57 protein-coding genes (2 of these 57 cut by a window edge) are annotated in these 55,563 nt (G+C 62.9%); 31 read left to right on the forward strand and 26 right to left on the reverse strand.

From position 1 onward, the window contains the following. The 5 genes from B8784_RS18075 to B8784_RS18095 all read left to right on the forward strand — a co-directional run. Window positions 1-852: the 3' portion of a phosphoserine transaminase gene (locus tag B8784_RS18075; protein ID WP_084399280.1), read on the forward strand. Its footprint begins 321 nt before the window's first position; only the last 852 of its 1,173 coding nucleotides appear in the window; its start codon lies off the left edge, out of view; its stop codon occupies window positions 850-852. Between the two features lie 136 nt (window positions 853-988). Beyond that, on the forward strand, window positions 989-2,584 hold the full coding sequence (gene serA / locus B8784_RS18080) for a phosphoglycerate dehydrogenase (protein ID WP_143435616.1): 1,596 nt from the start codon (window positions 989-991) through the stop codon (window positions 2,582-2,584). A gap of 80 nt (window positions 2,585-2,664) precedes the next feature. Beyond that, window positions 2,665-3,252, forward strand: coding sequence for an acyloxyacyl hydrolase (locus tag B8784_RS18085; protein ID WP_084399282.1), 588 nt, complete (start codon window positions 2,665-2,667; stop codon window positions 3,250-3,252). Window positions 3,253-3,340: 88 nt separating this feature from the next. Beyond that, window positions 3,341-4,807, forward strand: a complete 1,467-nt coding sequence (locus B8784_RS18090) for a flavin-containing monooxygenase (RefSeq protein WP_084399283.1) — start codon at window positions 3,341-3,343, stop codon at window positions 4,805-4,807. Window positions 4,808-4,891: 84 nt separating this feature from the next. Next, on the forward strand, window positions 4,892-6,187 hold the full coding sequence (locus tag B8784_RS18095; RefSeq protein WP_084399284.1) for an adenylosuccinate synthase: 1,296 nt from the start codon (window positions 4,892-4,894) through the stop codon (window positions 6,185-6,187). Here B8784_RS18095 and B8784_RS18100 read toward each other — a convergent pair. After that, window positions 6,184-6,987: a TrmH family RNA methyltransferase gene (locus B8784_RS18100; protein WP_084399525.1), complete on the reverse strand. Its 804-nt coding sequence runs from the start codon at window positions 6,985-6,987 to the stop codon at window positions 6,184-6,186. The genes B8784_RS18095 and B8784_RS18100 overlap by 4 nt on opposite strands. 162 nt (window positions 6,988-7,149) lie before the next feature. Between B8784_RS18100 and B8784_RS22100 the strand changes: the two genes are divergently transcribed. Continuing rightward, window positions 7,150-7,284, forward strand: coding sequence for a hypothetical protein (locus B8784_RS22100; RefSeq protein WP_267889998.1), 135 nt, complete (start codon window positions 7,150-7,152; stop codon window positions 7,282-7,284). Between the two features lie 3 nt (window positions 7,285-7,287). Here the strand turns inward: B8784_RS22100 and rpoH are convergent, their stop codons facing one another. Further along, a complete protein-coding gene (gene rpoH / locus B8784_RS18105) occupies window positions 7,288-8,175 on the reverse strand; it encodes an RNA polymerase sigma factor RpoH (protein WP_084399285.1) in 888 nt (295 codons plus the stop codon). A gap of 796 nt (window positions 8,176-8,971) precedes the next feature. On the opposite strand from rpoH, the gene B8784_RS18110 reads away from it, so the two are divergent. From B8784_RS18110 to B8784_RS18120, 3 genes are read left to right on the forward strand one after another with little or no spacing between them, the layout of a single operon-like run. Next, window positions 8,972-9,178, forward strand: coding sequence for a twin transmembrane helix small protein (locus B8784_RS18110; RefSeq protein WP_084399286.1), 207 nt, complete (start codon window positions 8,972-8,974; stop codon window positions 9,176-9,178). A 40-nt stretch (window positions 9,179-9,218) separates the two neighbouring features. Beyond that, window positions 9,219-9,800, forward strand: a complete 582-nt coding sequence (locus B8784_RS18115; RefSeq protein WP_084399287.1) for a cob(I)yrinic acid a,c-diamide adenosyltransferase — start codon at window positions 9,219-9,221, stop codon at window positions 9,798-9,800. Further along, window positions 9,801-10,217: a hypothetical protein gene (locus B8784_RS18120; protein ID WP_084399288.1), complete on the forward strand. Its 417-nt coding sequence runs from the start codon at window positions 9,801-9,803 to the stop codon at window positions 10,215-10,217. It abuts the gene before it with no gap. On the opposite strand, the gene B8784_RS18125 is transcribed toward B8784_RS18120, so the two are convergent. Beyond that, window positions 10,202-11,359, reverse strand: coding sequence for an Acg family FMN-binding oxidoreductase (locus B8784_RS18125; RefSeq protein ID WP_084399289.1), 1,158 nt, complete (start codon window positions 11,357-11,359; stop codon window positions 10,202-10,204). The two genes, B8784_RS18120 and B8784_RS18125, sit on opposite strands and share 16 nt — an antisense overlap. 190 nt (window positions 11,360-11,549) lie before the next feature. Here B8784_RS18125 and B8784_RS18130 point away from each other — a divergent pair, with 190 nt between their 5' ends. The 3 genes from B8784_RS18130 (at window position 11,550) to B8784_RS18140 (ending at window position 13,624) form a co-directional block, all read left to right on the forward strand. Further along, window positions 11,550-11,810, forward strand: a complete 261-nt coding sequence (locus B8784_RS18130; protein WP_084399290.1) for a DUF3297 family protein — start codon at window positions 11,550-11,552, stop codon at window positions 11,808-11,810. A gap of 138 nt (window positions 11,811-11,948) precedes the next feature. Then, complete coding sequence (locus B8784_RS18135) at window positions 11,949-12,695, forward strand: electron transfer flavoprotein subunit beta/FixA family protein (RefSeq protein ID WP_084399291.1); 747 nt, start codon at window positions 11,949-11,951, stop codon at window positions 12,693-12,695. Then, complete coding sequence (locus B8784_RS18140) at window positions 12,695-13,624, forward strand: electron transfer flavoprotein subunit alpha/FixB family protein (protein ID WP_084399292.1); 930 nt, start codon at window positions 12,695-12,697, stop codon at window positions 13,622-13,624. The genes B8784_RS18135 and B8784_RS18140 overlap by 1 nt, the downstream gene beginning before the upstream one ends. A 57-nt stretch (window positions 13,625-13,681) precedes the next feature. Here the strand turns inward: B8784_RS18140 and B8784_RS18145 are convergent, their stop codons facing one another. Further along, window positions 13,682-14,434 (reverse strand): SIR2 family NAD-dependent protein deacylase, encoded by a 753-nt coding sequence (locus B8784_RS18145; RefSeq protein WP_233356230.1) that lies wholly within the window; start codon window positions 14,432-14,434, stop codon window positions 13,682-13,684. A 220-nt stretch (window positions 14,435-14,654) separates the two neighbouring features. Between B8784_RS18145 and B8784_RS18150 the strand changes: the two genes are divergently transcribed. Further along, window positions 14,655-15,533 (forward strand): 3-hydroxybutyryl-CoA dehydrogenase, encoded by an 879-nt coding sequence (locus tag B8784_RS18150; protein ID WP_084399293.1) that lies wholly within the window; start codon window positions 14,655-14,657, stop codon window positions 15,531-15,533. Between the two features lie 21 nt (window positions 15,534-15,554). Here the strand turns inward: B8784_RS18150 and B8784_RS18155 are convergent, their stop codons facing one another. From B8784_RS18155 to B8784_RS18165, 3 genes are all read right to left on the reverse strand, one after another. Further along, window positions 15,555-16,172 (reverse strand): glutathione S-transferase family protein, encoded by a 618-nt coding sequence (locus B8784_RS18155; protein WP_084399294.1) that lies wholly within the window; start codon window positions 16,170-16,172, stop codon window positions 15,555-15,557. A gap of 13 nt (window positions 16,173-16,185) precedes the next feature. Then, the gene (locus B8784_RS18160; RefSeq protein WP_084399295.1) at window positions 16,186-16,815 is read right to left on the reverse strand and encodes a MarC family protein; all 630 of its coding nucleotides are present in this window, start codon (window positions 16,813-16,815) and stop codon (window positions 16,186-16,188) included. Between the two features lie 103 nt (window positions 16,816-16,918). Next, window positions 16,919-17,365, reverse strand: coding sequence for a MarR family winged helix-turn-helix transcriptional regulator (locus B8784_RS18165; RefSeq protein ID WP_407646494.1), 447 nt, complete (start codon window positions 17,363-17,365; stop codon window positions 16,919-16,921). A gap of 55 nt (window positions 17,366-17,420) precedes the next feature. Between B8784_RS18165 and B8784_RS18170 the strand changes: the two genes are divergently transcribed. After that, complete coding sequence (locus B8784_RS18170; protein WP_084399296.1) at window positions 17,421-18,101, forward strand: glutathione S-transferase family protein; 681 nt, start codon at window positions 17,421-17,423, stop codon at window positions 18,099-18,101. 20 nt (window positions 18,102-18,121) lie between these two features. Then, entirely contained in the window at window positions 18,122-18,871 is a 750-nt protein-coding gene (locus tag B8784_RS18175; RefSeq protein ID WP_084399297.1) for a DUF1428 domain-containing protein, read from the forward strand. On the opposite strand, the gene B8784_RS18180 is transcribed toward B8784_RS18175, so the two are convergent. Then, entirely contained in the window at window positions 18,840-19,952 is a 1,113-nt protein-coding gene (locus B8784_RS18180) for an aromatic ring-hydroxylating oxygenase subunit alpha (protein ID WP_084399298.1), read from the reverse strand. The two genes, B8784_RS18175 and B8784_RS18180, sit on opposite strands and share 32 nt — an antisense overlap. 107 nt (window positions 19,953-20,059) lie before the next feature. On the opposite strand from B8784_RS18180, the gene lepA reads away from it, so the two are divergent. From lepA to B8784_RS18195, 3 genes are all read left to right on the forward strand, one after another. Next, window positions 20,060-21,865, forward strand: coding sequence for a translation elongation factor 4 (lepA, locus tag B8784_RS18185; RefSeq protein ID WP_084399299.1), 1,806 nt, complete (start codon window positions 20,060-20,062; stop codon window positions 21,863-21,865). Between the two features lie 34 nt (window positions 21,866-21,899). After that, entirely contained in the window at window positions 21,900-23,777 is a 1,878-nt protein-coding gene (locus B8784_RS18190) for a polysaccharide deacetylase family protein (protein ID WP_084399300.1), read from the forward strand. Between the two features lie 117 nt (window positions 23,778-23,894). Then, window positions 23,895-24,701: an enoyl-CoA hydratase/isomerase family protein gene (locus B8784_RS18195; RefSeq protein ID WP_084399301.1), complete on the forward strand. Its 807-nt coding sequence runs from the start codon at window positions 23,895-23,897 to the stop codon at window positions 24,699-24,701. Here B8784_RS18195 and B8784_RS18200 read toward each other — a convergent pair. Together B8784_RS18200 and B8784_RS21420 are read right to left on the reverse strand one after the other, a co-directional pair. Beyond that, window positions 24,698-26,452 (reverse strand): hypothetical protein, encoded by a 1,755-nt coding sequence (locus B8784_RS18200; protein WP_084399302.1) that lies wholly within the window; start codon window positions 26,450-26,452, stop codon window positions 24,698-24,700. The two genes, B8784_RS18195 and B8784_RS18200, sit on opposite strands and share 4 nt — an antisense overlap. Beyond that, entirely contained in the window at window positions 26,442-26,582 is a 141-nt protein-coding gene (locus tag B8784_RS21420) for a cell envelope integrity protein TolA (protein WP_143435617.1), read from the reverse strand. Before B8784_RS21420 ends, B8784_RS18200 begins: the two co-directional genes overlap by 11 nt. Before the next feature lie 89 nt (window positions 26,583-26,671). Between B8784_RS21420 and B8784_RS18205 the strand changes: the two genes are divergently transcribed. From B8784_RS18205 to B8784_RS18220, 4 genes are all read left to right on the forward strand, one after another. Next, window positions 26,672-27,253: a shikimate kinase gene (locus B8784_RS18205; RefSeq protein ID WP_084399303.1), complete on the forward strand. Its 582-nt coding sequence runs from the start codon at window positions 26,672-26,674 to the stop codon at window positions 27,251-27,253. Beyond that, window positions 27,246-28,376 (forward strand): 3-dehydroquinate synthase, encoded by a 1,131-nt coding sequence (aroB, locus tag B8784_RS18210; protein WP_143435618.1) that lies wholly within the window; start codon window positions 27,246-27,248, stop codon window positions 28,374-28,376. The genes B8784_RS18205 and aroB overlap by 8 nt, the downstream gene beginning before the upstream one ends. 3 nt (window positions 28,377-28,379) lie before the next feature. Further along, window positions 28,380-29,651, forward strand: a complete 1,272-nt coding sequence (locus B8784_RS18215; RefSeq protein ID WP_084399305.1) for an HlyC/CorC family transporter — start codon at window positions 28,380-28,382, stop codon at window positions 29,649-29,651. Window positions 29,652-29,738: 87 nt separating this feature from the next. Further along, on the forward strand, window positions 29,739-31,124 hold the full coding sequence (locus B8784_RS18220) for a vWA domain-containing protein (RefSeq protein ID WP_143435619.1): 1,386 nt from the start codon (window positions 29,739-29,741) through the stop codon (window positions 31,122-31,124). Window positions 31,125-31,146: 22 nt separating this feature from the next. Here the strand turns inward: B8784_RS18220 and B8784_RS18225 are convergent, their stop codons facing one another. Then, entirely contained in the window at window positions 31,147-32,283 is a 1,137-nt protein-coding gene (locus B8784_RS18225; RefSeq protein WP_084399307.1) for a hypothetical protein, read from the reverse strand. A 246-nt stretch (window positions 32,284-32,529) separates the two neighbouring features. Beyond that, window positions 32,530-33,315, reverse strand: coding sequence for a 3-hydroxybutyrate dehydrogenase (locus B8784_RS18230; RefSeq protein ID WP_084399308.1), 786 nt, complete (start codon window positions 33,313-33,315; stop codon window positions 32,530-32,532). On the opposite strand from B8784_RS18230, the gene B8784_RS18235 reads away from it, so the two are divergent. The 6 genes from B8784_RS18235 to B8784_RS18260 all read left to right on the forward strand — a co-directional run bounded on the left by B8784_RS18235 (window position 33,260) and on the right by B8784_RS18260 (window position 39,390). Beyond that, the gene (locus B8784_RS18235) at window positions 33,260-33,826 is read left to right on the forward strand and encodes a DUF350 domain-containing protein (protein ID WP_233356233.1); all 567 of its coding nucleotides are present in this window, start codon (window positions 33,260-33,262) and stop codon (window positions 33,824-33,826) included. The two genes, B8784_RS18230 and B8784_RS18235, sit on opposite strands and share 56 nt — an antisense overlap. A gap of 15 nt (window positions 33,827-33,841) precedes the next feature. Next, the gene (locus B8784_RS18240) at window positions 33,842-34,675 is read left to right on the forward strand and encodes a S1 family peptidase (protein ID WP_084399309.1); all 834 of its coding nucleotides are present in this window, start codon (window positions 33,842-33,844) and stop codon (window positions 34,673-34,675) included. Then, window positions 34,672-35,553, forward strand: a complete 882-nt coding sequence (pyrF, locus tag B8784_RS18245) for an orotidine-5'-phosphate decarboxylase (protein WP_084399310.1) — start codon at window positions 34,672-34,674, stop codon at window positions 35,551-35,553. The genes B8784_RS18240 and pyrF overlap by 4 nt, the downstream gene beginning before the upstream one ends. 109 nt (window positions 35,554-35,662) lie before the next feature. Then, entirely contained in the window at window positions 35,663-37,924 is a 2,262-nt protein-coding gene (locus B8784_RS18250; RefSeq protein ID WP_084399311.1) for a PQQ-dependent dehydrogenase, methanol/ethanol family, read from the forward strand. Between the two features lie 80 nt (window positions 37,925-38,004). After that, on the forward strand, window positions 38,005-38,532 hold the full coding sequence (locus B8784_RS18255; RefSeq protein WP_084399312.1) for a TerB family tellurite resistance protein: 528 nt from the start codon (window positions 38,005-38,007) through the stop codon (window positions 38,530-38,532). Between the two features lie 42 nt (window positions 38,533-38,574). Beyond that, window positions 38,575-39,390 (forward strand): sulfotransferase family protein, encoded by an 816-nt coding sequence (locus tag B8784_RS18260; RefSeq protein WP_084399313.1) that lies wholly within the window; start codon window positions 38,575-38,577, stop codon window positions 39,388-39,390. A 6-nt stretch (window positions 39,391-39,396) separates the two neighbouring features. On the opposite strand, the gene B8784_RS18265 is transcribed toward B8784_RS18260, so the two are convergent. From B8784_RS18265 to B8784_RS18275, 3 genes are read right to left on the reverse strand one after another with little or no spacing between them, the layout of a single operon-like run. After that, window positions 39,397-40,065 (reverse strand): glutathione S-transferase, encoded by a 669-nt coding sequence (locus tag B8784_RS18265; protein WP_084399314.1) that lies wholly within the window; start codon window positions 40,063-40,065, stop codon window positions 39,397-39,399. Next, window positions 40,062-40,358, reverse strand: a complete 297-nt coding sequence (locus tag B8784_RS18270) for a YciI family protein (RefSeq protein WP_084399315.1) — start codon at window positions 40,356-40,358, stop codon at window positions 40,062-40,064. The genes B8784_RS18265 and B8784_RS18270 overlap by 4 nt, the downstream gene beginning before the upstream one ends. 4 nt (window positions 40,359-40,362) lie before the next feature. Then, complete coding sequence (locus B8784_RS18275) at window positions 40,363-41,352, reverse strand: NAD(P)H-dependent glycerol-3-phosphate dehydrogenase (protein ID WP_084399316.1); 990 nt, start codon at window positions 41,350-41,352, stop codon at window positions 40,363-40,365. Between the two features lie 77 nt (window positions 41,353-41,429). Here B8784_RS18275 and B8784_RS18280 point away from each other — a divergent pair, with 77 nt between their 5' ends. Beyond that, window positions 41,430-42,044 carry a TetR/AcrR family transcriptional regulator gene (locus B8784_RS18280; protein ID WP_084399317.1) on the forward strand — a complete coding sequence of 205 codons (615 nt, stop codon included), beginning with the start codon at window positions 41,430-41,432 and terminating at the stop codon, window positions 42,042-42,044. Window positions 42,045-42,358: 314 nt separating this feature from the next. Here the strand turns inward: B8784_RS18280 and glmS are convergent, their stop codons facing one another. Next, complete coding sequence (gene glmS / locus B8784_RS18285) at window positions 42,359-44,197, reverse strand: glutamine--fructose-6-phosphate transaminase (isomerizing) (protein ID WP_084399318.1); 1,839 nt, start codon at window positions 44,195-44,197, stop codon at window positions 42,359-42,361. Between the two features lie 151 nt (window positions 44,198-44,348). Beyond that, a complete protein-coding gene (locus B8784_RS18290; protein WP_084399319.1) occupies window positions 44,349-44,903 on the reverse strand; it encodes an alanine-zipper protein in 555 nt (184 codons plus the stop codon). Between the two features lie 136 nt (window positions 44,904-45,039). Between B8784_RS18290 and glmM the strand changes: the two genes are divergently transcribed. Next, entirely contained in the window at window positions 45,040-46,386 is a 1,347-nt protein-coding gene (gene glmM, locus B8784_RS18295) for a phosphoglucosamine mutase (protein WP_084399320.1), read from the forward strand. Between the two features lie 60 nt (window positions 46,387-46,446). Beyond that, window positions 46,447-47,217: a formyl transferase gene (locus B8784_RS18300; protein ID WP_158085744.1), complete on the forward strand. Its 771-nt coding sequence runs from the start codon at window positions 46,447-46,449 to the stop codon at window positions 47,215-47,217. On the opposite strand, the gene tilS is transcribed toward B8784_RS18300, so the two are convergent. The 9 genes from tilS to purH all read right to left on the reverse strand — a co-directional run. Beyond that, window positions 47,198-48,367: a tRNA lysidine(34) synthetase TilS gene (gene tilS / locus B8784_RS18305; RefSeq protein ID WP_143435620.1), complete on the reverse strand. Its 1,170-nt coding sequence runs from the start codon at window positions 48,365-48,367 to the stop codon at window positions 47,198-47,200. The two genes, B8784_RS18300 and tilS, sit on opposite strands and share 20 nt — an antisense overlap. 29 nt (window positions 48,368-48,396) lie before the next feature. Further along, window positions 48,397-49,359, reverse strand: a complete 963-nt coding sequence (ybgF, locus tag B8784_RS18310) for a tol-pal system protein YbgF (protein WP_084399323.1) — start codon at window positions 49,357-49,359, stop codon at window positions 48,397-48,399. A gap of 100 nt (window positions 49,360-49,459) precedes the next feature. After that, window positions 49,460-50,020, reverse strand: coding sequence for a peptidoglycan-associated lipoprotein Pal (pal, locus tag B8784_RS18315; protein ID WP_084399324.1), 561 nt, complete (start codon window positions 50,018-50,020; stop codon window positions 49,460-49,462). Window positions 50,021-50,155: 135 nt separating this feature from the next. Next, on the reverse strand, window positions 50,156-51,511 hold the full coding sequence (gene tolB / locus B8784_RS18320; RefSeq protein ID WP_084399325.1) for a Tol-Pal system beta propeller repeat protein TolB: 1,356 nt from the start codon (window positions 51,509-51,511) through the stop codon (window positions 50,156-50,158). Window positions 51,512-51,538: 27 nt separating this feature from the next. Further along, the gene (locus tag B8784_RS18325; RefSeq protein WP_084399326.1) at window positions 51,539-52,468 is read right to left on the reverse strand and encodes a hypothetical protein; all 930 of its coding nucleotides are present in this window, start codon (window positions 52,466-52,468) and stop codon (window positions 51,539-51,541) included. Window positions 52,469-52,471: 3 nt separating this feature from the next. Beyond that, entirely contained in the window at window positions 52,472-52,912 is a 441-nt protein-coding gene (locus B8784_RS18330; RefSeq protein ID WP_084399327.1) for an ExbD/TolR family protein, read from the reverse strand. A gap of 3 nt (window positions 52,913-52,915) precedes the next feature. Next, window positions 52,916-53,662 (reverse strand): protein TolQ, encoded by a 747-nt coding sequence (tolQ, locus tag B8784_RS18335; RefSeq protein WP_084399328.1) that lies wholly within the window; start codon window positions 53,660-53,662, stop codon window positions 52,916-52,918. A 185-nt stretch (window positions 53,663-53,847) separates the two neighbouring features. Then, window positions 53,848-54,291: a YbgC/FadM family acyl-CoA thioesterase gene (locus tag B8784_RS18340; RefSeq protein WP_084399329.1), complete on the reverse strand. Its 444-nt coding sequence runs from the start codon at window positions 54,289-54,291 to the stop codon at window positions 53,848-53,850. Between the two features lie 2 nt (window positions 54,292-54,293). After that, window positions 54,294-55,563, reverse strand: partial view of a bifunctional phosphoribosylaminoimidazolecarboxamide formyltransferase/IMP cyclohydrolase gene (purH, locus tag B8784_RS18345; protein WP_084399330.1) — the 3' portion only. Its footprint extends 317 nt past the window's final position; only the last 1,270 of its 1,587 coding nucleotides appear in the window; its start codon lies beyond the right edge, outside the window; its stop codon occupies window positions 54,294-54,296.

Below are 55,563 nucleotides of genomic sequence, written 5' to 3' on the forward strand. Positions count from 1 at the left end.
GATGCCCAGAAGCAGCTGAAGCTCGACGACTGCGAGATCCATGTCGGCGACTATGGCGTGCTGCCGGACTTCGGCAAGGCGCGCGACGATGCCGACATCGTCTTCACCTGGAATGGCACGACCTCGGGCGTGCGCGTCGATGACCATAGCTGGCTGAAGCCGAACCCGGACCGCATCGTGATCTGCGATGCGACGTCGGCCATCTTCGCCCAGGACATCCCGTTCGAGAAACTCGATGTCATCACCTATAGCTGGCAGAAAGTGCTCGGCGGGGAAGCGGCCCACGGCATGCTGATCCTCTCGCCCAACGCGGTAAAGCGGCTTGAGAGCTATACGCCGGACCGGCCGCTGCCGAAGATCTTCCGCATGACAAAGGGCGGAAAGCTGAACGAGGGCATCTTCGAGGGCTCGACGATCAACACGCCGTCCATGCTCTGCGTCGAGGACTATCTGAAGTCGCTTGACTGGGCCGAAGCCGAAGGCGGGCCCAAGGGCCTCAAGGCGCGCTCCGACAAGAGCCTCAAGATCCTCGAGGACTGGGTCGCGAAGACCGACTGGATCGAATTCCTCTGCGCCGATCCGAAAGTACGCTCGAATACGGGGGTCTGCTTCAAGATCACCGATCCGCGCGTCGCCGGCCTCGGCAAGGACGACCAGGAAGCCTTCGTGAAGAAGCTGGTCGGCCTGCTCGAGAAGGAAGAGGTCGCCTACGACTTCAACGCCTATCGCGATGCCCCTCCGGGCCTGCGCATCTGGGTCGGCGCCACCGTCGAACCCTCGGATGTCGAGAAGCTCCTGCCCTGGCTCGACTGGGCTTTCGCAACCGTCGCGGAAGAGCTTCAGAACGCGTAACGCCCTGTCATCCCGGACAGCGCGCGAGCACTTGTCCGGGGCCCGGCCTCACATCGTTTCAGGGCCTGGGCCCCGGTCTCTCGCCGCGCTCCCGCCGGAGTGACGCCTCATCCCTGCTTACAAATGGAATCTGACCATGCCTAAAGTATTGATTGCTGACAGTCTCAGCCCCGCCGCCGTCGAGATCTTCAAGAATCGCGGCATCGAAACCGAAACCCGTGTCGGCCTCTCCAAAGAAGAGCTGATCGAGATCATCCCCGAATATGACGGCCTCGCCGTGCGCTCGGCCTGCAAGCCGGACGCCGACGTCATCGAGGCCGCCAAGAACCTCAAGGTCATTGGCCGGGCCGGTATCGGCGTCGACAATATCGACATCAAGGCCGCGACCGCCAAAGGCGTCGTGGTCATGAACACGCCGTTCGGCAATGCCGTCACCACCGCCGAGCATGCCATCGCCATGATGTTCGCCGCCGCCCGCCAGATCCCGGCAGCGGATGCCGGCACCCAGGCTGGCAAATGGCCGAAGAAGAGCTTCGTCGGCACCGAGCTGTCCTACAAGACGCTCGGCCTGATCGGCTGCGGCAATATCGGCGCCCGCGTGGCCGAACGCGCCAAGGGCCTGACGATGCGCGTCGTCGCCTATGACCCGTTCCTGACCGAGGAGCGCGCCGTCGAACTCGGCATCGAGAAGGTCGACCTCGAACACCTGCTTTCGCGCGCCGATATCATCACGCTGCACACGCCGCTGACCGACCAGACGCGCAACATCCTCTCCAAGGAAGCGCTGCAGAAGACCAAGAAGGGCCTCATCCTCGTCAACTGTGCCCGGGGTGGCCTGGTCGACGAAGCTGCCGTGCGCGAGCTGCTCGATTCCGGCCATCTCGGGGCGGCCGCCTTCGACGTCTTCGCCGAGGAGCCGGCCAAGGAGAACGTCCTGTTCGGGGCGCCGAACTTCGTCGCCACGCCGCACCTTGGCGCTGCGACTGTCGAAGCGCAGGAAAATGTCGCCCTGCAGGTCGCCGAACAGATGAGCGACTATCTGCTGACGGGGGCCGTCACCAACGCGCTCAACATGCCGTCCGTGACGGCTGACGAAGCCCCGCGCCTCAGGCCCTTCATCGATCTTGCCGAGAAGCTCGGCCAGTTCGCCGGCCAGATCTCCGATCATGGCTTCGAGGAAGTCGTCATCGAGTATGAAGGCGAGCTTGCCGACATCAACCGCAAGCCGATCACGGCGGCGGCCCTGGCCGGTCTGCTGCGCACCTCGCGCGGTGATGTGAACATGGTCTCGGCGCCGGCGATCCTCGCCGAATCGGGCGTGAAGTATTCCGAGACAGTGACCGAGGAGAGCCCGGTCTATGACACGCTCATCCGCATCAAGGTCCGCGTGCCGAAGACGGAAAACTCCGACGAGACCGGCTGGCGTTCGCTCGCCGGTACCGTGTCTGCCGGTCGCCCGCGCGTGGTCGAGATCAAGGGCATGCCGCTTGAAGGCGATTTCACGCCGGTCGCTCTCTACGTCAACAATATCGACAAGCCGGGCTTCATCGGCTCGCTTGGCGCCATGCTTGGCGAAGCCGAGGTCAACATCGCGACCTTCCACCTTGGCCGTCAGGACGTGGGTGGCGAGGCCATCGCGCTGATCGGCATCGACAACGAGCCCCCGGCTGACATGACGGCGAAACTCGATGCCTTGCCGCACGTGCGCTATGCCAAGGTCCTGCACTTCTAGGGAACCATCCCTCGCAATGAGACTTGACCAATGACCCGCCCCGTCCTTTCTGGGGCGGGTCATTGACTCTGAGGCCCCTCATGAAACGATTCTTTGCCCTTGCCGGGCTTGCCCTGACGACCCTTCCCCTGGCCCAGCCAGCCAGTGCCCAACTGGTCGAAGAAGCCCGGATTGGCGTAATGCAGCATAATATCTGCGTTACAGACTGCAAAAACGCCAACAAGGAAGATGGGCCCACCGTGGAAGGTGAGCTTGTCTTCGCGTCGCCTGACTTCCTCAATCTCCTTCTCGGACCGCGCCCTTATGCGCTCGCCTCGGTCAATACAGCTGGCGACACCAGTTATGGCGCGCTCGGACTGATGTGGAACTGGGACTTCGCACAAGGCTGGTCGCTGGAGCCAAGCCTCGGCTATGCCATTCATGACGGCGCCAAGAGCAGCCCCTATCCGCAGGGCAGCCCGGAGAGCGCCGCCTTTGCCGAAAACAACCTCCTGCTTGGTTCGAAAGACCTGTTCCGGACCGGCCTCGCCATCAACCGCGATATCGGGGAAAATTGGGGACTGCAGGTCCAGTATGAACACCTCTCGCACGGCCAGATTCTCGGAAATGGGCGCAATCAGGGTGTCGACAGCATAGGCATGCGTGCCTATTGGCGCTTCGGACGCTGACACAGGCTCCACGCCTTCCCCGCCGTCAGTCTTGCATTACAGCCTCATCAGGCGAATCCTCCCTGGAAAATAGACTAGGGAGGTTTGCATGGCGAAGAAGCATGCCATCATCATCGGCGCCGGGCTTGGCGGCCTGACAGCGGCCATCAAGCTCCAGGAGGCCGGACACACATACGACCTGCTCGACCGCAACCCGAAAGTCGGCGGCACATGGTATGAGAACAGCTATCCGGGCGTTGCCTGCGACGTGCCCGTGGCGCTCTACCAGCTCTCCTTTGCCCAGAGCATCAACTGGACGCGCGCCTATCCGCAGGGCCAGGAAATCCAGGCCTATGCCGAAGAGATCACCGACCGCTACCAGCTGCGCCCGAACCTTCATCTCGACGATGAAGCCATTTCGGCGGTCTGGGACGAAGAGGCGAAAAAGTGGACGGTCAAAACGGCCAGCGGGAAAACCTATACCGGGGACCTTCTCGTCGGCGCGCTCGGCCAGCTGAACCGGCCATTCTGGCCAAAGATCGACGGGATGGGCACCTTCAAGGGCGCGAAGATGCATTCGGCCCGCTGGGACCACTCGGTCTCGATCGAAGGCAAGCGCGTCGGCGTCATCGGCTCGGCGGCGAGCGCCATCCAGATCATTCCGGAAGTGGCCAAGGTCGCCTCGCAGCTGACCGTCTTCCAGCGCACGCCGAACTGGGTCATCCCCCGCCGGGACGTTCCGATCTCGAAGCAGGAACAGGCCCTCATGTTCACCGAGCCGGAGACGGCCATGGAACTGGCCTCGCGCAACCGTCAGCTCATCTTCGACAATGCCGACCACTTCTTCTGGCAGGCCTTCAAATGGACCCCGGAGGGCCGCGAGGCCTACACGACCATCGCGACCAACCACCTCAACGAGCAGGTGAAGGACCCGGAGCTGCGCGAAAAGCTGACGCCGGACTATCCCGTCGGCTGCCGTCGTATCCTGATTGCTGATGACTATTTCCCCGCCCTCCAGCGCGACAATGTCGAGCTCGTGACCGAAGGCATCACCAGCATGGACGAAACCGGCGTCACGACGAAGGATGGCACGCACCGTGAGTTCGATGTCCTGATCTTCGCAACCGGGTTCGAGACCACGGGCTGGAACTGGACGGTCGACGTTCAGGGCAAGGACGGAAAGCATCTCGGCGAGGTCTGGGCCGATCATCCGGAAGCCTATGTCGGTATCACGGTAAACGGTTTCCCCAACCTGTTCGTTCTCTACGGGCCGAACACCAATCTCGGGCACAACTCGATCACCTTCATGCTCGAGCGCCAGGTCGAATACATGGTGAAGGCGCTGGACACATTGGATGAACACGACGCCAGTGCGATGAGTCCGAAAAAGGCCGCCCAGGACCGCTGGAACGACGAGATCCAGGCACAGCTGCAGAAGACCGTCTGGGCCGATCCGGCGTGCAATTCCTGGTACAAGACCGATGGCGGGCTGATCACCCAGAACTGGGGCTCGCACAACCGCGATTACGCCAAGGCCGTGGAAACGGTGAAGGTCGAGGATTACGAACTCGCCTGACAGGCGGCATCCGCACATTTCGGCTCTTGCAATTCGTGCGCAAACCCTGTCAGTGGCGCACGGGTTTTGAAGGAGCTGTGACACATGGCCGGAGTCGTCGTCGTAGGCGCCCAGTGGGGCGATGAAGGCAAGGGCAAGATTGTCGACTGGCTGTCGAGCCGGGCCGACACGGTCGTCCGTTTCCAGGGCGGCCACAATGCCGGCCACACGCTTGTTATCGGCGACAAGACCTTCAAGCTGAACCTTCTGCCCTCGGGCGTCGTGCGCGGCGGCAAGCTCTCGGTCATCGGCAATGGCGTCGTGGTCGACCCGTGGCAGCTGCTCTCGGAGATCGAGGGCATGGCCAAGGAGGGCGTCACGCTCGACCCCGACGACCTGATCCTGGCCGACAATGCCTGCCTGATCCTGCCATGGCACAAGGATATCGATGCCGCGCGCGAGGCCGCGCTGGGCGACTCCAAGATCGGCACGACCAAGCGCGGTATCGGACCGGCCTATGAAGACCGTGTCGGGCGCCGGGCGATCCGCGTGGCGGACCTCTCCGACCCGGATGCCCTCGACCTGAAGCTCGAACGCCTGCTCGCCCACCACCGCCCGCTGCGCGCCGGGCTCGACCTGCCGGAGCCGGATGCGGAACAGCTGAAGGCCGATCTTCTGGCACTGGCGCCGAAAGTGCTGCCCTTTGCCAAGCCGGTCTGGAAACTGCTGGACGAGCAAGTGAAGCTCGACCGCCGCATCCTGTTCGAAGGCGCCCAGGGCGTGATGCTAGACGTCGACCATGGCACCTACCCCTTCGTGACTTCGTCCAATGTCGTCGCGGGCAATGCCTCCGCCGGCGCCGGCGTCGGCCCGAGCGCCATTTCCTATGTGCTGGGCCTCGCCAAGGCTTATACGACCCGCGTCGGCTCCGGCCCCTTCCCGACCGAGCAGGACAATGAGATCGGCAAGCGCCTCGGCACCGCCGGTCATGAATTCGGCACGGTGACGGGCCGGGCGCGCCGCTGCGGCTGGTTCGACAGCGTCATGGTACGCCAGGCCTGTGCGACCTCCGGCGTCAACGGCCTCGCGCTGACCAAGCTCGACGTCCTCGACGGCTTCGAGGAGATCAAGGTCTGTGTCGGCTACAAGCTGAACGGCAAGGAAATCGACTACTTCCCGGCCGGCCTGACCGATCAGGCCGCCGTCGAGCCTGTCTATGAGAGCATGCCGGGCTGGAAGGATTCGACCAAGGGCGCCCGTTCCTGGGCGGACCTGCCGGCCGAGGCGGTCAAATATGTTCGCCGTCTGGAGGAGCTCGTCGGCAAGCCCTGCGCGCTGGTTTCCACCTCGCCGGAGCGCGAAGACGTCATCCTGATGCGCGACCCGTTCGAGCGGGGCTAGTCCGCCCCGCGCGCCTCGAAAATCCGGCTCATCGCGATCGCTCCGGCGGTCGCGACATTCACGCTGTCAAAGCCTGCCGCCATGGGGATGCGTACGGGCTTGGCGCCGCCGATCAGCGCATCCGGCAAGCCCGGCCCTTCGGCGCCAAGTAGCACCGCCACCTTGCCCGTGACCGGCATATCCGGCAGCGGCGTGGCATCGGCGCGCGGTGTCAGCGCCCAGACCTCATAGCCTGCCGCATGCAGCGCCGTCAGGTGCGCCTCGCCCGTTCCGCCATGATGGAAGGGCAGCCATAGCGCGCTGCCGGCCGAGACACGCACGGCCTTCCTGTAGAGCGGATCGCAGCTGCGCTGGTCAAGCAGGACACCCCCTGCCCCGAACGCGGCCGCATTGCGGAAGGCCGCCCCGACATTGTCGTGGTTGGAGATGTCATTGAGCACCAGCAGGGTTTCCCGCCCAAGCACTTCATCCAGCGCCAACGGCTCGCCCTTGCGCGCGCAGGCGAGGATACCGCGATGGATCGGGAAGCCGGCGATCTGGTCCATGACGCCCTGGGTTGCGACATAGACCGGCACGCTCTCCGGCAGGCCCGCCAGGGTCTCACGCAGGGGCTCAAGCCGGGATTCGGCGATCAGGACACTCTCGATGGGAAAGCGCGACCGCTCGGCCAGGATGGCGAGCGTTACCTTGCCTTCCACGATGAAACGACCGTCGCCGCGCCCGGTCAGGTCCCGCTCGCGGATGGAGACATAAGGTGCCAGGCGCGGATCGGCCGGGTCTTGAACAGAAATCCGGGGCATCGCTTCGTTATTCACTCCGATGGGGAAAGAGGCCAGCTTCGCTGTCGGGGGTGGAACACAGGCCTGACGCATCTGGGGTCGCGGATCGCGGTGACAATAGTGCTTGCTGCGGCTCTAGCCCGGCTTCATCGTGGAAATCGGCATGCTCTTTAGAGTGGCGGCGTGCTGGTTGCCGTGACCGCCGATACGGGCGATGTCGCCTCGCTGACGGCAGCCGCCATCATGGGCGTGCGGCCTCCGGATTTTCTCGATCCGCCGGCCCACGACCCGAATGATAAAACTGTTTCAGCGGAGTAGGCCTCACGCCCCAGCCGGCAAGCCCTGTTCCTTCGCCATGCGCTTCATGGCCTTCTGGATCTTCTCGAAGGCGCGCACCTCGATCTGGCGGATACGTTCGCGCGAGACGTTGTAGACCTCGGAAAGCTCTTCCAGCGTCTTCGGCTCATCCGTCAGGCGGCGTTCCTGCAGGATATGCTGCTCCCGCTCGGAGAGGTCCGCCATGGCTTCCTGGAGAAGCTCCATGCGCGAGTCGAACTCCTGCCGGTTGGCATAGCTCTCAGCCTGGCCGGGCTCGTCATCGGTCAGCCAGTCCTGCCACTCCATATCGCCTTCCGCGCCCATCGGGGCGTTGAGCGAGGCGTCCGAACCGCTCATCCGGCCATTCATGCTGAGCACGTCCTTCTCGGACACGTTCAGCCGTTCGGCGATTTCCCTGACCTGATCGGGATTGAGGTCGCCATTTTCCAGCGCGCTGATCTCGCCCTTGATACGGCGGAGGTTGAAGAAGAGCTTCTTCTGGGCCGCTGTCGTACCGAGCTTCACCAGACTCCACGAGCGCAGGATATATTCCTGGATCGCGGCACGGATCCACCACATGGCATAGGTCGCGAGCCGGAAACCCTTGTCCGGATCGAACTTCTTGACGGCCTGCATCAGGCCGACATTGCCTTCAGAAATCACTTCGGCCATGGGCAGGCCATAGCCGCGATACCCCATCGCGATCTTCGCGACGAGGCGAAGATGCGATGTCACCATCTGCTCGGCGGCATCGGTATCCTCATGCTCCTGCCAGCGCTTGGCGAGCATGAATTCCTGTTCTTTTTCGAGCATGGGAAATTTCCGGATCTCCGTGAGATACCGGCTCAGACCCTGCTCCGGGCTGAGAGCAATTGTTGCTGTCTTGGCCATGGACCTTTTCTCCCTGTCTACAGAGACTGACCCGTAAAGCAGGCATCAGTTCCGTATCGGTTATGGAGAAAGTATTAGCCCCGATCATCGGCGGCGTCTTTCCCCCAATCGCGCATCTGAATTATCACGCATCCGCATAAATAAGCCCCGAATGCCGCGAAAAAAGGGCAATCTGGCTTGAATACTCCGCAAAAAGACCGTCCCGCGACACGATGTCCGGACAATCCCCTAATGACACGCTGTCAAAAAGGATCCGGGCTCATCACTGGCGATGCGGCTACCTGCACAGCAGGTCTGAAACAGCCTTTACATCAAGTAAAGCTCAAATTCTTGTTTCGGGTCCGAAGCAAAAGAAACGCAGATACATGAAACGCCCCGCTTTTTGAAAAAATATGTCCTCCAGTAACGAGTGAGACCCGGATGCGGGGGCGGCATCCGGGTCTCTCAGGCGCCAGCCTGCTGAATTACTTGCCCTTCGGCTTGCCGGGGATCGATGGCTTACCTGGCTTGGCAGCAGGTTTGGCGGCCGGTTTCGGTGTCGGTTTAGCAGTTTGCGAATTCATCGCGTTGTGCCTTCAAAATGGAGCGATTGACTTACGCTCCTCAGCATCGGGACGCCATGTCCCAATACTTGCAAAATACGCCTTCCCGGAGCCGTCCGCAATGGAAGACGAAGTGAAATTATCGTTATCTAACGGGCCTCTCGCGGCCCTGCGTCGAGGCAGCACATCATCCAGCGCATGACTTCCGCGCCGCAGCCGCCTAAGTAGGGATAAACCGTCACGAAGGGATCAGCATGGCCCACATTCTCACAATTGCATTCTATGCCGCACTCGTCGTCCTTGTCGGCGTGCTGATCGCTGGCCTCGTCAACCTGACGCGGACCGATCCCAACCAGGCCAGCCGTTCCAACAAGCTGATGCGGATGCGCGTTCTGGTTCAGGCGATTGCCATTGCCCTGCTCTGTGCGCTTGGTTTTGCCGTCGGCGCCTTTGGCGGATAGGGAAACGCGCCACAAGGCCACAGAAAAGGAGCGCCCCTTCATGGTGAAGCTCAACAAGATCTATACGAAAACCGGCGATGGCGGGAAAACGCGCCTGGCGACCGGCGAGCCCGTCGACAAGTGGCACCCGCGTGTCATCGCCTATGGCAGCGTCGACGAGACGAACGCCGCGCTGGGCGTCGCCGCCCTCGAGGCCGACGGCGAGATGGCGGCCAGCCTTTTCCGCATCCAGAACGACCTGTTCGACCTCGGCGCCGATCTCGCCACGCCGGACCGCGGCAAGGATCTCGGCTGGGAACCGCTGCGCATCGTCACCGCCCAGGTCGACCGCCTCGAGGCCGAGATTGACGCCATGAACAAGGACATCCCCGCCCTCGACAGCTTCATCCTGCCGGGCGGTTCGGCGCTGGCGACCCGGCTGCATGTCGCACGCACCATCTGCCGCCGGGCCGAACGCGACGTGGCGCGCCTGTCGCACATGGACGGCGAAACGGTCAGCACCGCTGCGCTCGCCTTCATCAACCGGCTGTCGGACTGGCTCTTCGTCGCCGGCCGGGCGGCCAATGGAAATGGCGCGAACGATGTGAAATGGGTTCCCGGCGCGAACCGTCAGGACAAGTAGTTGGCAGATACCCCTTACAATCGCTTTCTCGGCCACTGGCAGCTCGATCCGGGCTCCTGCAATTACGGGCAGGGCGAGCCCCCGGCCAGCGGCAGCTATGTCATCCGCGAAGACGGCGACGAACTCGTCTTCGACATGGCCTGGACCGACCAGGCCGGCACCGCCCATGAGGCGAGCTTCCGCGGCAAGCCGGATGGCGAGGCCGTGCCCTTCAACGGCACCGACCTTGTCGACAGTTTCGCCATCACAGCGGAAAGCCCGAGCGAGCTGAACTCCACCGCCTACCTCAAGGGCGAGAAGCTGATGCAGGCGATCCGGACACTGATCGATGACGAGACCATGCGCATCGTCCAGACCGTCTACCTGCCCGATGGCACAGCGCCCTCGAACCGGTCGGTCTATTACCGCAAGACCTGAATACGCGACTCCATCGCCCAGCGCGGCGATGGCGCCGGTCGCTTGGCATAGCCGAGCCTGAACAGGCCCTGCAGCTGCTGCGGCGCCGACACGCCAAGCTCGGTATGGGCCTGCTCGAAAGGCTCTTCCATTTCCGGGAATTCCTCAAGCGCCTGGCTCAAGGGCTGGAAGGCGACACCGAGATGATTGGCCGCCATGTTGAGACGCACCCAGTGTGCGCCGGCATCCAGCTGATCGACCCGGCTATTACCGGGCGAAACCAGCCAGCCAAAGGCCATCGCGCTGTCGATCAGGTTGTTATAATAGCTGATTGTCTGCTGATGCGCCGTCGAGCCCTTTTCGGCCATGGCCTTCTTCGAGAGGAAGCCGGCGGCCTTGTAGAGTTCGATCATCGGCCCATGGACTGAAATGCCATCGGGGTTTTCACGAATGGCCGCCGCACCGATGCGGGTCAGGGCGGTGCTTTCATCCAAAGTGCGCTGGACGTTGCACTCAATCTCCCAGGCTTCCCGGCAGAGCGCCTTCAGGCGGTCCACCTGGGCGGGATCGTTGCTGTGGCCGAACAGGCCGCCCACACCGCTCAGCGCCGCGACCTCATCCATGGTCCCGCTTGTGACCGGCTTGTCCTGCGCGAACACGGCACGGTTTGTCCGACGGTCCAGCAGGTCGTCGAAAAGCGGGGCGGTTTTCACCTTCGGCGCTTCGGTGAAGATGACCTCTGCGATGGGCCGGCCATCGAGCTGCGGGGCTGGCTCACCGTCGGGGAAGGAAGTCACCTCGGCCTTGTAGCCCTGTTCGGCCGCCGCCATGCCAAGCAATTCGAGGAAGGCTCCAAGCCCGATCACGGTCTGGCGGTCATAAGGGTCGGCTTCAGGCAGGCGGCGGATGAGATCGCAATAGAGAACAAGCTTGTCTTCGCCGCGCAATTCGACCCACCAGGGCTGCCGGTTGTGCGCGCTGGGCGCGAGGATCGCATAGGCCACGGCATTGAGACGCGGGTCGCCGAAGCCACCTTTCGCAGCAGCCCGCCAGGGCTCGCGAACCGGGTCGATGCTGCGTGTGGTCAGCCAGGCCGCCGCGCCGCCGCCGGCGACCAGAATGGCCGCCCCGCCCGTCATCAGAAGTCCGCGTCGCGTTATCATCGCCCTCCATCCGGCTTTCTCACCCTGGATTCCGGCGGCTCAACGCCTCGCTGTCAAGCTGGAATCGGGCGCGGCAGGAGACTGCCCCTGCGGCAAGCGCCTCATATCGACAGGCTGAGCGGACAGCTCCATGAGACCGGGCAGCGCTTGCCTCTTGAGAATTCCCGCCTGTCAGGGCAAATCACGGCGTATGAGTGAAACAGATACACCCCCCGATCGCCTGAGCCTCGACCCGCGCAGCTCCTATTATGATGAAGCGCTGATTTCGCGCGGCGTCGGCGTACGCTTCAAGGGTCAGGAGCGCACCAATGTCGTCGAATACTGCCTGTCGGAAGGCTGGATCAAGGTCGTAGCCGGCAAGTCGCTCGACCGTAAGGGCAACCCGCTGACGCTGACCCTGAAGGGCCCGGTCGAGGTCTGGTTCGAGGACGTCGAAGACAAGAACGCCTGAGACCGTGGGCCCTGTTTTTCGCGATAGGGAACTATCGCGACGAATTGACCTTTACGTTAGCGACAAGCTTGATTGTTGTCCGCGTGTTCTTTAGGTGATCGCAAGACTTCAGGATCATTTAAGTATAGGAGCCAGCCTATGAAGGTGCTCGTGCCCGTTAAGCGGGTGATCGATTATAACGTCAAAGTCCGCGTCAAATCCGATGAAAGCGGCGTGGACCTCGCCAATGTGAAGATGTCCATGAACCCCTTCGACGAGATCTCCGTCGAGGAGGCCGTGCGCCTGAAGGAAAAAGGCGCCGTGGAAGAAATCGTGGTCGTCTCGATCGGCCCGCAGCAAGCCCAGGAAACGCTTCGCACCGCGCTCGCCATGGGCGCCGACCGCGGCATCCTGGTCAAGACCGACGACACGGTCGAGCCGCTCGCCGTCGCCAAGATCCTGAAAGGCGTCGTCGAGGAAGAGAGCCCGAATCTCGTCATCCTCGGCAAGCAGGCCATTGATGACGACTCCAACCAGACCGGCCAGATGCTGGCCGCCCTGCTCGACTGGCCGCAAGCCACCTTTGCGTCCGAAGTCGTTCTGGAAGACGGCAAGGCCACTGTCACCCGCGAAATCGATGGCGGTCTGCAGACGCTTGCCCTGGAAACCCCGGCCATCGTCACCACCGACCTGCGCCTCAACGAGCCGCGCTATGCGTCCCTGCCGAACATCATGAAGGCGAAGAAGAAGCCGATCGATGAAAAGGCCCCGGGCGATTATGGCGTCGAAACCGCCGCGCGCCTCAGCGTGGTCAAGGTCACCGAGCCGCCGCAGCGCGAAGCCGGTGAAAAGGTCGAGGACGTCGCCGAGCTCGTGTCCAAGCTGAAATCGAAAGGAGCACTCTAATGGCTGTTCTGGTTATTGCCGATCACGACAATGAGTCGCTCTTCGATGCGACCCACAAGACCGTCACTGCGGCCCAGGCCTTCGGTGGCGACATCGACGTGCTGGTCGCCGGCAAGGACGCCGGTGCGGTGGCTGAAGCCGCCGGCAAGATCGATGGCGTCCGCAAGGTGCTGCATGCCGAAGGCGAGGCTTACGAAAAGCAGCTCGCCGAAGCGATGGAAGCGCTGATCGTGCCGCTGATGGATGGTTATGACGCGGTTTTCGCGCCGGCCACCACCATGGGCAAGAACTGCATGCCCCGCGTCGCTGCCAAGCTCGACGTCATGCAGATCTCCGACATTTCCGGCATTGAGGGCACAGATACGTTCGAGCGCCCGATCTATGCCGGTAACGCCATCATGACGGTGAAGTCGTCCGACGCGAAGAAGGTCGTGACCGTTCGCGGCACCTCCTTCGATGCCGCCGGTGAAGGCGGTTCTGCCTCCGTCGAGACGATCGACGCCCCGGCCGGCCCGTTCAAGTCGGCTTTCGTCGAAGAAAAGATCGTCCAGTCCGACCGCCCGGAACTGACGTCGGCCAAGCGGGTCGTCTCCGGTGGCCGTGCGCTCGGTTCGAAGGAAGAGTTCGACCGGCTCATCGTGCCGCTGGCCGACAAGCTCGGCGCCGCTGTCGGTGCCTCACGGGCTGCTGTCGATGCCGGCTATGCGCCGAACGACTATCAGGTCGGTCAGACCGGCAAGATCGTCGCCCCGGAAGTCTACTTCGCCATCGGCATTTCCGGTGCCATCCAGCACCTTGCCGGCATGAAGGACTCCAAGGTCATCGTGGCGATCAACAAGGATGAAGAGGCCCCGATCTTCCAGGTTGCCGATTACGGCCTGGTCGCCGACCTCTTTAATGCCGTGCCGGAGCTCACAGACGCGCTCTAGGGCCGGCCCAAACGCGATTTCGAAAGAGCCCCGGGCCCGAAAAGGTCCGGGGCTTTTCTACATCACCTTCAGCTCATCCATGACATCGCCCATCAGGGCGCCGATCTCGGTGTTCAGCACCATATGGGCATAAGGGTCGAGGTCAGTGGCTTCACGGTTGACGATGACCAGTTTCGAGCCGGCCCGCCGCGCGAGCACGGGAATGCCGGCAGCCGGATAGACCACCAGCGAGGAACCCAGCACGATAAACAGGTCGGACGCCTCGGCTTCCGCACTGGCCCGCTCCATCTCCGCTTCCGGCATGGCCTGGCCGAAGGAGATGGTCGCGGTTTTCAGGAGCCCTGCGCAGTTCACGCAGACAATCTCCTCACCCGCCTCCCAGGGCGCGCGAAGTTCTTCCAGTTCGTGGCGCATGCCGCAATCGAGGCATTTGGCGTAAGACGCATTGCCATGCAGCTCGATCACCTGATGGTCCGGCACGCCGGCATCCTGGTGAAGATTATCGACATTCTGCGTAATGACCGCGCTCACCTTGCCCTGTTTCACCAGCTCGGCAATCGCGTAATGGCCAGCATTCGGATGCGCGCCGACCCAGCCGGCCGCGCCGTTGAAGACGCGGGTCCACGCTTCGCGGCGGGCATCGCGCGAAGCCACGAAGTCCTGGAAATAGATCGGCTGCATCTTGCTCCACACCCCGCCGGGGCTGCGGAAGTCGGGAATGCCGCTTTCGGTCGAAATTCCAGCGCCGGTAAAGATGACAACCCGTTCGGCCAGGTGGATCATCCGCGCCAGTTCTTGTGCATTGCTCATGCCTGATCCTTATACGAGGTCAGGAAAAGCATCCAGACACCCGTCACAATCGCTCTCAGCTTACTGACCGTAAAAAAGGCGGTGAGGCAGATGTGCCCGCAGGGCAACAAGGGCCTGTTGTCTTTATGTGCGTCTGTTGACAAGACTTGATCTTTGACGCACCGCACAATCAATTTAGCTCCTTACGGATTGTACAGAGTTCGGCCTGTCGGAGGGCAGTATGAGCAATATCAAGACCGTCGGCATTGTCGGCGCCGGCCAGATGGGAAACGGCATTGCGCATGTCTGCGCCCTCGCAGGCTATGATGTCAGGCTGAACGACATATCGGACGAGGCGCTCGACAAGGGCATGGAGATGATCGAGGCGAACATGTCGCGCCAGGTCTCCCGCTCGCTGATCTCGCCGGAAGACATGTCGACGGCCATCAAGCGCATTGCGCCGAACACCTCGCTTGAACCCTTTGGCGGCGTGGATCTCGCCATCGAAGCGGCCACCGAACAGCGCGAGATCAAGGAATCCATTTTCAAGTCGCTCTGCGAAGTGGTGCCGGAGCATGCCTATCTGGCCACCAACACCTCCTCGATCTCGATTACGCGCCTGGCCGCCACGACGGACCGACCGGAGAAGTTCATCGGTCTGCACTTCATGAACCCCGTGCCGCTGATGAAACTGGTGGAAGTGATCCGCGGGCTCGCGACCGACCAGGAAACCTATGAAATGGCCGTCGGGGTCGCCAAGTCGCTCGACAAGACGACGACCAATGCCGAGGACTATCCCGCCTTCATCGTGAACCGCGTTCTGGTGCCGATGATCAACGAGGCCGTTTATGCGCTTTACGAGGGCGTCGGCACAGTGGAAAGCATCGACACGGCGATGCGGCTCGGCGCGAACCACCCGATGGGCCCGCTGCAGCTGGCCGACTTCATCGGTCTCGATACCTGTCTCTCCATCATGCAGGTCCTGCATGACGGGCTGGCGGATACGAAATACCGGCCCTGCCCGCTTCTGGTTAAATATGTCGAGGCCGGCTGGCTCGGCCGCAAGGCCAAGCGCGGCTTCTACGACTATCGCAGCGAAACCCCCGTCCCGACGCGCTAGGCAGTCTGGCTGCCCGGCGCCTCAACCCGGCCGCGCAACAAGGTCCGACAGCACAGGCAACCGCTCGACCGCCTCGGCAATCTTCGTAAGGGCCGGACTGTTCTCGAGATGCCAGGCTCGTCGGGGCGTCCAGCGCGTGATCACGGCCACGTAGATATCCAGCGCCGAGTAGCGCTCTCCCAGGAACCATGGCCCTTCCGCGGCGGATTCAAGGTCCCCGTAGAGACGATGCGCATAACCGTGAACAGCGTGGACGAAGGATTCCTGCGCGCCTTCGACGGGCACGAAACGCGAGGGCAAATCCACATAGGTGTAGGTCGGATAGATGTTCGCGACGATGAAGATGAGCCAGCGCAGGAAGTGCGCCCGCTCCGGCGCGCCAGCCGGCGGCACAAGATCATCGCGACCCGTGAGGTCTGCAAGCAGCAGCGTGATCGCGGCGCTTTCCGTCATCACGGTGCCGTCATCGAGGATCAAGGTCGGAATCTGGCGCAGCGGGTTCACCTGCCGCAGCGCATCCTCCGCCCCGACATCGTCGAACAGGTCCCCGGTCGGGATAAAGTCATAGTCGATGCCATAGAGGGCGAGCTGGTACTCGACGATATCGGAGCCCCAGTGCGGCATGCCATAGAGTTCCATCAGGCGATTCCTCCTAGATTTCCGTCGTGCGGATCAGCTCGATCACTGCCAGGATGACCGTATTGACCGCCACGGCGGCCAGGATCATCCCCATGATCCGGCTCACCAGCGCGGCGCCGGCCGGGCGGATCACCCTGAGGATCGGCGACGCGCAAAACATCAGGGCGAGTGCGCACAGCATCACGACCAGCATGATCCCGGCGGTCACCGCCTGCTGCTCGAGACTGAAGCGATTATTATCGGTCAGAACGACAATGGCGAGGATGGCCCCCGGCGACGCCAGGGACGGCATGGCCAGTGGAAAGACCGCCACAGACCCGCCGCTGTTCTCACCTGAAAAGCCCAGCGTCTCCGACTCCGGCTTGGAATCGCCAAAGATCATGGTCAGCGCAAACAGCATCAGGACGATGCCGCCGGCAATCTGGAAGGCCGGAAGGCTGATGCCCAGCGCATTGATGAGAAACTGGCCCGCCACCAGAAAGAAGAGCAGCACGAGCGTCGCCGTAAAGGCGGCCTGAACCGCAACCTTCCAGTGTCGCGACCGGTCGATACCCGCAACGACCGCAATGAAGACCGGAATCGTCCCGATCGGATCGATCACGACCCAGAGCAAAATGAATTGTTCGAGCAAATTATGCGTCATCCGGCGCGGTCAGGCCTTGTCTGTCTGGTGGAACTCTACCGCAAATCGCCTTGGCGGTTGAAAATACAAGGCTCTGACGCGGGCAAACGCAGCGATAATCAGACTATGAAAGCTCGCTGAGACCTTCCCGTAACAAATCGGGCGAACACGCTTCCAGGCTCTCGTCGATCTTCGCGTGCTCGGCTTCCCATATCGGGGCCGCCCTGACGAGCAGCGCGCCGCCCTCATCGGTCAGCACCAGCAAGCGGCTGCGCCGGTCGGCAGGACTGGGCCTCACCTCGACCAGGCCGCGCCGCTGAAGCGGTTTGAGATTGGCCGTCAGCGTCGTACGGTCCATGGCAAGAAGGCTCGCAACGGCGCTCATCGGCGGCGGCTCCGGCCGGTTCAGGGACATGAGGAGCGAGAATTGTCCGCTGGTAAGCCCAAGCGGGCGGAACGCCTCGTCAAACCGGCGCGCCAGCGCACGCGCGGCCCGCTGCGCAGCAAGACATAGGCAATGGTCGCGAACATGGAGGGTGGTTTCGTAGGGGAGCTGATTCGTCATTGACATCTCCATTTATGTTGATATCAACATATTTAGTCAAGGCAATCATACAGGCCTCCTCATGCCGCTGGATCAGAGTGCTACGCTTGAGCTTTTCGCCTTCAACTGGGTTCCCGACATGGCCCGTGGCATGGTCCGCGATCTCCGGCCGCGCTGGGCGATGGAAGAAGCTGGCCTGTCTTACCGCACGCATCTTCTGAATGCCGGCGAAGCACGCCCGGAGAGTTATTTCCTGAAACAGCCGTTCGGGCAGGTCCCCACCCTGGCGGATAACGGAATTGTGGTCTTCGAGTCTGGGGCCATCCTGCTTCACCTCGCCGAGAAGAGTGACATCCTGATGCCGAAGACAGCAGCAGGCCGGGCCGCCACACAGAGCTGGCTGTTTGCGGCCCTCAACAGCGTGGAATCCTTCGTGTTCGAGCTGTTTTTCATCAATGTGATGTATGCAGACGAAGAGTGGGCCAGACTGCGACAGCCCGGGGCCGAAGATTTCATGCGCCGACGACTGGCACCTGTCTCGGGCGCACTCGGCGACAAGGAGTACCTCACCGGCCAGTTCACCGTCGCCGATATCGCGATGGCCACCGTTCTGCGAGAGCTGGACCGTTATCTGCCACTCGCGGAGTTCCCCAATCTCGACGCCTATCTCAAACGCTGCCTTGCCCGGCCCGCCTTCCAACGCGCGCTGGACGCGCAACTGGCAGACCTCACCGCGCCAGCGCCTGAGACCTTCCCCGCCTGAGCGCCCTGAAAGGACCTGCCATGACATATATTGAAGGCTTTATCCTCGCCGTTCCTGAAGACCGCAAGGCGGACTTCATCGCACATGCCTCGGCGGCTTTTCCGCTGTTTGAGGAGTTCGGCGTTACCCGCCATGTCGAGTGCTGGGAAGATCATGTCGAGGACGGCAAGATCACCGACATGCGCCGCGCCGTCAAAGCAAAGCCCGGTGAGAAGGTCGTGTTCTCCTGGCTCGAATATCCGTCCAAAACGGTCCGCGACGGCGCCTATGAAAAGATGATGAGCGATCCGCGCATGGCGGACATGCCGGAAATGCCGTTTGACGGCCAGCGCATGATCTATGGCGGTTTTGAAGCGATCTCCGATATCGGTATCGGGCATGCGGACCCCTATGTGAGCGGCTCCGTCTTTGCGGTTCCCACAGCGAACAAGGCCGCCTTCACCGAATTCACGAAGAAAATGGCTGAGGTCTTCAAGGACCATGGCGCTCTCCGCCTGATGGATGCCTGGGGTGTCGACGTGCCTGTTGGAAAGGTCACCGACTTTCAGGGCGCTGTGCAGGCGAAAGAAGACGAAACGGTGTCGTTCGGCTGGATCGAGTGGCCGTCAAAGGCCGTGAATGACGAGGCCTGGCCGAAAATCATGGAAGACCCGCGCATGGCGGAAATCACGATGCCTGCCGATGGGGCGCGCATGATCTTTGGCGGCTTCACGCCGGTTGTGAACCTCTTCGCAAAGGTCAGCTCCGCCAGCGGAGCGTCACCGGCTTGATCGGGTTCTCGAAGGGGCGCTCCTCGGTGCGCGAGGCGGCCCACTCCTTCTTCAGCGTGCGGTACCATTTGGCCTGCACGTCGATGTCGTCGATCCAGATCATCGCCTTCTGATACTTCATACCCTCGTTCTGGAGATCGACGATATCGCCATCCTGGCGCAGGAATTTCCGTGCGGCCGGCTTGAAGACCGGGATGGCAAGGTTGAGCAGTGGGGCGCCGGTAAACCAGGTCACCTGCGTGATCCGCGTCTTCTTCTTGTAGACCGGCGTCAGACAGGTCAGCGTCAGCAGCCGCGCTTTCTCGTTCTCGACGATTTCCCAGCGATAGCCCGGCAGCTGGAAGATGATCTCGGTCGTCACCTTCCCGCCAAACACCGCCTTGTAGGCAAGCGAATTCGAGGAAGGCTGGTGACGATCAATCGCCCAGCCGCGCTCACGCGGCACGAAGGGCTTTTCCTTCAGCTTCAGCCCCGCGCTCGGCGGGCGCCACCACCATTGCGAATGCACGAAGGCGACATGCGCCGGGTCCATCAGGCCGACGACAGCATCGTCCATATGCGCATTGAACTCTTCGGCGATGATGAATTTCGGCTTTGCGGGCAGTGGCCCGAAATCCGGCGGAGGCAGGTCCGGCTCGCCATGAAGGCGCGGATCGTCCGCGATAAAGACGAAGATCAGGCCATTGGCCTCATGCACCGGATAGCGGCGCACCTTGAAGCGGCTCGCCTCATAGGGCTGCTCTTCCAGCACGGACGGCATGTGGCGGCAGACTCCGTCAGTGCCGAAGCGCCAGCCATGATAGGGGCACTCAACCGTCGGCTCGCCTTCTGTATCCTTGATCTTGCCCGCCGAGAGCGGCACGAGCCGGTGCGGGCAGATATCCCGCAGCGCGAACGCCTCGCCCGCCTCTGTGCGGCCCACGACAATCGGCTGGTCCAGCATGATGAAGTGCTTCAGCCCGCCTGTCTTCAGCTCAGACGAGGGACAGGCGAGATACCAGTTATCGGTCAGCCAGCCTTCAGCGGTCATGCCCGGCTGGCTCTCTGTCTTGGCGTCGATGAGTGTCTCTGTGTCGGCCATCGCGCTGTCCTTTATACCACTCGCCGCCCCTCAGATAGCCTTCAGTATCGCTCTGACAGCATGTCGCCGCTAGTCGGAAGCCTCAAGCCCCGCTATATGCCGCAGTCATGATATCCCGTGACAAGATCCGCAATTTCTCCATCGTGGCGCACATTGACCACGGCAAGTCCACCCTCGCTGACCGGCTGATCCAGGTCACGGGCGGGCTCACCGACCGTGAGATGCGCGAGCAGGTGCTCGATTCCATGGATATCGAGCAGGAGCGCGGCATCACCATCAAGGCCCAGACGGTGCGGCTGAAATACACCGCGAAGGATGGCGAGACCTACATCCTGAACCTGATGGACACGCCAGGCCATGTCGACTTCTCCTATGAAGTCTCGCGCTGTCTCGCGGCCTGCGAAGGCTCGCTGCTGGTCGTGGATGCCAGCCAGGGCGTCGAGGCGCAGACGCTCGCCAATGTCTACCAGGCCATCGAGCAGGACCACGAGATCGTGCCCGTGCTCAACAAGATCGACCTGCCGGCAGCCGATCCGGAGCGCGTGAAGGAGCAGATCGAGGACATTATCGGCCTCGACGCTTCCGACGCGATCGAGATTTCGGCGAAGAACAATATCGGCACCGAGGACGTGCTCGAAGCCATCGTCCACCGCCTGCCCCCGCCGCCGGAGGGCGACCCGGACAAACCGCTCAAGGCGTCCCTGATCGACGCCTATTACGATCCCTATCTCGGCGTCGTCGTCATCGTGCGTATTGTCGACGGCGTCCTGCGCAAGAAGCAGAAGATCCGCATGATGCGGGCGAAATCGACCTATGAGGTCGACAAGGTCGGCATTTTCGGCCCGAAGCCCACCGATGTCGAAGAGCTCGGCCCCGGCGAAGTCGGCTTCCTGACGGCCTCGATCAAGGAAGTGGCCGAAACCGCCGTCGGCGACACGATCACCGACGAGAAGAAGCCGACCGACACCCCGCTTCCGGGCTATAAGGAAGTCGTGCCCATGGTTTTCTGCGGGCTCTTCCCCGTCGATGCCGGCGACTTTGACGACCTGCGCAACGCCATGAGCAAGCTGCGCCTGAACGACGCCTCCTTCACCTGGGAGATGGAGACCTCTGCCGCGCTCGGCATGGGCTTCCGCTGCGGCTTCCTTGGCCTGCTTCACCTTGAGATCATTCAGGAACGCCTGTCGCGCGAATTCGACCTGGACCTCATCGCGACGGCCCCGTCGGTCGTCTACGAGATGACCATGACAGACGGTTCCGAAACGGAACTTCACAATCCGGCCGACATGCCGGACGTGGTCAAGATCGCCGAGATCCGCGAACCCTGGATCACCGCGACGATCTACACGCCGGATGAGTATCTCGGCTCCATCCTGCAGCTCTGCCAGGACCGGCGCGGCATCCAGAAGGAGCTCTCCTATGTCGGCGGCCGGGCCATGTGTAAGTATGAGCTGCCGCTCAACGAGATCGTCTTCGACTTCTATGACCGTCTGAAATCCATCTCCAAGGGCTATGCGAGCTTCGACTATGAGATCATCGGACACCGCGCCGGCGACCTCGTGAAGATGTCGATCCTGGTGAATGACGAACCCGTCGATGCGCTTTCCATGCTGGTCCACCGCGACCGTGCCGAAGGCCGGGGCCGCCAGATGTGCGAGCGGCTGAAGGATCTCATCCCCCGCCAGATGTTCAAGATCCCGATCCAGGCTGCCATCGGGGGCCGCGTCATCGCACGCGAAACCATTTCGGCCCTGCGCAAGGATGTGACCTCCAAGTGCTATGGCGGCGACGCGACGCGCAAACGCAAGCTTCTGGAAAAGCAGAAAGCCGGCAAGCAGCGCATGCGCCAGTTCGGCAAGGTCGAGATCCCGCAGGAAGCCTTCGTCGCTGCTCTGCGCATGGATGACGATTGATCCCATATTAAGCGAGATCTGCTAGCTGACGCGGATGCGCATTGCGATCAGTATCCTCGCCGTCATCGGCTTCTTCGCCATTGTCACGCTTGCGGCCATCCTCTTCGAGCCCAAGCGGATGGACATGTCGCAAGCGCTGGAAGGACCACGGCAGGCCAGCGCGATGCCCGCCATCGCGCCCTCCGACATTTCCGACTACGAAACAGGAAGCGAGAGCCGGCTCGCGGTCCTGATCACGGACGAGGCGTCCAACTGGCTGGGCCTGGCTCATGGCCTGAAGACCATCGGCGTCCCCTTCATCATCACCACCGATCACGACCGCGCGCTCCGTCACGATGTGGTGCTGGTCTATCCGATGGTTTCCGGCCGCCTTGTCCCAGCAGAAACCCTGCGGGCGCTGGCACGCTTTCCGCAGAATGGCGGCACGCTGATCGCGGCCAATGTGCTCGGCGGCGGCCTTGCGCCTGTGTTCGGCTTTGAAGGCGTGAGCGAATCCAAGAGCCACACCCACCTGGTCTTCGACACCCGCTACGCCATTACCTCGGACTTCGCCGAACTCGGACATGACAGGATCAGGATCGGCAGCGAGACAAGCATTGAGACGAATCCCGGCACCAATGCCTACCTGTCACCGGCTGAACCGCCTGTCGCCCGTTATGAGGATGGATCGGCCGCCATTGTGAAACGCAGCTACAGCGACGGAACCGCCTATGCGCTCGGCATCGATCTCGGCCAGCTGCTGCTCAAGGGCTATAATTACAAGGAGACGAACATCTCCGAAGCCTATGCCAACCAGTATCAGCCCACCCTCGACACGCTGCTGCGGCTGATCTCCGCCATCTACCGGGAGGGCGACCCCGACAGCGTCATCCTGGGAACGGTACCGGATGGAAAGAGCCTGTCGGTAATGATGACCCACGATGTCGACTACCGCAAATCGGTCCGCAACGCCGTGCATTATGCGGAGATGGAAAAGGAAAAGGGCGTCCGCTCGACCTATTTCATCCAGACCAAATATATGAACGACTACAATGACGAGACCTTCCTGGACGATGAGGGCATTGAGCACGTCCATGAGCTTGAGGCTCTCGGCGTGGAGATTGCCAGTCACGGCGTGTCCCATTCCCTGCAATTCGACAAATTCGATCTTGGTACAGGGACGGAAGCCATACCGGCCTACCAGCCCTTCGTCAGAACCGCCGAACTGACACAGAATGCCAGCATCATGGGCGAGCTGCGCGTCAGCAAGTTCATCCTGGAAACGGTGACGGACAACAAGGTTCGAGCCTTCAGGCCGGGCTATCTGCGCATCCCGCAGAAGCTGCCCGAAGCTCTGCTGTGGTCCGGATATGCCTACAGCTCGTCGGTCACGGCGAATAAATCCCTGACACATTTCCCCTTCAAGCTCATGGCAAGTCGGGGGTTCGAAAAAGACCTCGAGATTTTCGAGTTTCCGATCACCATCGAGGATGAGTTGCCGCCATTGATGGGAGAGCGGCTGGAGGAGGCGAAAGCCATCGCCGACCGGTTGGCCGCCTATGGCGCGACAATGGTTATCCTGAGCCACCCCGACATCCTCGATCACAAATTCGACTTTGCCGAAGGATTTATCGAGCATGTGAAGCCCTTCGCCTGGATCGGCACGATTTCGGAGTTCGGCGCCTGGTGGGCCGCCCGCGACAAGGTCGGCGTCGATGTCGTCGGCAATTCCGGTCAGAAGGCGGTAGAATTGTCCTGCCCCACCCGGATCGAGGGTTTGACCCTCCTCGTGCCCCGGCAATTTGGCCTGCCGGGGTCACCGACAGGCGGCGCCGTCACAACCGCAGAAGCGGGCTCGTGGCTGCTAGACTGCGAGCCAGGGGGGATGCGCATCCCCATCTCCGGCAATGCTGCCAGCACCTCGTCCCACTGACCTTTGGAGCAAGGCCGAGGCTTAGCCATCCCGTCTCTTTTCATTTCGCATGACGCACGGACAACCGATTACCGTCGGCGAAAACCGTCGCCAGAAGAGATAAAAGGGAGACCCGCCATGCCAGACACCGCCGCCCAGTTCGAAGAGCTGATCTATGAGGTCAGTGACCATATCGCGACAATCACGCTGAACGCGCCGGACCGGATGAACACCATCTCCGGACCGATGCTGGACGGGCTGAGCCAGGCCCTCCTGAAAGCCGACGCCGATCCGGACGTGCGCTGCGTTATCCTCACCGGCGCGGGCCGGGCCTTCTGCGCGGGGCTCAACCTCGAGAGCGCGACCAAAGGCGAAGAGATGGGCTCCGGCGCCATCGGAACCGCCAATCTCGACCTGCGAAACACGCCGCCGACCATCCTCTTCAACATGGACACGCCCACCATCTGCGCCATCAATGGCGGGGCGGCCGGCTATGGCATGGACACAGCCCTTGGCTGCGATATCCGCATCATGTCGGACAAGGCGAAGATGGCCGCGGCCTTTACCAAGCGCGGCATCCTCCCCGAGAGCGGCGGCACATGGTTCCTGCCGCGCATGCTGGGCTGGGAGAAGGCCTGCGAACTGATCTTCACCGGCCGTACGCTGAAGGCAGACGAATGCCTCGCCGAAGGCCTCTGCGCGAAGGTCGTGGCCCATGACAGTCTCATGGACGAGGCCCGCGCGCTCGCCACCGAGATCGCGGGCAATGCGCCGCTGGCCGTTCAGGCCTCGAAGCGTCTGATGCGGATGGGGCTGTCGGAACCCTTCACCGAGCATGTCCACCACGTCTTCCTGCAGCTTCTGCCGCTTATGCGGTCGGAAGATGCCCGTGAAGGCATGATGGCCTTCCTCGAAAAGCGCGAGGCTGATTTCAAGGGCCGCTAGCCCTCGTTATCGGCCGCAAGCGTCCAAAGCTGTCCGGCCTCGAAGGCAAGCGCCTTTGCGTCCTCATCGGCCTTCAATTCGCGCAAGGTGCGCAGGACCGTAGCAAGCTCCTGGCCCGAAAGGGCTGCGACATCGCCGTCGGTCTGGGTGAGGATGGTGAGCAGCGCTTCAGCACCGGCCCCATTTCGCCCGGCCGCGTCGATAGCGGCCAGCAGGCCCGGACCGATCGACCCGGCGGCCATGTCGGCCTGGGCCAGCGCCATGCGCGCATTGACCGGCACCGGCATGTCAAAACCCGACCAGAGAGCGAAAAGCCTCAGGGCAGCGGCCTGCTGGGCCGGCTCGATCGCGCGCTCGACCAGCACGCCTGCGATATCTCCGGCATCGGCCTCGCGCCGCTCACCGCCGAGAATGGAAGCATAGCCTTCCAGCAGTGCCATCTCGAAACGGGCCTTGTCGTCCAGCGTCTCCGGCTCGAGCGCATTCAGCCACTTGTCGGCGAGCGAGACATTGCGGGCTGAAAGTGCGGCAGCCGCAAACAGCCGCGCCTGGGTGGCCGTGTCCGCGCGCGCCGGAATGCTGTCCAGCGCGGCCTCGAACAGCCGGGCGCGCGCCGCGAAATCGGCCGGGCCGGATGCGGCTTCGCGCAGGGCCTGGGCAACGGCCAGCGCCTGTTCTTCAGCCAGGGAGACCTCGTCCACGCCCTCGGGCTCCAGCGCATCTTCCGAAAGATCGTCAGGGCGCACCGGTTCGATCCAGTCTTCGCTCATGGAGCGCAGATCGACCGGCCCTTCCGGGCGGCTGGCCGTCATCGCCGCCGGCGCCGCTTCCGGCTCGGGCGCTTTTGCCAGCACGACAAAGGCGGCTTCGACGGCATTGGACGGCTCAAACTCTTCGGCGGAGATCAGGGTGTCGTACAGGTTGCGATGCGTCTCACCTGAAAGCTCTCCGGCGCGGGCGGCAAGATCGGCGGCCGCCATCCTGAGGGCAAGCCGACGGTTTTCGTCGCGTGCGATCTGAGCCGCCAGGCCCGGGCGCTCTGCCGAGAGGCTCTCCTCGTCCGGCTCAAGATTCCCCAGATCCGACAGCGCCAGCTCAAGCCCCGAGCCATAGCGCGCGGCCGGACGGTCCTCCTGCTCGGCAAGGACGGCAAACGCCGTATTGGCAAACCAGGGATCGGCGCCCTCCTGCTCGCTGGCAATCTCGATCTGGAAATCGGCCGGCTCTTGGTTCGATAGGGCACAGAGCGCCCGCAGCTCCGCCCAGAACAGGCCCTCGCCTGTGGTCTGCTTCTGGGCACAGACAACCTCAAGCTCCCCGCGCGCCAGACGGGCATCCGAGCGGATGATGTCCGGATCAGTGCCTTCCGGGCGCTCCTCCATCTGCTCGCCCAGCCGGGCCGCCGCACTGCGCTCGCCGAGGGCTACGAGGAGGCGCAGGCGTTCCTGCTGCAGCGCATCGGCAAGGTCGCCCTCCGGCGCGGTCGCCGGAGACCGCAGCGCGCGGCTTAACAAGGCACGCTCGGCCGGTGAGAGCACCGACACGTCGATCCGCTCCATCAGGGCCAGCAGGTATTCCGGGTCGGAACCTGTCCACAAACCATCCTGAAGCGGCGCTTCACCGCGCTCCAGATAACTCGCCCCCCAGGCATTCAGATCGCCGAGACCGCTGGACTGGATCTGCGCGGTGGCAGGCAGGGCCAGGCCCGCCAGGGCAAGGGAGATAAGCGCAACCTGCCTTCTAGAAGGCATTATCGATCTCCACGCGCACCTCGCCCGGCTCCGGTTTGGAGGTCTCCACTTCGGAGCCCAGCCACCACAGAGCCGCCAGAACGCCCACAATCAGAATCGCGAAAATGATGAACCACTTGCGCACAGCCAAACCTCTCTTCCCGACACCCTTTGCTGCCGGAATCATTGCCCGCTTCGTACGAGCCTGTATAGGACAGTCATGTGAAAACCGAAAAGTCCATGACCGCAAAGAGCAACTACTCAGGAGACGCTGGCAGAATTGAGGCGGCAATTGCAGACCGCACCATCGCGCTTGTCGGCCTAATGGGGGCCGGTAAATCGACGGTCGGCCGCCGGCTGGCCGAAACCCTTGGCCGCGAGTTTCACGACAGCGACGAAGAAATCGAAAAGGCCGCCGGTCTGGCCATCTCCGACATCTTCACCCTTCATGGCGAAGCCGAATTCCGCCGGGGCGAACGCCGTGTGCTCGAGCGCCTCCTGAACGAAAAGCCGCATGTGCTGGCAACCGGCGGGGGCGCCTATCTCGACCCGGAAACCCGCGACCTCTTGCGCGAGAAGGCCATAACCATCTGGCTGAACGCCGATCTCGAGACCCTGTGGCGGCGCGTCTCCCGGCGCAGCCACCGGCCGCTGCTGCAGACTGAAAACCCGAAAGGCGTGCTCAGTCAGCTTCTGACGGAACGCACTCCGATCTATGAGCAGGCCGACCTCGTCGTGCGAAGCCAGGAGGGGCCCCACAAGGCGACTGTCGATTCCATCCTCAAGGCGCTTGATGTCTGGTCGAAGGGCCGTCATGGCTGACACGATGAGCGAACAGAAATCCGTCCGCGTCGCCCTCGGCGACCGCAGCTACGATATCCTGATCGGGGCGCGCCTCCTGGCTGAAGCCGGGCGCCACATCGCGCCGCTTGTCAAGCAGCCCCGCGCCTTCGTGCTGAGCGACGAAACCGTAGCCGCGCGCTATGCCGGCGCACTCGAAGAGAGCCTTGGCGCGTCGGGCCTGTCGATGAAGCTCAAGACTGTCCCGCCGGGCGAACGCTCGAAGTCATGGGAGACGCTGGGCGGCGTGCTCGACTGGCTACTCGAGGCAGGCGCCGGGCGTGACGATGTCCTCATCGCGCTGGGCGGCGGGATTGTCGGAGACCTGACCGGCGTGGCCGCCTCGCTGATGAAGCGCGGCATGGGCTTCGTCCAGATCCCCACCACGCTGCTGGCCCAGGTCGACAGCTCGGTCGGTGGCAAGACGGCCGTGAATGCACGCCAGGGCAAGAATTTGATCGGGGCTTTTTACCAGCCGCGCCTCGTCCTGGCCGACACCTCGGTGCTCTCCACCCTGCCCGAGCGAGAGCGCCTCGCCGGCTATGCCGAGATCGTAAAATACGCGCTGATCGACGACCCGGCCTTCTTTGACTGGCTGGAACAGCATGGCCGGGATGTCGTCGCACTGGAGACCGAGGCGCTGGCACACGCCGTGGCGGTGTCCTGCGCGGCCAAGGCCCGCATCGTCTCGCAGGACGAGACAGAAGCGGGCGTGCGCGCCCTGCTCAATCTCGGCCACACCTTCGGCCATGCGTTGGAGGCGGCGAACGGGTTCAAATCCTCGCTGCTGCACGGAGAGGCCGTCGCCGCCGGCATGGCGCTGGCGCTGCGCTATTCCGTCCGCCAGGGCCTGATGAACGGCCAGGATGCGGCGCGGGCCGCCCACCTGCTTGAAACCGCGGGCCTCGTGACACATTTGAAGCGCCTTCCAGGGGGGCCTTATCCCGCAGACACGCTCACCGAAGCGATGAAGCAGGACAAGAAGGCCCGCGCCGGCCGTGTGCCGCTTATCCTGGCGCGGGGGCTGGGCCGCGCCTTTATCCAGCCGGACGCTGACCTTTCGGACGTCCGTGAATTTCTCAATGAGGAGCTTCAGCAGGGCTGAGCCATGATTATCGGAACCGCTGTCGCCATCCTGCTTCTGCTTGGGATGTCGGCCTTTTTTTCGGGCTCGGAGACAGCCCTCACCGCAGCTTCCCGTAACCGCATCCATGCGCTGGAGCGTGAAGGCAACAAACGCGCCTCCGTGGTGAGTGCCCTGATCTCTGATCGTGAACGCCTGATCGGGGCGATCCTGCTGGGCAACAACCTCGTCAACATCCTGGCCTCCGCGCTCGCGACAAACCTGTTCGCGACCCTGATGCCGGGCGCCTATGGCGTTGCTGCGGCGACCGCTGTCATGACGGTCCTGGTGCTGGTCTTCGCCGAGGTCCTGCCGAAAACCTACGCGATTACCCGCGCCGACTCGATGGCCATGTCGGTGGGCAAGCCGATCTCGTGGCTGGTCGCCGCGGTCGCCTGGGTGACGGTGCTTATCCAGGCCGTCGTCAACGGGACCCTGCGCATGATCGGGGCTGGCGCGCCTGACGCCTCCTTTACGGCCGAAGAAGAGATCCGCGGCGCCATCGATTTCCACCACTCCGAAGGCGGGGTGGACGAGGCTGACCGTCATCGCCTTGTCGGCGCGCTCGACCTGAAGGACATGTCGGTCGAGGAGGTGATGATCCACCGCAAGAACATCACCATGATCGACTGTGCCCTGCCGTCCAGCGAGATCATCAAGCAGGCGCTGAACAGCCCGCATACGCGCATCCCGCTGTACAATGAGGACCAGGACGAGATCATCGGCGTCCTGCACATGAAGGATTTGCTGCGCGCGGTCGTCCAGACCAAGGGCACGATCGAGGATATCGACATCCAGGACCTGTTGCGCGAGCCGTGGTTCGTGCCGGAGACGACGCCGCTGCAGGACCAGCTCGATCTCTTCCTGAAAGAGCGCAACCACTTCGCGCTTGTCGTCGACGAGTATGGCGAACTGCAGGGCCTGCTGACGCTCGAAGACATTCTCGAGGAGATTGTCGGCGACATCCGCGACGAGCACGACGTTCCCATCCAGGGCGTACGCCCACAGGCCGATGGCTCGGTCATCGTCGAGGGCTGGGTGACGATCCGCGACATCAACCGTGCCACGGGCTGGACCCTGCCGGACGATGAAGCTGTCACGGTTGCCGGCCTGGTGATCCACGAAGCCCAGACCATTCCCGAGCCCGGCCAGCGCTTTGCTTTCCATGGCCATCGCTTCGACGTCATCCGCAAGACACGCAACCAGATCACCGGCTTGCGCGTCGCCCCCGTTCCGGAAGAACCAGAGGAAGACTAGCTCTCCGGCCACAAAGCGCCTTTCCAGGGCCTTGATTCCGTCCAGGTTTCGCTCTTGGCTGACGGTCCAAGTGGAAGGGGATGCATCATGCGGAGAACGGGATTTGCCTTGACGGCCATGGCAGCGCTGATTGGCGTAGCGGCCTGCGCAACAGATCAGGCGACATCGGAATCAGACGAGGTCGTTGTCACCGGCTCTGCCGGCGATGACGCCGCCCCGCCAGAATCCCCACCCCCGCCTCCACCGCCGCCCCCGCCTGCTGCGGCGCCATCCGACGCGATGGCCGAAGCGCCGCGGGAAAAGGCCGCGCCTGACGGTATTGCGCCGGGGCCTGAGCCGGACACGCCGGAGACACCCCTGCCGCAATCGGGGACGCTGACGGCGGGCGATTATGACGATGTCCTCAATCCGGGCCTCTACAAGGCCTATCTCGACGACGCCCTGCAGGGCCCGCTGGGCCGGAAGAACCTGCCCTTCGTCGATGCCACCGACCGGATCGAGCTTGTCCTGACCGACCGGCTCGGCAAGCCGATGCCCTTTGCCGAAATTCTCGTTCAGGATAGCGACGGCCACACCATGTTCCCGCTCACGACCGGCGCGAAGGGCCGGGTCTTCCTCTATCCGCAATTCGACGCGCTGGGCGAAACGGTCACGCTCAAGGCGACCGCGCCGGAGGCCCGCGCGATCAGCCGGACGCTCGATCTTTCAGGCAACGACACGCCCGAGCGCGTAACACTGAGCTTCAAAACCGACGCATCCAAGGTCGAGAAACTGGACCTCCTGCTGACCATCGACGCCATCGGCTCGATGAGCGACGAGATGCGCTACCTGCAAAGCGAACTCCTCGCCATTCTCGACCGCGTCCGCGAAAGCCAGGGCGGGCTCGACATCCATGCCGGGCTGATCGTCTACCGCGATACCGGCGACCAGTATGTCGTGCGCGATTTCGATTTCACTGCCGATCTCGATGCTTTCATGGAGGACCTGAAAGCGCAGAAAGCCAATGGCGGCGGGGATTTCCCGGAAGCCATGCAGGACGCGATGAAGGCCGGTCTCGGTTTTGACTGGCGCGAGGATGCGGTGAAGGTGAACATGCTGGTCGCCGACGCGCCGCCGCATGACGAGGACATTCAGGCCACCTGGGACAGCGCGCTCTATTCGCGCACACGCGGCATCCATATCGTCCCGCTGGCCGCCAGCGGCGTCGATGATACGGCCGAGTTCCTGATGCGCGCGATGAGCCAGATCACCGACGGGCGCTATCTCTTCCTCACCGATGACAGCGGCGTCGGAAACCCCCATGCCGAGCCGACAGTCGACTGCTATGTCGTCACCCGTCTGGACAGCCTCGTCGAACGCGTCCTGACCGAACTCGTCACTGGCCAGCGCATCGAGCCCGACGGCGACGAGGTCATCCGCGTGGTCGGGGACTATAAGGCGGGGATTTGCAAGGTGGACGAGGCGGAGAGTTAGGCCTTACCTGCAGTGGCTCACCTCATTTTTGGGGCACGTAAACGTAACCACGGCGGTCGATCACATAGTTGGGTTTTTGAAGGATCCATTGTGGGTCATAACCAGCGAACTCATCACCGACATAAAACTTGTGGTTCTGCGCACGCTCTTCTGGTGGCGCGGCAACATCTGACTGTTCGAAAGTCTCGCTTTCGGGCCGACCAACAATATCTATTTCCCGCTGTATGGAGGAGCAGGCACCAAACCCCTTCCGTGAAGGGGAAGTATCGATTCCACGCGCATACATCTTCGGTTGATCCGGCTGGGGAAACCGAGAGCGAGGAATCAGAGGAAAGACGTCACTATAATGGAACCCGCTCTTATCAGGCTCCTTCCAAGGAATGATATGGCCTCCACCAGTTCGGGCGAGGGTGCCGAGGAAGTATGAATCTTGATTGATAAAGGCTTTCAGCGACACCCCGTTGTGCTGTTCGGCGTAGCTATTCGACACCCGCTCGAACGCTGAATATTGTTTCCAATAGGCAATAAGAAATCTGTCTTGCGGCGCATCGGTCTCGTCGAGCACATCAGACAGGATTGCCGGATCAACAGGTACGCGGCCTTGAGCCCGGCAGGTTGGATCTACGAGCCCGAAGCCAGCGCCCCTACTTCTTGCCTCCTGCTGAACTTCGACGGGTTCGTGCGTATAATTATACCCCCATGGCCCCGGCAGTGCGCCGATCTGCTCATAGTCCGCCTTCGCCTTTTCCCGCCAAGCCCGCCAGGCCGCTTCATCTGTTTTCGTGACACTCGACTCCACGAACTCGATCTTCGCGAGCGGGCTGTCATAGGCGTCATCGGTCTTGTAGCCCCAGCCGAAACTCAAATCATTGACGTCCTCGATCCAGATGGCGAGCGGGCGCAGATCATCCGGGATGCGGCTTTCGCCAGCCTGTGGCCCATGCTTGATCGGCTCCCACTTCCAGTCCTCGCACATGTCGATGGTCACAAGGCCAAGCACATGGCCATCGCCGACCGGCTCAAACATGATCATGGGGTGATGTGTGATGAAAGCAGTCGGCGTCGTCCCCGGATTGGAAAATGTCACGCCGCCACAGCCCACGACATAATCGAAGCTGACCGGTTCGCCGGTTTCCTTCAGGATGAAGTCGGCCTTCATGCGGTAGAAGAAGGAGGGTGGGCGAGGGGCCGGCTCCGATGCTCTGGTGCTCCGGGCGTGATCTGCTGAGGGGGAGCAAGCCGCGAGGCAAAGGCCGGCAAGGGCGAGGAGCCCGGCAGTACGGCAAGTAATGAGCATTGGCAGCTCCCGGCAGCGCCTCCTCTTTCTTTCAACCTGAAATTAATGCCGTGCTAAACCGGAAGGAAGAATTCTCGCGTCCTGCCGATCCACCGGCGTTCTGCCGCCCTACTGAGCCACCCAGCCGCCATCCATCTGCATCAGCGCGCCATTGATCTGGTCGGCGGACGGGCTGGTGAGGAACACCGCCATGCCGCCGACCTGTTCGGCGGTGACGAATTCCTTGGTCGGCTGGGCGTGAAGGATGACATCCTTGACCACCTCGTCCTCAGAGATGCCACGTGCCTTGGCCGTGTCGGTGATCTGCGCATCGACGAGCGGGGTATGGACATAGCCCGGGCAGATCGCATTGCAGCGTACGCCCTGTTCGGCGCCTTCCAGCGCGACCACCTTGGTCAGCCCGGCAATGCCATGCTTCGCCGCGACATAGGCGGCCTTGTAGGGAGAGGCAACGAGCGCATGCGCGCTGGCGGTGTTGATGATGCGGCCCCAGCCCTTTTCCTTCATCGGCCCCATCACCATGCGGGTGGTATGGAAGGCGGCACTCAGATTGAGCGCGATGATCAGGTCCCACTTTGCGACCGGGAAGTCCTCGATCGGAGCGACATGCTGGACCCCGGCATTGTTGACGAGAATATCGACGCCGCCGAAATCCCGTGTGGCATAACCGATCAGGCCCTCGATCGCATCCGGATCGGTCAGATCGGCACCCGAAAAACCCACCTTCACATCGAAGCGCTTTTCGAAGTCCGCCACCAGCGCCTCATCCTCACCCGGCTTGACCAGCCCGTTAAGGACGATATTCGCCCCTTCTGCCGCGAAAGCTTCAGCGATCGCCTTGCCGATTCCGCTGGTTGACCCGGTGACGAGCGCTGTTTTTCCGCGATGCAGCATGATTGCTCCAATGTTCTTGAGTGAGGCCTTCGGCTTGTTTAGGACAAGTCAGGACAAGACAACAGTGACCGAGGCGCGCATGGGCTCAGTTTTGCAGTCGTTTCAGGCAGGTTTTCCGACATTCCTGATCTGGACCGGTACGGCCGGAGCGATGCTCATCCTCGCGGCGACTGTCTATATCCTGCTGACACCGTGGAAAGAGCTGGCGCTGGTGAAGGGCGGCAACGGCACCGCCGGCCTCGCGCTTGCCGGGGCGATTGTCGGGCTTGCCATTCCGCTAGCCTCCTGCCTGGCCTCCAGCGTCAGCCTGTTCGACCTCATGCTGTGGGGCCTTGTGGCGCTGATCCTGCAGCTTCTCGCCTATCGGCTGACCGATCTCCTCTTGCGCGATCTGCCCAAGCGCATCGAAAATGATGAGGCCGGCGCGGCAATTGTCTTGATTTCAACAAAACTTGCGAGTGCTATGTTGCTGGCAGCCGGGTTGTGGGATCCGGCCCTGCAGAGATTTTAGGGAGACCTTCGGACCTTGCGTTTCGTTCCTGACTGGCTGGTCTACACGCTTGTGCTTCTCGCCATCGTCGGCGGCGTGTTTTCCAATACGCCGGATCAGGACGCGCCACCCGCAACCCCGGACTCGATTGAGCGCGAAGGCGCGACCCTGCCGCCGCCCTCGGCCTTTGACGAAACCATCCTGGTGCGCGTCGAATCGCCCAAGGACGGGCTCGGCACCGCCTTTTCCATCAACACCGAAGGCCAGTATCTGACCGCGCGCCATGTCGTCGAAGGCTGCGAGGATATCTCGCTGCTGGTCGCGCCGAACCGCTATCTGGATGTCGAGGAAGTCACGCTGTCGGAGAATAGTGATCTCGCCCTCATCACCGCCCCGCCAAGCCTGGCCCCGGTTGCGCTCGATACCTCGGCCGACATGACCGTCGGCAGCTACGGCTTTCATGTCGGCTATCCGCAGGGCCGCCCGGGCGAAGCCGCCAGCCGGCTCATCTCCCGTTCGCGCCTGGTGACCAGCGGGCTGCGCTCGGGCGAAGAGCCTGTGTTGGCCTGGGCCGAGACCGGCCGCACCAGCGACCTCGATGGCTCGCTCGGCGGCCTCAGTGGCGGGCCGGTCTATGATGCCGATGGCAAGGTGCGCGGCGTGATCATCGCCGAAAGCCCGCGCCGTGGCCGCATCTACAGCGCCTCGCCGGAAGCGATTGCCCGCTTCCTCGAGGAGCAGGGCGTCGAACCGCTGGGCGACCGGCCGGTGCCGATCTCGCCGCAAAGCTATGGCGGCATGGCCGACCGTGCGCGGCAAAGCCTCCAGGTGGTCAAGGTCGCCTGCAGCGTCGACAGCAGCCATTCATGAGCGCTTTCGCTGACCGGCTGATCGCGGCAACGGACCGCCATGGACCGCTCTGCGTCGGCATCGATCCGCATGCCGGGCGGATCCCGGCGCTTTTCGGCGGCGATACGCCGGAAGGCGTCGAACGCTGGGGCCTTGCCCTGGTCGAGGCCGCGAAGGGCCGGGCCGGGGCGGTCAAACCCCAGATCGCCTTCTTCGAACGGCATGGCTGGCAGGGGCTTCGCGCCCTCACCCGCATCCTCGAAGCCGCCCGCGACGCCGGCCTGGTTGTCCTGATGGACGCCAAGCGCGGCGATATCGGCTCGACCGCCGAAGGCTACACCGCCGCCTTTCTGGCCAAGGACGCGCCTTTCCCGTGCGATGCGCTGACGGTGAACCCCTATATGGGCCTCGACACGCTGGAGCCGCATGTCCGCGCCGCCGAAGACGACGGCAAGGGCGTCATCGTCCTGGCGCGCACCTCCAATCCCGGCTCGGCGGATTTCCAGTCGAAAAGCCTCGACGGCGCACCGCTCTTCGAGCGGGTGGTGGAAGCCCTCGCCCCAATGATCGACCGGCTGAAAGGTGTGTGCGGCTGGTCCGGCCTGATGCTCGTCACCGGCGCGACCGGCCCGGACGAAGCCCGCCGCCTGCGCATGCTGGCGCCGGACGCGCTGTTCCTCGTGCCGGGCTATGGCGCTCAGGGCGCAGGTGCGGCCGATGCGCTGGCCGGGTTCAGGCCAAAGGATAACCGGCTCGCCGGCGGGGTCGTCAGCGCCTCGCGCTCGGTCAACTTCCCGCCCGGTGCGGCCGAGGCCACGACCATTGAAGACTGGCAGACCATCGTCACCGCCGCGATCAACGCCGCTCAGGCCGATCTTCTGGCCGCAAGCAAGGTCTGAGCTTACCTTGCGTCTATCTCGACAAGCCCTCCAAATGGCCTAGCATGCCCTCCGTCACTCAGGCTCACCCAGAATGGGCCGGGGGAGAAGGGAAACATCAGGAGGGATCATGAAACCCGTGCGCATTCTCGCCGCGACGGCCCTGTCGGCGCTCTGGCTCTCGGCCTGCGGCAACCCATCGGAGCCCGCCGAAGGCTCGACGGAGCTGTCGGATCAGGCCAATGGTGAAGCGACTGCAGAGACCCCCGAGTCCGGCACGGCCGATGTCGATACCGAGCGGCTCAGCAACGCGTCCGCGACGCCGGAAGACTGGCTGACCTATAATGGCGGCTATGACGAGCAGCGCCATTCCGGCCTGACGCAGATCACCGAGGAAAATATCTCCGAGCTGTCGCCGACCTGGGTCTACGATCTCAAGACCGGCCGCGGCATCGAATCGACCCCGGTCGTCGTCGATGGCGTCATGTATCTGACCTCCTCCTGGTCGGTCGTCTACGCACTCGACCCGGTCACAGGCGAGGAACTCTGGGTGCATGATCCGGAAGTCGACAAATCGGTCGGCGTGGACGCTTGCTGCGATGTCGTGAACCGCGGCGTCGCCGTCTATGAGGGCAAGGTCTATGTCGGGGTCATCGACGGTCGCCTGCAGGCGCTCGATGCCAAGACCGGCGAGGTGGAGTGGAGCAAGGTCACTGTCGACCAGTCCAAGCCCTACACCATTACGGGCGCCCCGCGCATCGTGAAGGGCAATGTGCTGATCGGCAATGGCGGCGCCGAACTCGGCGTACGCGGCTATCTCTCCGCCTACGATGCCGAGACGGGCGACCTCACCTGGCGCTTCTACACCGTGCCGAACCCCAACAAGGAGCCGGATGGCGCCGTCTCCGATGACATCCTGGCAGAGCTCGCAAACGACACCTGGGGCGACGAAGGCGCATGGACCACCGATGGCGGTGGCGGCACCGTCTGGGATTCAATCGTCTATGACGAGGTCAACGACCAGGTCATCTTTGGCGTCGGCAACGGCTCGCCCTGGAATGCCGACCTGCGCGACCCGGATGGCGGGGACGATCTCTTCCTCTCCTCCATCGTCGCCGTCGATGCCGACACGGGCGAATACAAGTGGCACTATCAGACCACTCCGCGCGACAATTGGGACTATACCGCCACCCAGCACATCATGCTGGCCGACCTGCCGCTTGGCGAAAATGGCGAGACGCGCCGGGTCGCCATGCAGGCGCCGAAGAATGGCTTCTTCTATGTCGTGGATGCCAAGACGGGCGAGCTGATCTCCGGCAAGCCCTATGCGACGATCAACTGGGCCGAAGGCCTGGATGAAGACGGCCGCCCGATCGAGAACCCGGAGGCGCGTAACAATGATCCGGCAACCTATAACGGCTTCGTCCAGGTGCCGGCGCCCTATGGCGCGCACAACTGGCATCCGATGGCGATGAATCCGGATCTCGGCCTTGTCTACATCCCGGTTCAGGAACTCGGCCAAGCTTACATCACCGATCCGCGCTTCAAATCCAAACCGTCCAAGTGGAACACCGGCATGGACTTCTCCGCCGGCATGCCTGTGCGCTACCCGGAAGGCACGGTCGAAGCGATGCGCGCGGCCACCAAGGGCGCACTGGTCGCCTGGGACCCGGTCAAGCAGGAAGCCCGCTGGACGGTCGATCATTCGGCGGCCTGGAATGGCGGTATCCTGTCGACCGCAAGCGGCATCGTCTTCCAGGGCCGCCTCGACGGCACCTTCGCGGCCTATGACGCCGCCACGGGCGAGGAACTCTGGAGCGAGCAGCTCAATTCCGGCGCCCTGTCCGGCCCGATGAGCTATGCTATCGATGGCGAGCAATACGTCACCATCACCACGGGCTGGGGCCATGCCTTTGGGCTTGCCGCCGGCATGCTGTTCAAGGATGCGGTGCCGCCGGCCGTCGGCAAGGCCATCACCTTCAAGCTGGGCGGTGAGGCCGAGATTCCGCCGCTCGACACCGACCTGATGGTCGAGCCGACGCCGAAAGCCGAACCGTTCGGCGATGAGGAGATGCTGCAGGCCGGGCTTGTCCACTATTCCCGCAACTGTTCGGTCTGCCATGGCGGGCTCGGCATCAGCTCCGGCGTCCTGCCGGACCTGCGCTGGTCGTCCTACACCGCCAGCGCCGATGCCTGGAAGTCGGTCGTCATCGACGGCAATCTCAGCGACAATGGCATGGTCTCCTTTGCCGACGTGATTACGCCGGAAGATGCCGAAGCCATCCGCGCCTATGTCGTCACCCAGGCGCATATGCGCGACACGCCCGCCGACGCGGATGCGGGCGGCGAGGAAGGCGCCAGCGGCGAAGAAGCCGAAACGCCGGAGGAATAGGCGCGAACCGCTCAAATCCGCTTCAATCCGAATGCCTTATAAACTAAGCTCCCCGGAACGATCTTCCGGGGAGTTTTTTTGTGCACATCCTGCTGAGTCTGCTCGGCATATTGCTGGCCCTCGCCGTCTGGTACTGGCGGATCAAGATGATCTCCGGGGCGGCGCGCGATGGCTACCGCTTCGCCAAACGTGTCTCCGGCCGGCGCGCTGGCGCCAAGGCGGGCCGTTCGTTCCGCGGCGGGCTCGGCGCAGTCAATGACCCGAGAGAGGCGGCCGCCATCATGATGCTGAATATCGCCCAGACCCGCGGGCCGGCCAACGACCGGCAGGAAGCCGCCATCCGCGCGGAAATGATCGACCATTTCGGCTTCAGCGACGCCGAAGCCCATGACTTGCTGCGCCAAGCCCGCCGACGCTCCGGCGCGCTTCCGGCCCGCACAATCATGGCCCGGATGAGCCAGGTCATCACCAGCACGCCCGGCATGACCCGCAAGGAATACGACGATCTCTGCGCCATGCTGGAAAATGTCGCCGTCGCCGGCGGCGAAGTCAGCGAGGCGGAAGCCGACCTCATACAGATCTGGCGGCGCAAGGCCGGACTGAACTGAATCGCTGGCAAGTTCATCCGCACCAGACTAGAACCTGCGGCCATGGACGCCGCCTACGAAAAACGCCTGCGCAAGGACAATTGGGGAAACTTCTCCATCCTGCGCCACCGCGCCTTCGACGGTGTGCTGATCACGTCCAAGAATTCCGGCACGCACTGGGTGAAATACATGTTCTCGGTCGCGCTCGCCGACAGCTTCGGTGTCGAACGCCCGAAATACTTCTCCGAGAATGCCGTGCGGCCCTATATCGGCTGGCCGAAGGACAAACCGACCTTCCCGCAGCTGCCGCGGCTCGCCTTTGCCCACACCATCCCGCACCGCCTGGCCGACTGGGGCTGGGCGCGGACACTGGCCGGCCTGCCGCCCTATGTGCTGTTCGTGCGCCACCCGATGAGCATTCTGGCCAGCCATCACGCCAAGTGGAATCACGAACTCAATGTCGACTGGCTCGACTATCTGAAAGGCGACCCGTCAGGCGCCGTCTATCGCTGCGACCTCTACTGGCTGGCGCGTTTCTGGAACCGTTGGGGCGAGGTGATGGAACAGGCCGGCGACCGGATCTACCGCGTCCATTACGAGGACACCCGCGCCAATCCGCGCGCCATTCTCGGCGGCATGGCGGCCCACTGGAAGATCGCGCTGAAACCGGAAGCCCTCGACGCTGCGCTGAAAGCCGGCACCAAGGAGGCCATGGCGAAAAAGGTCGACCCCCAAGCCGAAGCCAATGTCCTGCAATTCCGCAAGACCCCGCTCGAAGAGCAATTCTCGGGCGAGGCGCTGGAAATTTACCGCGACAAGGTCAAGGCGCTCTTTCGCTATGATCTTGGCTACGACCTGCTGAACCTGCCCAAGGCCTGAACCGGCTCAGCGCATCCAGGCTTTCCGCCCATCCGGGCCATAGGTGATCCCCCACGGCTCGGCCTCGGCTTCTTCCTGCATTGTCTGCATCAATGGGTGCGCCAGCACGGCATCCATATAGGCCTGGGCGCGGTCACTACGCGGCAGGTCATAAGTGCGAAAGCGGGTCACGACCGGCGCATAGACCGCATCCGCGGCCGACCAGTCCCCAAACAGGAACGGTCCGCCCTCCCCGAACGCCTCGCGCGTTTCCGTCCAGATCCGGTCGATCCGGGCGATATCGCTCTTCAGCGCTTCGGTCAGCTCCGGTGTGGCATGGCGCGAGCGGATATCCATCGGACAGGCCTTCCGAAGCGTCGGAAAGCCCGAATGCATCTCTGCGGAGATGGCGCGCGCTCTCGCCCGGGCCTTTGCCTCGGCGGGCCAGACATCCTTGTCCGGAAAGTGCTCGGCCAGCCATTCAATGATGGCCAGCGAGTCCCAGACCGTCTCGTCATCCCAGATCAGCAGCGGCACCTTCCGGGTCGGGCTGATCGCCGCGAGGCGCTCGGTCGTTTCCGGAAAGTCGAGCGGGACGATTTCTTCCTTCGCGTCCAGCCCGACATGACGGGCCATCAGCAGCGCGCGGATCGACCAGCTCGAATAGTTTATATTGCCGCTGATGAAGCGTCTCACTCAGGCTTTCCCTCGCCGAACGACCATTTGAACGGGACGATTTCCACGCTCTCGAACAGATCGGCCTTCACATAGGGATCGCTGGCGAACCAGTCTTTCGCATCCTGGAGGCTGTCGAACTCGACAATGGAGGTGGACCCGATGAAGGTTTCACCATCCTCGGCGAAAACAGGGCCGCCGGCGCGCACCTTGTGAGCATGTTCTGCCGCCCATTCGAGATGGGTCGGACGGACCGACATGCGCAGATCCAGGGAATTGGCCTTGTCGCGGGCGTTAACGAGAAAAAGAGGCATGGTTTCAAAGACTTTCCTGTGTGAAGGGGCGAGAGAGCAGGGATTGCATGGCCGCGTCAAGACTGAGCCGGCCACTCAGTATATTGTCGACGGCCTCGCTGATCGGCATATCGGTTTGATGGCGGGCCGCAAGCTCCATCAGGGCTGGCGCCGTCGCCACGCCTTCCGTGACAGAATTGCGCTCTGCCAGGATATCCGCCGCAGACCGCCCCTCGCCCAGGGCCTTGCCGAAACTCATATTGCGCGACTGCACTGACGAGCAGGTCAGCACAAGGTCTCCCAGCCCGCATAGCCCGGCCAGGGTCGGCGCCTGCCCGCCGAGCGCCACGGCGAGCCGGGTCATCTCGGCAAAGCCGCGCGAGATCAACGCCGCATGCGCGGACCGGCCAAGCTCGAGCCCTTCGACGATGCCGCAGGCAATGGCGAGCACATTCTTGACCGCCCCGCCGACTTCGGCCCCGATCAGGTCATTCGACCAGTAGGGCCGGAAGGTGGGCCGGCCAATCGCCTGCACCAGCGCTTCGCCAACCCTCTTGTCGGCGCAGGCGAGCGTCACCGCCGTCGGTAGGCCGCGAGCGACATCGGCCGCAAAGCTCGGCCCGGAAAGCACCGCTGGTGTCGCCTGGGGAATGGACTCATGCAGCACATCGGTCATCAGGCTGAGCGTGGATTTCTCGATGCCCTTGGAGCAGAGCAGGACCGGCGTACCGGCCGCGATATGAGGCTTCAGTGTCTCGAAGGTGGCGCGGGCATGCTGGGCCGGGACGACCGAGAGGATGGCCTCCGAGCCGGCCAGGTCGGCGACGTCCGTGGAGGCCGGGATCGCCGGCAGGTCGACGCCGGAGAGGTAGACCGGATTGCCGCGCCCGGCCGACAGCGCTTCGGCCACCTCGGGCTCGCGCGCCCACATTTTCACCTCGCGTCCGGCTTGCAGGGCCGTATAGCCCAGTGCCGTTCCCCAGGCCCCGCTGCCCAGAATGCCTATTTTTTGCATGACGCCTCTCAATGCCTTGAAATGAATGCGCTGAAGAATTCGTTGATCATTCAGACAATTCCCTTAGGTTATTCGACATGAATGACAAAACCGACACCCGCACGCAAATTCTCGAAGCGGCCATGAACCGTATCGTACATTATGGCTACGGGAAAACGACCATGTCCGAAATTGCCGGCGACTGCGGCATGTCGGCCGGGAATATCTACCGTTTCTTCGCCTCCAAGATCGACATTGCCGAGGCCATGGCGCGAAAGTTCAACACCGAACTCTACCAGGCCTATGCGGAAATCGCCCGCAGCGACGACCCCGCCCCGGCGCGTCTGCGCGCCTTCTTCGAGTATGGTCTCACCCATACGTACGACGCGATCGAGAAGGATGCGAAAATCCTGGAAGTCGCCGAAGTGCTGCGCGATGAGCGTCCGCTTTTCTTCAATGAGGGACTGGCGCAGGAGCGCATCTATCTCATGCAGATCCTCGAAGACGGAATGGAAGCTGGCACGTTTGCGCCGATGCAGGATCCGGGCTTCATCTCGGAAATGATCCAGTCGGCCCTGATGAAATTCCGCTTCCCGCAGCTCTATTCCCTGCTGACGCAGGAAAAGCTCAAGCGCGAACTGAACGGCGTTCTGGATATCCTGATCGCAGGCCTCAAGCATGGTGTGGAGATTACCGTCGAAACTAAACGCTGAATATTTTTGAAATCGTTCATTGATTATTTTTCATTGCCTTGCTATATAGCGCGGCATGGGACGGACAAGGGCGTCCACCTCCCAGGAGCTTGAAGGATAAGAACAATGACAATTTCCTCCCCGAACGAAGCCCGTCAGGGTTTCCTTGCCGCCCTTCTCAGCCTTCCGCTGGCCACCGGTCTGACCGGTCTTGTCATGCTGATGGCCGGGTCGGTCGTGTGATCCGGTTGTCCTTGCGAACAGCCCGAGAGAACAAAAAATAAAGCCTCGCCCAGCTTGAGCTGGCGGGGCTTTTTCACATCTGGACCGGGCGTCTATTCCACGGTCACGGACTTGGCGAGATTGCGTGGCTGGTCCACGTCGGTGCCTTTCTCGACCGCGACATGATAGGCAAGCAACTGCACCGGCACCGAATACAGGATCGGCGCAATGAACGCGTCACAGTCCGGCAGCTCGACACAATGAGCGGGCGCATCCCCGGCCGCTTTCACACCCCTCGAATCCGACAGCAGGATGACCTCGCCACGGCGAGCGGCGACTTCCTGAAGATTGGACAGGGACTTGTCGAACAGCGCGTCATAGGGCGCAACGAAGACAACCGGGGTTTCCTCATCAATCAGCGCGATCGGCCCGTGCTTCAACTCCCCTGACGCATAGCCCTCGGCGTGAATATAGCTGATTTCCTTCAGCTTCAGCGCCCCTTCCAGGGCAATCGGGTAATGCACGCCGCGGCCGAGATAGATGACGTCGGTTGCCTTGGCGATATCGCGGGCGAGGGCTTCGATATCTTCATCAAGCGCCAGCGTCGTGGAGATCAGGCGCGGCAGCTCGGTCAGCACCTTGGCAAGCCGCGTCTCCTCATCTTGCGACAGCGCGTCCCGCGCGCGGCCCGCCGCAATGGCGACCGCGGCCAGCGCCGACAACTGCGCGGTAAAGGCCTTGGTCGAGGCTACCCCGATCTCCGGACCGGCCAGCGTCGGCAGGACGAGATCGGCCTCGCGCGCAATCGTCGAGGTCGGCACATTGACGACGGCGGCCGTCTTCAGACCATGCTCCTTGCAATAGCGAAGCGCGGCCAGCGTATCGGCGGTCTCGCCGGACTGGCTGACGAACAGCGCCAGGCCGCCCTCTTTGGGCAAGGCCGGCTCGCGGTAGCGGAATTCCGAGGCAATGTCGGTCTTCACCGGCAAACCCGCCATCTGCTCGAACCAGTATTCAGCCACGCGGGTGGCATAATGCGCCGTCCCGCAGGCGATCATGTAAAGGCTGGTGATCTTACTCCAATTGATCGCGTCGCCATTATTGCCAGGCAGTTCGACCGTCTGCTTCAACGCATTTACATAGGCTCCGATGGTGCGAGCCGTGGAGTCGGGCTGCTCGAAGATTTCCTTCTGCATGAAGTGGCGATAATTGCCCTTCTCGACCATGGCCCCGCCGCCCTGGACCAGCGTCACGCCACGATCGACTTCCTCGCCATCCTCATTGAAGACGGTATAGGCCTCCCGGGCGAGCACACACCAGTCTCCCTCTTCGAGATAGACGACCTTGTTCGTAAAGGGAGCCACCGCCAGGGCGTCCGAGCCGAGATACATCTCCCCCTCGCCCACCCCGATGGCAAGCGGTGAGCCCTTGCGCGCACCGATCAACAGGTCCGGGCGGCCCTCGAACAGGAAGGCCAGTGCAAAGGCCCCTTCCAGCCGGGCAAGACCAGCTTTTACCGCCTCCGTCTCGCTCATACCGGCCTTCAGATTGTCGGCAATCAGGTGAGCAATCGTCTCTGAATCGGTTTCCGTCTCGAACGTATGACCCCTCGCCTCGAGCTCTTCGCGCAACTCGCGGAAATTCTCGATAATCCCGTTATGCACGACCGAAACGCCGGCCGAGACATGCGGGTGGGCATTGCCGACCGTAGGCGAGCCATGGGTTGCCCAGCGTGTATGGCCGATGCCCTGATTGCCGGAGAGCGGCCGCTCGGCGAGTTCAGCCTCGAGGTTTTTCAGCTTGCCGGGCGCACGGCGCCGGTCGAGCTTTCCAGTCTCGTCCAGCGTTGCGATGCCGGCACTGTCATAGCCGCGATATTCAAGCCGCTTCAGCGCATCCAGAAGACGCGGCGCGGCCGGTTCGGACCCAAGGATACCAATAATTCCACACATGACTTACTCGACTGACTCAATTTGCGCTTCGGCACCAGCCTCTAGAGAGGCGCGAGGGCGCGCGTCACTGCAAATTGCATGTCGGAATGTGTCAGGGATCGGGAGGGAATAAGGAAATGCGGGGCCGTCCCCCGCATTTCCCGATACAGCTCTAGTAATTTTCAGGCGCCACCGTCTGCTGGGCCCCGCCGGTCGCAGCCCGGCAGCAGCGCACATCCATTTCCAGCACCTGGCTGTTGAATCGGCAGCGCTCGCCATTCAGCTCCCGCAGGAAGGACAGGCCGCCAGCCCGGGTAGTATAGCGGGTCTGCGTGCAGGCCACGAGAGTATAGTCCGCCGGGCAGGTGCCGGTATCAGACTGGTTGATGGTCTCTGTGATGCAGTCGAGATCGCCCATATTGAGCGCTTCGTTGGCCGTCTCGAGCGCCTGGTCGGCCGTTGATTGCGCTGCGGCGGCGGCCGCGCCCGCTTCATCGGCAGATGTCTGCGCGGCCGCAGCAAGCGAGCGGGCTTCCTCCACGCTCATCTGCGTGTCGGACAGCGCCGTCGAATTGCCGTCAATCTCGACCTTCAACCGGCAGATTGCTTCGGACGCCTTGTCCGGGCTGGCACAATACTCGGCAATGGACTGGTCGGATGGCACCGACTGGCAGCTGGCAATCGCCAGCATCAGGCCGGCTCCTGCGATGAACTTGGCGAGACCCATGGCTATCTCCCTTGTTGATGCGGGCCCAAACATGCAGCCCTGACCGCTTCATGCAAGGGGATTCCCGTCTTGGCATGTATTCGCGAACTGTGGCATCTGCTTGCTTACGTGCCAGGCAGACTCATGGAGGCCCTCGATGTCACGCAAATATTTCGGCACTGACGGTATTCGCGGGACAGCGAACACGCCGCCGATGACACCCGAAATCGCCATGCGGCTCGGCATGGCCGCCGGCAAGTACTTCCGCCGCGGCGGCGCCCGGCGCCATTCGGTCGTGATCGGCAAGGATACCCGCCTCTCCGGCTACATGATCGAGCCCGCGCTGGTGGCCGGCTTCACCTCCGTCGGCATGGACGTCACCCTGTTCGGCCCCCTGCCGACGCCCGGGGTCGCCATGATGACGACATCGCTGCGCGCCGATCTCGGCGTGATGATCTCGGCCAGTCACAACGCCTTCGAGGACAATGGCATCAAGCTGTTCGGGCCGGACGGTTACAAGCTCTCCGACAAGATCGAGCTGGAAATAGAAAGCCGCATGGACCGGGCGCTGGACGACAAGCTCGCTGCGCCGTCCGATCTCGGCCGGGCCCGGCGGATCGACGACGCCCAGGCGCGCTATGTCGAGATCGTGAAGGCCACCTTCCCGCGCGGCATGCGCCTCTCCGGCCTGCGCGTCTGCGTCGATTGCGCCAATGGCGCCGCCTACAGGGTTGCCCCCACCGCCCTCTACGAGTTGGGCGCGGAAGTCTTTCCTGTCGGTGTCACGCCTGACGGCTTCAACATAAACCGGGAAGTCGGCAGCACGGACACGCTCGCCCTGCGCGATGCGGTGCTCAAATACCGCGCCGATATCGGCATTGCCCTCGATGGCGATGCCGACCGCTGCATCCTGATCGACGAGAAAGGCGAGGAAATCGATGGCGACCAGCTGATCGGCCTCATCGCCAAACACTGGCAGGAGCGTGACCTGCTCGCCCGCAAGGGCGTCGTGACGACGGTCATGTCCAATCTCGGCCTGGAGAAATACCTGAAAACGATCGGGCTGAAGCTCGAACGTTCCGGTGTCGGGGACCGTTATGTCGTCGAGAAGATGCGCCAGGGCGGCTATAATCTCGGCGGTGAACAATCCGGTCATATCGTACTGTCGGACTATACGACCACCGGCGACGGCCTGATCGCCGCGCTTCAGGCGCTGGCTGTGATGGTCGAGACGGGCAAGCCGCTATCCGAGGTCGCCTATGTCTTCGACCCGGTGCCGCAGAAGCTCGTCAATGTGCGTTATGCCTCCGAGGCCCCGCTGGACAATGAGACCGTCAAGGAAACGATCGCCGCCGTCGAAAAACGGCTCGGCCAGTCTGGCCGGCTCGTCATCCGAAAATCCGGCACAGAGCCCCTGATCCGCGTCATGGCGGAGGCGGAAAATGCCGGCGACATGGAAAAGGCGGTCAACGAAATCGCCGATGCGGTGCGCGCCGCCGGCTGACCGTTTTCACCTCGCACGCGATTTGCATGGAGCCTCGCAGATATGTCTGGAGGTTCTGGCATGACTGCATCGAATGGCCTTGTCGCCCTGACATCCGGCGGGCCGCACAGCTGGATCATGATCAACGCCCTGCGCGAGCGCTTTGGCGACTTTCCCGTCATCATGGAAGAGGGCGAACCGGCCTCGAAACTGTGGCGCCGCCGCCTGAAACTGCTGGGGCCGCTCAAGGTGGCGAGCATGCAGGCCGCCCGCCTGCCGATGAAACTCACCAAGCGCGGCACCGATGAGGTGATCTCCAGGATCATCGCTGACGAAGGGCTGCAACCCGAGCCTGCCGAGGCCGCAGAGATCATCCCCGTGTCGTCGGTCAATTCCGAGGCCTGCCGTGAAGCGCTGCTGCAGATAGGTCCGAAGGCCGTCTTCGTGGTGTCGACCCGCATGATCGGCAAGAAGACGCTGGCCAGCGTGGACGCGCCTTTCATCAACTATCATTCCGGCATCAACCCGGCCTATCGCGGCATGTTTGGCGGCTATTTCGCGCTCGCCAACGGGGAGCCGGAACACTTTGGCGCCACTGTCCATCTCGTCGACGAGGGCGTCGATACAGGCGGGATCCTCTACCAGTCACACCTGCAGCCCGCCCCGCGCGACAACTTCCACACCTATCTCTGGCGTCTGGCCGCCGGCAGCCGCGACATCACCGTCAAGGCGGTGGAAGACGCCCTGTCCGGCAAGCTCAGCCCCATCCACGTCAACCTGCCATCCCGGCAATGGTTCGCGCCGACACTTGGCGGCTATCTCTGGGCCGGGCTCAGCCGCGGCGTGTGGTAAGCCCGTCCGGCGCTGACGCCCCGCAAAACTCTGCCGCAAATCCGGCGCCTGCCCGCAGACAGGCCGCCCAATGCGCCAGGCGCGCTCCGATGATCTCGTGGAAAGCCTCATCCTCGGGCATGGTCTGGCGCACCAGGAAAGGGCGCTCCTCGATAGAGGCCGGGTGGTTGGTGCGGACATACCGCCCGTCCCACACGCCGTTTTCCCATTGAAGCTGCGCCTCGCCCGGGTCGCGGCCGACGAGCAGCATGTTTCCTCGCCGCTGAAGCCAGGCCCCGCCAAGCGTCTGGCGTGTCTCCGGCCCACCGCCCTGCAGCATTGCGACAAACTGCTGAAGCTTCGCATGATCGGGCGGGCTGTCGCTGCCGGAGGCTGCCTGCAGCGCCACTTTCACAAGCTGTCCGCAGGCCCGGGCGCTTTCGGGCAATCCCTCCATCTCCATCAGACCGGAGGCGTGGACCCGCGTGCATTGCTCAATGTCCCCGGCCAGTTGCATGTCCTCGCGCGCGCGCAGCAACAGCGCATCGCCCAGCACGGCCTCAAGCGCCCGGCCCTCCGGCAGGGCGCGGGCCAGCTTGCGCACGCGCACGCGTTCATAGTGCGCAGCCTCATTGCTCGGATCGCTGATCCAGGCCGCACCCTCAGCCTGCAGCCAGGTCTGCAAGGCCTCCCGGCGTGTCGCAATCAGCGGCCGGGCAAGGGTCAGGCCCCGTCCTTCCGGCCAGACAGGCGAGACCGAAACCGGCATTGGCCCGACCGCCCCGGTGAGCCCGGTCGGCCGCGCCAGCCGCATGAGAAAGGTTTCCTCGACGTCGCTCCGCGTATGCCCCAGCAGGAGAAGGCTCGCCTCGGCCTCACGAGCCGCCTCTGCCAACAGCCCATGACGCGCCCGACGCGCCGCTGATTGCCCGGCCTTGTCTATCGGTCTCCATTTCAGCGCGCGGGCCTCATGGCCCATCCGGCTAGCCAGAGCGACCACATGGCGGACTTCCTCGCCCGCTTCCAGGCGTAGGCCATGATCCACCGACAAAATGAGGAGGTGCCGCCCCGCATCTCTTGCCCAGCGGTCTGCAAATTTCAGGAGGGCGAGTGAATCGCTGCCGCCAGAAACACCAATGGCGACAGGGCCTATATGATGTCCTGCCGCCATCCGGTCGATCAGATGAGGAATATGCCCGTCTAGCTGCTGCAACCGGCCAGCTTGCGCTGCTGATCGGCGATGCGGTGGGTCACATCCGACACATCCGGATATTGCTGGTCCAGAATGTCGAGCGCATTGCACGCTTTTGCATTGTCGCCCAGCAGGCGCATGGAGCGGGCAAGCTTCACCAGCGCATCGGGCACGCGCTTGTCCTCGGGATAATTGCGGATCATCGTGGTATAGGCTTGGCCGGACTCGGCATAGGCTTCCTGCTGGAAGAGCGATTCTGCCAGCCAGTACTGGGCTTCACCGGCCTGCGGATCGTCGCCGAAGCGCTGCAGGAAGGCCCGGAAAGCGGTTTCCGCCCCCTCGAAATCGAACTGCAGCAGGCGGGACTTGGCCTCGGCAAAGAGCGGACCGGCCTCACCAGGCAGATCGCTCGCCTGGAGCGTACCGAGCGAGCCCTGCTGCTGCGGATTTGCGCCATTGCCGCCGCCAAGCGCGGCCCCGTCATTGCTGCGGGACACCACACGGCTTGCGTCTCCATTGTCGGCTGCCGACGCCGTCTCACGCGGCTCGGACGGTTCACCGGCCGGGCCCGCATTTCCGGTCTGGACGCCAGCGCCTTCGCCCGACATCACCATGCTTTTCAGCGTGTCGATCTGGTCTTCAAGCGTGCTGACCCGACTATTGAGGCGCTCATTCTCCTTGTTCAGGGACTCGATGGCCGATCCGATACGCGAATCGTCTTCCTGAAGCCGGCTGGCTTCATCGCGCGACTGCGACAGCAGGAATTCCAGTGTCTCGAGTTTGCCATTAAGGTCGGCGACCTCATCCTGCAGCCGCTGCATTTCCAGGCCCTGCTGGGCGTTCTGCTGGCGCAGCTCGGTCATTTCTGCGGCCAGGCCACTCGTCGTGGCACCCCGCGATTGCGCCTGAACGGTCGGTGTCATGCAGGCGAAAGCAAGGAGTATTCCGGTTGCCGTGAGCAGTCGGTTCATATCGTCAAAACTCCACAATTGCGCATTCCCATATGCGCATATGAAAAAGCCGGGGCCAAATTATGGCGCCCGGCTCAATCATTACAGGTGACACACTGTCTTAGCTGGAGGCAGCGCCCGACATGATTTGCGTGAAACCGTTGCGGTTCAGGGCCCAGGCGGCCTGGTTGGATTCCGTCGCGATCGGACGTTCCTTGCCGTAGGACACCGTTTCGATGCGGGCCGGGTCGACGCCGAGGCTTACCAGATAGTTCTTCACGGTGTTGGCGCGGCGCTCGCCGAGGGCGAGGTTGTATTCGCGCGTGCCGCGCTCATCGCAGTTACCGGCGACGAGGATGCGCACACCTGGATAGGATTCCAGCCAGGCGGCCTGACGCTGCAGGATTTCCTGGTCGTCCTGGTCGAGGCGATACTGGTCGAGATCGAAATAGACACGGTCACCGACGTTCACGGTGAAGTCCTCGATCGAGCCGGCAGCGGGGCCGGCGTCCATGACGCGCTTCGGCTCTTCGATGTCGGACTCGTCGACCGGCTCAGTCTGAGCGGTATCGTTCGAAACCGGCGCCGTATCGGCCACAGGTTCGGGTTCGGGCTTTGAAGCACATGCTGCTGCGCCGAAAATCAGGGCAATGGCAGCGCTGGACATTACAGTACGACGCATTTGATACTCCTTGCTATGGTCGTTCAGCGAGGGCGTTTAATCGCTGATTTTGTCAACTTCGTGGCTATTGAATCCCAACCTGTACAGCCCCCGACTTGTGGTATTTTCACCACAATTGCCACAGATCGCAAGGGATCAATTCAAAAGAGGCGACCAAGCCGGGTCAGATGCCTCTGTCGGGGTCGGAACCTGCCGCAAATTCCGGCCTGTCAGGTCGACTGACCAAAGTTTGCGCGGTCCGCCGGCATAAGGCTCCCGTGCGAAGATGATGACGCGTCCGTTCGGCGACCAGGCCGGACCTTCATCCAGGTAGGATTCGGTCAGCAGGCGCTCGCCTTCCCCGTCAGTGCCGATGACCCCGATATGGAACTTGCCGCGCAGCTGCTTGGTGAAGGCGATAAGGTCGCCGCGCGGGCTCCAGACCGGGGCGGAATAGGCGCCCGAGCCGAAGGTGATGCGGCAGACCGTGTCGCGCCCGCCCGACGGGCAGGTCAGCGGCGAGCCGTCGACATTCATGATGTAGAGCTGCGGGCTGCCGCCGCGGTCGGACGTAAAGACGACCTGACGCCCGTCCGGCGACATGGACGGTGAGACGTCGATGTTCGGATTGTCCGTCAGCCGGCGCATCTCCTGGGTGACAAGATCACGGATGTAGATGTCGGAGTTGCCATTATTGGCCTTGGTCATCAGCACCGATTCGCCATCGCGCGAGAAGCGCGGGGCAAAGGTCTTGATGTCGCCGAGCACTTCCTGACGGCCATTCTGGATATCGAAAAGATAGACGCGCGGCTCCTGATTCTCATACGACATGTAGGTAATCTGCTGGTTCGACGGCGAGAAACGCGGCGACAGGACCAGATTGTTGTCGGTGGTGAGATATTTCACGTTCGCGCCGTCGGAATCCATGATGGCCAGCCGCGTCTTGCGGGCATCCTTCGGGCCGGTCTCGGCAATATAGACGATGCGCGTATCGAAATACGGGTCTTCCCCGGTCAGGCGCGAATAGATCGTGTCGGCAATCTTGTGCGCGATACGGCGCCAGTCTTCCGGCTTGGCGGTAAAGCGCCGTCCGGCCTGGCCTTCGAGGCGCATGACTTCCTCGCCATAGACATCCCAGAGCCGCACCGAGGCGCGGATGAACTCGACGCCCTCGACTGTGACGGTATCGACTTCGCCGACAACCAGCGCATCGGTCTGGATGATCTTCCAGTCGGCAAAGCGCGGCTGGGTGTCGATCGACAGGTCGCGCTGGATATGCGCACTCTCAGGCGTGATGGTGAACAGGCCGGTGGAGATGAGGTCGTTCTGGACGACTTCGGTAATCTCGGCGGCGAGCTGGGAATCGGCCCCGCCGGAGACCTCGAAGGTCGGAATGGCAAGCGGGGTCGGCTTCAGCACCCCTTCGGAAATGTTCACCGTCACCTCGGCCTTCGCGGCCGGGATCAGGGCGAGCAGACCCGTCAGGACTGCAACAGTCATAAGTCTCAGCATGTTTGGCTCCTCGCCTCGTTCACCTTGTTAGCGGCCCTCGAACCCGGGACCGAGATTGATATTCGCGACTTTCCACAACTCATAATCGTCCCGCGGCAGCCGGTAGGGCTGGCATTTCCGGACGGCGCGCAAGGCGCGTTCGATGGCCAGCGACATGGACCGGTCGCCAATCGGGGCCCGTGACGGACGCACCAGATCCAGGTCTGTAACGTTTCCTTCCGCATCCAGTTCAGCTCGCAGGCTGATATTGAGCCGTTCCGGCTTTGGCTGGTCGGCCACGCCATCCCAACACGGATAGACCTGGTTGTACAAAAGCTGCTCGATCCGGACCGTATTGGCCGAGCGGTCGCCAGCCCCCTTGCGCGGCTCCTGGGCCGGCGGGGTCTCGTCGAGCAGGCGCTTCTGCTCCTGCGGCGGCGGCTGGCTGGCACGCTTGGTCTCGCGCTCCGACTTGAAGGTCGAATCCGCATCATCGAGGAAGCTGTCGAGCGAGCTCTTCTCGCTCTTTTTCGGATTGGGCGGCTCGGGCAGGTCGGGTTTCGGCTTTTCCGGCTCTTCTTCCTCAGGTTCCGGTTCGGCCTCTTCCTCTTCCGGCTCTTCGTCGAGATCCGGCATCACCTCTTCGTCTTCCGGCTCAGGCGGGGCGGCCTCGCTGGCCGTGGCCACCTCATCCTCGGGCAGGTCGCGCGGATCAAGCTCCTCGACGACCGGCTCATCGCTTTCCTCTTCCGGCGGCGGGGTCGGCTCCGGCTCTTCCTCGGGCTCGGGCTCCGGCGCGTCTTCCGGCGGCTCGACCACCGGGGCGACATTCGTCAGCTCGCCCACATCGACCAGGTCAACCGGCACAATGACGAATTCATCCTCGCGCGCCGTCGTGCCGACATAGGGCCATGCGAGATAGCCCGCACCGATGACGGCGGCATGCAGGAGAAGAGAGGCGGGGAGGCCGCGGATCATCGTCTATTGATTCGCCTTCGGGTCCGTGACGAGCGCGATATTGCGGAAGCCGGCGCGCTGCATGCGCGTCATCAGGTCCATCACGCCCCCATAATTGACGCCCTCATCGGCGCGCAGATAGATCCGCTCCTCATAGCCCTCGCCGGCAATGGCCAGCAGGGTCGAGACGAGCTCGTCCGGCGCGACCTGGGTGTCCTGAATGAAGATCTCACCATTGGTCTTCAGCGAGACGGACAGGGGCTGCGATTTCGGCGCCTGGAGATTGTCCGCCGAAGCTTTCGGCAGGGACACCTCCACCCCGGTCGTCAGCAGCGGCGCGGTGATCATGAAGACGATCAGCAACACCAGCATGACATCGACCAGCGGCGTGACATTGATTTCGGCGGCCAGCCCGCGGCGCCCGCGCTTGCCGCCTCTCGATCCGGATGCCCAGCTTCCTGCCATGGCTTAAACCCTTTCGCTCTTGGGTTCGGTGGCACGGCGCGACAGTCGGACCAGCAGGTCCTGCGAGAAGCTGTCGAGACGGTCGGCGAACTGGTTCAGGTCGCCCGTGAACTTGTTGTAGAAGATCACCGCCGGAATGGCTGCGATCAGGCCGAGACCGGTCGCAAACAGCGCTTCGGCAATCGGGCCGGCAACATTGGTCAGGCTGGTGTCCTGCTTTTCGGCGATATTGATGAAGGCGTTCATGATGCCCCAGACCGTGCCGAACAGGCCGATAAAGGGTGAGGAAGAGCCGATCGTCGCCAACACGCCAAGCCCCTTGCTGACCCGGCCGACCTCGCGGTCGACCCCGGCGCGCAGCGAACGGTCTGCCCGCTCGACCAGGATGGCCGGGCTTTCACCGGGCGGCAGGCGGCGTGCATCGTTCCACTCGCGCGAGATCGAGGCGAAAAGGCGTGAGGCCGGATCGCTGCTGCCGGCGCCGGGACGGGCATCGAGATCGTCGGCGCGTCCTGTCCAGAAGGCATCCTCGAACTGGCGGGCCTTCCGTCTGGCGGCCCCGACCGTAAAGAACTTCTCGATGATGACCGACCAGGACCAGAGGCTCGCGATCAGCAGTACAAGCAGCACGAACTTCACGACAATGTCGGCTTCAAGCAGCAGTCCCAGGAAGGAAAAACCGCCTTCGGTAGCAGCAGGGTCGAGCGCTTCACCTCCGCTGACAGCCTGCGCAAACGCGATAAGGTTCATGAAAATCCTCTTGTTCTGTGCATCAGTCGCTGCACGATCAGGCGCAGCCGGGTGGGGCCATGAATGGCAAGCTCCCCCCATATCCAATGAGAATCGGGCGGAAACTTGACGCCACTGGCAATCATGGCAGCGGGCGCAGCAATGAGGCGATCTGGTTAATGATTTGTCAGTAAACGCCCAGGCTTTCAGCGCTGGAAGACATAAGAGGCCAGCTTTTCGACCACATCGGGGATCGGACGGCGCGGACGGCCATCGGCATGGATCATCACGGCCGTAATATCAGCTTCCGCGATCACCTCGTCGCCGCGCAAGGCGGTCTGCTGGAACAGCACGCGTACCCCCTTGGTGCCCATATAGCGCGAGCGAATCATCAGCTCATCATCGATCCGGGCGGCGCGCTTATAGTCGACATTCACATTGGTCAGCGTAAAGGCCGCCGGATCCGGGCGCGACAAGAGATCCTGATGCGAGACCCCTGCATCGCGCAGGAACTCCGAGCGCCCACGCTCGAAGAAGCGCAGATAATTGGCGTGATACACCATGCCGGTGAAGTCGGTGTCTTCATAATAGATCCGCACCCGCAGCCAGTGCTGACGCTCGGCATCGAAGGGGGAAGCCGCGCCCGTCATCTCTAGTGCCGGAAATGCCGCATGCCGGTGAAGACCATGGCGAGCCCGGCCTCGTTGGCTGCCTCGATCACCTTGTCGTCACGGATCGAGCCGCCCGGCTGGATCACGGCCGTCGCGCCCGCAGACGCCGCCTGCAGCAGGCCGTCCGGGAAGGGGAAGAAAGCGTCCGAAGCGGCGACGCAGCCCTTGGTGCGCGGCTCGTCCCAGCCAGCGGCTTCAGCGGCATCCTCGGCCTTGCGCGCGGCTATGCGGGCCGAATCGACCCGGCTCATCTGGCCCGCCCCGATGCCGACCGTGGCGCCATCCTTGGCATAGACGATGGTGTTCGACTTCACATGCTTGGCGACACGCCAGGCAAAGAGCATGTCTTCCAGCTCTTTCTCGCTCGGCGCGCGCTCGGTGACGACACGAAGGTCGTCCTTCTCGACGCGGCCGAAGTCCCGGTCCTGCACGAGCAGGCCACCAGCCACCGCCTTTACGAACCGGCCCTTCGCTGCCGGATCCGGCAGGCCGCTGGTCAGCAGCAGGCGCAGATTCTTCTTCTTCTCGAAGACGGCGAGCGCGCCCTGGTCGGCCCCCGGCGCGATGACGACTTCGGTGAAGATCTTGGTGATCTCTTCGGCGGTTTCCTCGTCCAGCAGCCGGTTCAGCGCGACAATGCCGCCAAAGGCCGAGGTGGAATCGCAGGCCAGCGCCTCGCGATAGGCCGCCACCGGGGTTTCGCCCATGGCCACACCACACGGATTGGCATGCTTGATGATGGCAACCGCCGGCGTCTCGTCGCCCAGCTCGCCGATCAGCTCATAGGCCGCATCGGTGTCGTTGATATTGTTGTAGGAAAGCTCCTTGCCCTGCACCTGACGGGCCGTCGCCACCCCGGCGCGTTTCTCGCCGGTGCGATAGAAGGCAGCCGCCTGGTGCGGGTTCTCGCCATAGCGCAGCGCCTGGGCGAGGTGACCGCCAAAACCGATCCAGTCCGGCGCGGTCTCTTCAAGCTGTTGGGCATACCAGCCGGAAATCGCGGCATCATACGCCGCCGTGCGGGCATAGGTCTTGGCCGCCAGCTTGCGGGCATGGGCGCTGGAGACCTCGCCATCCTGATTGTCCATCTCGGCCAGCACCGAGGCGACATCGTCGGCATCGGTACAGACCGCCACGGAATGCCCGTTCTTGGCAGCCGCCCGCAGCATGGCCGGCCCGCCAATATCGATATTCTCGATACAGGTGTCGAAATCGGCCCCGGACACGACGGTCGATTCGAACGGGTAGAGA

It is taken from the genome of Henriciella aquimarina (genome assembly GCF_002088975.1).
Lineage (GTDB): Bacteria > Pseudomonadota > Alphaproteobacteria > Caulobacterales > Hyphomonadaceae > Henriciella > Henriciella aquimarina.

What these genes read in the sequence shown, in the direction of transcription:
- serA (WP_143435616.1), top strand. Translation starts at nt 989, where the DNA reads ATGCCTAAAGTATTGATTGCTGACAGTCTCAGCCCCGCCGCCGTCGAG.
- B8784_RS18085 (WP_084399282.1), top strand. Translation starts at nt 2,665, where the DNA reads ATGAAACGATTCTTTGCCCTTGCCGGGCTTGCCCTGACGACCCTTCCC.
- B8784_RS18090 (WP_084399283.1), top strand. Translation starts at nt 3,341, where the DNA reads ATGGCGAAGAAGCATGCCATCATCATCGGCGCCGGGCTTGGCGGCCTG.
- B8784_RS18095 (WP_084399284.1), top strand. Translation starts at nt 4,892, where the DNA reads ATGGCCGGAGTCGTCGTCGTAGGCGCCCAGTGGGGCGATGAAGGCAAG.
- B8784_RS18100 (WP_084399525.1), bottom strand. Translation starts at nt 6,987, where the DNA reads ATGCCCCGGATTTCTGTTCAAGACCCGGCCGATCCGCGCCTGGCACCT.
- rpoH (WP_084399285.1), bottom strand. Translation starts at nt 8,175, where the DNA reads ATGGCCAAGACAGCAACAATTGCTCTCAGCCCGGAGCAGGGTCTGAGC.
- B8784_RS18110 (WP_084399286.1), top strand. Translation starts at nt 8,972, where the DNA reads ATGGCCCACATTCTCACAATTGCATTCTATGCCGCACTCGTCGTCCTT.
- B8784_RS18115 (WP_084399287.1), top strand. Translation starts at nt 9,219, where the DNA reads ATGGTGAAGCTCAACAAGATCTATACGAAAACCGGCGATGGCGGGAAA.
- B8784_RS18125 (WP_084399289.1), bottom strand. Translation starts at nt 11,359, where the DNA reads ATGATAACGCGACGCGGACTTCTGATGACGGGCGGGGCGGCCATTCTG.
- B8784_RS18130 (WP_084399290.1), top strand. Translation starts at nt 11,550, where the DNA reads ATGAGTGAAACAGATACACCCCCCGATCGCCTGAGCCTCGACCCGCGC.
- B8784_RS18135 (WP_084399291.1), top strand. Translation starts at nt 11,949, where the DNA reads ATGAAGGTGCTCGTGCCCGTTAAGCGGGTGATCGATTATAACGTCAAA.
- B8784_RS18140 (WP_084399292.1), top strand. Translation starts at nt 12,695, where the DNA reads ATGGCTGTTCTGGTTATTGCCGATCACGACAATGAGTCGCTCTTCGAT.
- B8784_RS18145 (WP_233356230.1), bottom strand. Translation starts at nt 14,434, where the DNA reads ATGAGCAATGCACAAGAACTGGCGCGGATGATCCACCTGGCCGAACGG.
- B8784_RS18150 (WP_084399293.1), top strand. Translation starts at nt 14,655, where the DNA reads ATGAGCAATATCAAGACCGTCGGCATTGTCGGCGCCGGCCAGATGGGA.
- B8784_RS18155 (WP_084399294.1), bottom strand. Translation starts at nt 16,172, where the DNA reads ATGGAACTCTATGGCATGCCGCACTGGGGCTCCGATATCGTCGAGTAC.
- B8784_RS18160 (WP_084399295.1), bottom strand. Translation starts at nt 16,815, where the DNA reads ATGACGCATAATTTGCTCGAACAATTCATTTTGCTCTGGGTCGTGATC.
- B8784_RS18165 (WP_407646494.1), bottom strand. Translation starts at nt 17,365, where the DNA reads ATGTCAATGACGAATCAGCTCCCCTACGAAACCACCCTCCATGTTCGC.
- B8784_RS18170 (WP_084399296.1), top strand. Translation starts at nt 17,421, where the DNA reads ATGCCGCTGGATCAGAGTGCTACGCTTGAGCTTTTCGCCTTCAACTGG.
- B8784_RS18175 (WP_084399297.1), top strand. Translation starts at nt 18,122, where the DNA reads ATGACATATATTGAAGGCTTTATCCTCGCCGTTCCTGAAGACCGCAAG.
- B8784_RS18180 (WP_084399298.1), bottom strand. Translation starts at nt 19,952, where the DNA reads ATGGCCGACACAGAGACACTCATCGACGCCAAGACAGAGAGCCAGCCG.
- lepA (WP_084399299.1), top strand. Translation starts at nt 20,060, where the DNA reads ATGATATCCCGTGACAAGATCCGCAATTTCTCCATCGTGGCGCACATT.
- B8784_RS18190 (WP_084399300.1), top strand. Translation starts at nt 21,900, where the DNA reads ATGCGCATTGCGATCAGTATCCTCGCCGTCATCGGCTTCTTCGCCATT.
- B8784_RS18195 (WP_084399301.1), top strand. Translation starts at nt 23,895, where the DNA reads ATGCCAGACACCGCCGCCCAGTTCGAAGAGCTGATCTATGAGGTCAGT.
- B8784_RS18200 (WP_084399302.1), bottom strand. Translation starts at nt 26,452, where the DNA reads ATGCCTTCTAGAAGGCAGGTTGCGCTTATCTCCCTTGCCCTGGCGGGC.
- B8784_RS18205 (WP_084399303.1), top strand. Translation starts at nt 26,672, where the DNA reads ATGACCGCAAAGAGCAACTACTCAGGAGACGCTGGCAGAATTGAGGCG.
- aroB (WP_143435618.1), top strand. Translation starts at nt 27,246, where the DNA reads ATGGCTGACACGATGAGCGAACAGAAATCCGTCCGCGTCGCCCTCGGC.
- B8784_RS18215 (WP_084399305.1), top strand. Translation starts at nt 28,380, where the DNA reads ATGATTATCGGAACCGCTGTCGCCATCCTGCTTCTGCTTGGGATGTCG.
- B8784_RS18220 (WP_143435619.1), top strand. Translation starts at nt 29,739, where the DNA reads ATGCGGAGAACGGGATTTGCCTTGACGGCCATGGCAGCGCTGATTGGC.
- B8784_RS18225 (WP_084399307.1), bottom strand. Translation starts at nt 32,283, where the DNA reads ATGAAGGCCGACTTCATCCTGAAGGAAACCGGCGAACCGGTCAGCTTC.
- B8784_RS18230 (WP_084399308.1), bottom strand. Translation starts at nt 33,315, where the DNA reads ATGCTGCATCGCGGAAAAACAGCGCTCGTCACCGGGTCAACCAGCGGA.
- pyrF (WP_084399310.1), top strand. Translation starts at nt 34,672, where the DNA reads ATGAGCGCTTTCGCTGACCGGCTGATCGCGGCAACGGACCGCCATGGA.
- B8784_RS18250 (WP_084399311.1), top strand. Translation starts at nt 35,663, where the DNA reads ATGAAACCCGTGCGCATTCTCGCCGCGACGGCCCTGTCGGCGCTCTGG.
- B8784_RS18260 (WP_084399313.1), top strand. Translation starts at nt 38,575, where the DNA reads ATGGACGCCGCCTACGAAAAACGCCTGCGCAAGGACAATTGGGGAAAC.
- B8784_RS18270 (WP_084399315.1), bottom strand. Translation starts at nt 40,358, where the DNA reads ATGCCTCTTTTTCTCGTTAACGCCCGCGACAAGGCCAATTCCCTGGAT.
- B8784_RS18275 (WP_084399316.1), bottom strand. Translation starts at nt 41,352, where the DNA reads ATGCAAAAAATAGGCATTCTGGGCAGCGGGGCCTGGGGAACGGCACTG.
- B8784_RS18280 (WP_084399317.1), top strand. Translation starts at nt 41,430, where the DNA reads ATGAATGACAAAACCGACACCCGCACGCAAATTCTCGAAGCGGCCATG.
- glmS (WP_084399318.1), bottom strand. Translation starts at nt 44,197, where the DNA reads ATGTGTGGAATTATTGGTATCCTTGGGTCCGAACCGGCCGCGCCGCGT.
- B8784_RS18290 (WP_084399319.1), bottom strand. Translation starts at nt 44,903, where the DNA reads ATGGGTCTCGCCAAGTTCATCGCAGGAGCCGGCCTGATGCTGGCGATT.
- glmM (WP_084399320.1), top strand. Translation starts at nt 45,040, where the DNA reads ATGTCACGCAAATATTTCGGCACTGACGGTATTCGCGGGACAGCGAAC.
- B8784_RS18300 (WP_158085744.1), top strand. Translation starts at nt 46,447, where the DNA reads ATGACTGCATCGAATGGCCTTGTCGCCCTGACATCCGGCGGGCCGCAC.
- tilS (WP_143435620.1), bottom strand. Translation starts at nt 48,367, where the DNA reads ATGGCGGCAGGACATCATATAGGCCCTGTCGCCATTGGTGTTTCTGGC.
- ybgF (WP_084399323.1), bottom strand. Translation starts at nt 49,359, where the DNA reads ATGAACCGACTGCTCACGGCAACCGGAATACTCCTTGCTTTCGCCTGC.
- pal (WP_084399324.1), bottom strand. Translation starts at nt 50,020, where the DNA reads ATGCGTCGTACTGTAATGTCCAGCGCTGCCATTGCCCTGATTTTCGGC.
- tolB (WP_084399325.1), bottom strand. Translation starts at nt 51,511, where the DNA reads ATGCTGAGACTTATGACTGTTGCAGTCCTGACGGGTCTGCTCGCCCTG.
- B8784_RS18325 (WP_084399326.1), bottom strand. Translation starts at nt 52,468, where the DNA reads ATGATCCGCGGCCTCCCCGCCTCTCTTCTCCTGCATGCCGCCGTCATC.
- B8784_RS18330 (WP_084399327.1), bottom strand. Translation starts at nt 52,912, where the DNA reads ATGGCAGGAAGCTGGGCATCCGGATCGAGAGGCGGCAAGCGCGGGCGC.
- tolQ (WP_084399328.1), bottom strand. Translation starts at nt 53,662, where the DNA reads ATGAACCTTATCGCGTTTGCGCAGGCTGTCAGCGGAGGTGAAGCGCTC.
- B8784_RS18340 (WP_084399329.1), bottom strand. Translation starts at nt 54,291, where the DNA reads ATGACGGGCGCGGCTTCCCCCTTCGATGCCGAGCGTCAGCACTGGCTG.